General features: G+C 65.5%; 45 protein-coding genes, 1 tRNA gene and 1 pseudogene. 7 read left to right on the top strand and 40 right to left on the bottom strand.

Features of this window, described 5'->3' with window-relative positions:
- Positions 1-252: 252 nt before the first annotated feature.
- From ACILR9_RS33955 to ACILR9_RS33925, 7 genes are all read right to left on the bottom strand, one after another.
- Positions 253-1,425: an ABC transporter substrate-binding protein gene (locus ACILR9_RS33955; RefSeq protein WP_395714420.1), complete on the bottom strand. Its 1,173-nt coding sequence runs from the start codon at positions 1,423-1,425 to the stop codon at positions 253-255.
- Positions 1,426-1,678: 253 nt separating this feature from the next.
- On the bottom strand, positions 1,679-2,899 hold the full coding sequence (locus tag ACILR9_RS33950; RefSeq protein ID WP_395714419.1) for an ABC transporter substrate-binding protein: 1,221 nt from the start codon (positions 2,897-2,899) through the stop codon (positions 1,679-1,681).
- Between the two features lie 406 nt (positions 2,900-3,305).
- Positions 3,306-4,526 (bottom strand): ABC transporter substrate-binding protein, encoded by a 1,221-nt coding sequence (locus ACILR9_RS33945; protein ID WP_395714418.1) that lies wholly within the window; start codon positions 4,524-4,526, stop codon positions 3,306-3,308.
- Between the two features lie 74 nt (positions 4,527-4,600).
- Complete coding sequence (locus ACILR9_RS33940) at positions 4,601-5,656, bottom strand: branched-chain amino acid ABC transporter permease (protein ID WP_395714417.1); 1,056 nt, start codon at positions 5,654-5,656, stop codon at positions 4,601-4,603.
- 1 nt (position 5,657) lies between these two features.
- Positions 5,658-6,563 carry a branched-chain amino acid ABC transporter permease gene (locus tag ACILR9_RS33935; RefSeq protein ID WP_395714416.1) on the bottom strand — a complete coding sequence of 302 codons (906 nt, stop codon included), beginning with the start codon at positions 6,561-6,563 and terminating at the stop codon, positions 5,658-5,660.
- A 12-nt stretch (positions 6,564-6,575) separates the two neighbouring features.
- On the bottom strand, positions 6,576-7,289 hold the full coding sequence (locus tag ACILR9_RS33930; RefSeq protein WP_395714415.1) for an ABC transporter ATP-binding protein: 714 nt from the start codon (positions 7,287-7,289) through the stop codon (positions 6,576-6,578).
- Positions 7,290-8,084 carry an ABC transporter ATP-binding protein gene (locus ACILR9_RS33925; protein ID WP_395714414.1) on the bottom strand — a complete coding sequence of 265 codons (795 nt, stop codon included), beginning with the start codon at positions 8,082-8,084 and terminating at the stop codon, positions 7,290-7,292. It lies immediately after the preceding gene.
- Between the two features lie 256 nt (positions 8,085-8,340).
- On the opposite strand from ACILR9_RS33925, the gene ACILR9_RS33920 reads away from it, so the two are divergent.
- A complete protein-coding gene (locus ACILR9_RS33920; protein WP_395714413.1) occupies positions 8,341-9,483 on the top strand; it encodes an EF-hand domain-containing protein in 1,143 nt (380 codons plus the stop codon).
- Between the two features lie 313 nt (positions 9,484-9,796).
- Here the strand turns inward: ACILR9_RS33920 and glmS are convergent, their stop codons facing one another.
- Both glmS and glmU read right to left on the bottom strand, forming a co-directional pair.
- Positions 9,797-11,626, bottom strand: coding sequence for a glutamine--fructose-6-phosphate transaminase (isomerizing) (glmS, locus tag ACILR9_RS33915; protein WP_395714412.1), 1,830 nt, complete (start codon positions 11,624-11,626; stop codon positions 9,797-9,799).
- 31 nt (positions 11,627-11,657) lie between these two features.
- Positions 11,658-13,025, bottom strand: coding sequence for a bifunctional UDP-N-acetylglucosamine diphosphorylase/glucosamine-1-phosphate N-acetyltransferase GlmU (gene glmU, locus ACILR9_RS33910; protein WP_395714411.1), 1,368 nt, complete (start codon positions 13,023-13,025; stop codon positions 11,658-11,660).
- Positions 13,026-13,085: 60 nt separating this feature from the next.
- On the opposite strand from glmU, the gene ACILR9_RS33905 reads away from it, so the two are divergent.
- A complete protein-coding gene (locus ACILR9_RS33905; RefSeq protein ID WP_395714410.1) occupies positions 13,086-13,790 on the top strand; it encodes an HAD-IA family hydrolase in 705 nt (234 codons plus the stop codon).
- Between the two features lie 27 nt (positions 13,791-13,817).
- Here the strand turns inward: ACILR9_RS33905 and ACILR9_RS33900 are convergent, their stop codons facing one another.
- Together ACILR9_RS33900 and ACILR9_RS33895 are read right to left on the bottom strand one after the other, a co-directional pair.
- The gene (locus tag ACILR9_RS33900; protein ID WP_395714409.1) at positions 13,818-15,386 is read right to left on the bottom strand and encodes a hypothetical protein; all 1,569 of its coding nucleotides are present in this window, start codon (positions 15,384-15,386) and stop codon (positions 13,818-13,820) included.
- Between the two features lie 74 nt (positions 15,387-15,460).
- Positions 15,461-15,535: transfer RNA gene (locus ACILR9_RS33895), tRNA-Val, on the bottom strand.
- Between the two features lie 191 nt (positions 15,536-15,726).
- On the opposite strand from ACILR9_RS33895, the gene ACILR9_RS33890 reads away from it, so the two are divergent.
- Positions 15,727-16,413: a thioredoxin domain-containing protein gene (locus ACILR9_RS33890; RefSeq protein WP_395714408.1), complete on the top strand. Its 687-nt coding sequence runs from the start codon at positions 15,727-15,729 to the stop codon at positions 16,411-16,413.
- A 189-nt stretch (positions 16,414-16,602) separates the two neighbouring features.
- Positions 16,603-16,995 (top strand): hypothetical protein, encoded by a 393-nt coding sequence (locus ACILR9_RS33885; protein WP_395714407.1) that lies wholly within the window; start codon positions 16,603-16,605, stop codon positions 16,993-16,995.
- A gap of 11 nt (positions 16,996-17,006) precedes the next feature.
- On the opposite strand, the gene ACILR9_RS33880 is transcribed toward ACILR9_RS33885, so the two are convergent.
- Positions 17,007-17,309 (bottom strand): hypothetical protein, encoded by a 303-nt coding sequence (locus tag ACILR9_RS33880; RefSeq protein WP_395714406.1) that lies wholly within the window; start codon positions 17,307-17,309, stop codon positions 17,007-17,009.
- Positions 17,310-17,528: 219 nt separating this feature from the next.
- Between ACILR9_RS33880 and ACILR9_RS33875 the strand changes: the two genes are divergently transcribed.
- On the top strand, positions 17,529-18,353 hold the full coding sequence (locus ACILR9_RS33875; protein WP_395714405.1) for a cupin domain-containing protein: 825 nt from the start codon (positions 17,529-17,531) through the stop codon (positions 18,351-18,353).
- Positions 18,354-18,363: 10 nt separating this feature from the next.
- Here the strand turns inward: ACILR9_RS33875 and ACILR9_RS33870 are convergent, their stop codons facing one another.
- Entirely contained in the window at positions 18,364-18,819 is a 456-nt protein-coding gene (locus tag ACILR9_RS33870) for a MarR family winged helix-turn-helix transcriptional regulator (protein ID WP_395714404.1), read from the bottom strand.
- A 130-nt stretch (positions 18,820-18,949) separates the two neighbouring features.
- Between ACILR9_RS33870 and ACILR9_RS33865 the strand changes: the two genes are divergently transcribed.
- Both ACILR9_RS33865 and ACILR9_RS33860 read left to right on the top strand, forming a co-directional pair.
- Positions 18,950-19,204, top strand: a complete 255-nt coding sequence (locus ACILR9_RS33865) for a hypothetical protein (RefSeq protein WP_395714403.1) — start codon at positions 18,950-18,952, stop codon at positions 19,202-19,204.
- A 45-nt stretch (positions 19,205-19,249) separates the two neighbouring features.
- Positions 19,250-21,451 carry an ATP-dependent RecD-like DNA helicase gene (locus ACILR9_RS33860; protein WP_395714402.1) on the top strand — a complete coding sequence of 734 codons (2,202 nt, stop codon included), beginning with the start codon at positions 19,250-19,252 and terminating at the stop codon, positions 21,449-21,451.
- A gap of 2 nt (positions 21,452-21,453) precedes the next feature.
- Here ACILR9_RS33860 and ACILR9_RS33855 read toward each other — a convergent pair whose 3' ends face one another.
- From ACILR9_RS33855 to ACILR9_RS33725, 27 genes and pseudogenes are all read right to left on the bottom strand, one after another.
- Positions 21,454-21,624, bottom strand: coding sequence for a hypothetical protein (locus tag ACILR9_RS33855; protein ID WP_395714401.1), 171 nt, complete (start codon positions 21,622-21,624; stop codon positions 21,454-21,456).
- Positions 21,625-21,626: 2 nt separating this feature from the next.
- A complete protein-coding gene (locus ACILR9_RS33850) occupies positions 21,627-22,010 on the bottom strand; it encodes a hypothetical protein (protein WP_395714400.1) in 384 nt (127 codons plus the stop codon).
- Positions 22,011-22,104: 94 nt separating this feature from the next.
- Positions 22,105-22,359, bottom strand: a complete 255-nt coding sequence (locus ACILR9_RS33845; protein WP_395714399.1) for a hypothetical protein — start codon at positions 22,357-22,359, stop codon at positions 22,105-22,107.
- A complete protein-coding gene (locus ACILR9_RS33840) occupies positions 22,359-23,201 on the bottom strand; it encodes a hypothetical protein (protein ID WP_395714398.1) in 843 nt (280 codons plus the stop codon). The genes ACILR9_RS33845 and ACILR9_RS33840 overlap by 1 nt, the downstream gene beginning before the upstream one ends.
- Positions 23,202-23,231: 30 nt before the next feature.
- On the bottom strand, positions 23,232-23,510 hold the full coding sequence (locus ACILR9_RS33835; RefSeq protein ID WP_395714397.1) for a hypothetical protein: 279 nt from the start codon (positions 23,508-23,510) through the stop codon (positions 23,232-23,234).
- A gap of 196 nt (positions 23,511-23,706) precedes the next feature.
- Positions 23,707-23,970 carry a hypothetical protein gene (locus tag ACILR9_RS33830; RefSeq protein WP_395714396.1) on the bottom strand — a complete coding sequence of 88 codons (264 nt, stop codon included), beginning with the start codon at positions 23,968-23,970 and terminating at the stop codon, positions 23,707-23,709.
- A gap of 104 nt (positions 23,971-24,074) precedes the next feature.
- Positions 24,075-24,905 carry a hypothetical protein gene (locus ACILR9_RS33825; protein WP_395714395.1) on the bottom strand — a complete coding sequence of 277 codons (831 nt, stop codon included), beginning with the start codon at positions 24,903-24,905 and terminating at the stop codon, positions 24,075-24,077.
- A 163-nt stretch (positions 24,906-25,068) separates the two neighbouring features.
- The gene (locus ACILR9_RS33820; RefSeq protein WP_395714394.1) at positions 25,069-26,088 is read right to left on the bottom strand and encodes a tail fiber domain-containing protein; all 1,020 of its coding nucleotides are present in this window, start codon (positions 26,086-26,088) and stop codon (positions 25,069-25,071) included.
- Positions 26,089-26,091: 3 nt separating this feature from the next.
- The gene (locus ACILR9_RS33815) at positions 26,092-29,865 is read right to left on the bottom strand and encodes a host specificity protein J (protein ID WP_395714393.1); all 3,774 of its coding nucleotides are present in this window, start codon (positions 29,863-29,865) and stop codon (positions 26,092-26,094) included.
- Complete coding sequence (locus ACILR9_RS33810; RefSeq protein WP_395714392.1) at positions 29,865-30,638, bottom strand: hypothetical protein; 774 nt, start codon at positions 30,636-30,638, stop codon at positions 29,865-29,867. Before ACILR9_RS33810 ends, ACILR9_RS33815 begins: the two co-directional genes overlap by 1 nt.
- A complete protein-coding gene (locus ACILR9_RS33805; RefSeq protein WP_395714391.1) occupies positions 30,635-31,369 on the bottom strand; it encodes a C40 family peptidase in 735 nt (244 codons plus the stop codon). Before ACILR9_RS33805 ends, ACILR9_RS33810 begins: the two co-directional genes overlap by 4 nt.
- 4 nt (positions 31,370-31,373) lie before the next feature.
- Positions 31,374-32,084, bottom strand: coding sequence for a phage minor tail protein L (locus ACILR9_RS33800; protein ID WP_395714390.1), 711 nt, complete (start codon positions 32,082-32,084; stop codon positions 31,374-31,376).
- Positions 32,081-32,431: a phage tail protein gene (locus tag ACILR9_RS33795; protein WP_395714389.1), complete on the bottom strand. Its 351-nt coding sequence runs from the start codon at positions 32,429-32,431 to the stop codon at positions 32,081-32,083. Before ACILR9_RS33795 ends, ACILR9_RS33800 begins: the two co-directional genes overlap by 4 nt.
- Complete coding sequence (locus ACILR9_RS33790) at positions 32,431-34,284, bottom strand: hypothetical protein (protein WP_395714421.1); 1,854 nt, start codon at positions 34,282-34,284, stop codon at positions 32,431-32,433. Before ACILR9_RS33790 ends, ACILR9_RS33795 begins: the two co-directional genes overlap by 1 nt.
- The gene (locus tag ACILR9_RS33785; RefSeq protein ID WP_395714388.1) at positions 34,281-34,514 is read right to left on the bottom strand and encodes a hypothetical protein; all 234 of its coding nucleotides are present in this window, start codon (positions 34,512-34,514) and stop codon (positions 34,281-34,283) included. Before ACILR9_RS33785 ends, ACILR9_RS33790 begins: the two co-directional genes overlap by 4 nt.
- 122 nt (positions 34,515-34,636) lie before the next feature.
- A complete protein-coding gene (locus tag ACILR9_RS33780; protein WP_395714387.1) occupies positions 34,637-35,074 on the bottom strand; it encodes a hypothetical protein in 438 nt (145 codons plus the stop codon).
- Between the two features lie 132 nt (positions 35,075-35,206).
- Positions 35,207-36,055: a type VI secretion system-associated protein TagO gene (locus ACILR9_RS33775; protein ID WP_395714386.1), complete on the bottom strand. Its 849-nt coding sequence runs from the start codon at positions 36,053-36,055 to the stop codon at positions 35,207-35,209.
- 541 nt (positions 36,056-36,596) lie between these two features.
- Positions 36,597-37,862 (bottom strand): hypothetical protein, encoded by a 1,266-nt coding sequence (locus tag ACILR9_RS33770; RefSeq protein ID WP_395714385.1) that lies wholly within the window; start codon positions 37,860-37,862, stop codon positions 36,597-36,599.
- A 14-nt stretch (positions 37,863-37,876) separates the two neighbouring features.
- On the bottom strand, positions 37,877-38,635 hold the full coding sequence (locus tag ACILR9_RS33765) for a hypothetical protein (protein ID WP_395714384.1): 759 nt from the start codon (positions 38,633-38,635) through the stop codon (positions 37,877-37,879).
- Positions 38,636-38,984: 349 nt separating this feature from the next.
- Positions 38,985-39,470 carry a hypothetical protein gene (locus ACILR9_RS33760; RefSeq protein WP_395714383.1) on the bottom strand — a complete coding sequence of 162 codons (486 nt, stop codon included), beginning with the start codon at positions 39,468-39,470 and terminating at the stop codon, positions 38,985-38,987.
- Positions 39,471-39,499: 29 nt separating this feature from the next.
- A complete protein-coding gene (locus tag ACILR9_RS33755; protein ID WP_395714382.1) occupies positions 39,500-40,054 on the bottom strand; it encodes a hypothetical protein in 555 nt (184 codons plus the stop codon).
- A 44-nt stretch (positions 40,055-40,098) separates the two neighbouring features.
- Positions 40,099-40,308 (bottom strand): hypothetical protein, encoded by a 210-nt coding sequence (locus ACILR9_RS33750; protein WP_395714381.1) that lies wholly within the window; start codon positions 40,306-40,308, stop codon positions 40,099-40,101.
- A gap of 8 nt (positions 40,309-40,316) precedes the next feature.
- On the bottom strand, positions 40,317-41,312 hold the full coding sequence (locus ACILR9_RS33745) for a hypothetical protein (RefSeq protein WP_395714380.1): 996 nt from the start codon (positions 41,310-41,312) through the stop codon (positions 40,317-40,319).
- Between the two features lie 93 nt (positions 41,313-41,405).
- Positions 41,406-41,861: a hypothetical protein gene (locus ACILR9_RS33740; RefSeq protein WP_395714379.1), complete on the bottom strand. Its 456-nt coding sequence runs from the start codon at positions 41,859-41,861 to the stop codon at positions 41,406-41,408.
- Positions 41,851-42,444 carry an XkdF-like putative serine protease domain-containing protein gene (locus tag ACILR9_RS33735; protein ID WP_395714378.1) on the bottom strand — a complete coding sequence of 198 codons (594 nt, stop codon included), beginning with the start codon at positions 42,442-42,444 and terminating at the stop codon, positions 41,851-41,853. Before ACILR9_RS33735 ends, ACILR9_RS33740 begins: the two co-directional genes overlap by 11 nt.
- 272 nt (positions 42,445-42,716) lie before the next feature.
- The gene (locus ACILR9_RS33730) at positions 42,717-44,591 is read right to left on the bottom strand and encodes a hypothetical protein (protein WP_395714377.1); all 1,875 of its coding nucleotides are present in this window, start codon (positions 44,589-44,591) and stop codon (positions 42,717-42,719) included.
- Between the two features lie 3 nt (positions 44,592-44,594).
- Positions 44,595-45,209, bottom strand: a pseudogene (locus ACILR9_RS33725) (hypothetical protein); the annotation flags it as partial.

Raw genomic sequence — 45,209 nt, 5'->3', positions numbered from 1 at the left:
ACCGATCTTGATCTCCTTGTCGGTCGCCCCGTCGTCATACTTCTTCTGAACGAATGCCGAACGCGATGCCACCATGGCGGCAACCGACGCACCGCCGACAAAACCACGCCTACTGATTGACAACGCTACCTCCCATCGTGATTGACCTGCCACAGTCGCCGCAATGCGGCGGTTTGAAAAGGGGTCGATCGACCAGGAAAAAGGCCGCCGGGATGCGGCGGCCTTGCTGTGTTTCGCGCAGCTGCGGGCGCCTCAGGCGCTTTCGGCCGACATGATGTCGCCGAACAGCTCCCACGTCTCGCCCTTGAAGCGCTGCAGCTGAACCGACTGCACCGGGTAGAAGTCGGTCGGGCTGGTGCTGACCGTGATGCCGGGCAACAGCAACGGCACGCGCAGCTTCTGGTGGTTGGCGGCCTGCTTCATGACGTTCTCGCGCGTCAAGAGGTCACCGCACTTCTTCAGCGTCTGCTCCATCAGGAACGCCACGGAGAAAGCGAAGATGTAGTTGGCGTCCGCCTGGTTGGCGCCCGGCATGTACTTGGTCATCCACTCGCGCCACGCCTTCATCTCGGCGTCGTTCTCCCACTGCTTGTCGGTAGGATCCTTGAGATAGGCCGCCGTGATGATGTCCTGGCTGTTCTCGAAGCCGGCCGGCTTCATCACCGACGCGACGGAGGCCGACACGTTGTTGAGATAATGCGCCGGCTTCCAACCGATGTCGGCCGCCTTACGGATCGACTGGGCTGCGAACTTGGGCGTCGAGATATTGAAGAAAACGTTGGCGCCCGAATCCTTGAGCTGGATCACTTGGCTGTCGACCGTCGGGTCGGTCACCTCGTAGGTGACGTGCTTGACGATGCGGCCGGCTTCCTTGCCCATGCCCTCCTTGAAGCCTTCCCAGTAATCCTTGCCGTAGTCGTCGTTCTGCATCAGCACGCCGACCTTCGGGTCCTTGACGTTGGCCAGGACGTGTTTGGCGTAGATCACACCCTCGGTATGGTAGTCGGGCTGGTAGCCCATCGTCCATGGGAACTCCTTGGGCTTTCCCCACTTCGATGCGCCCGTCGCGACGAACAGCATCGGCACCTTCTTCTGGTTCATGTACTTGTGGATCGCCGTGTTGGTCGGCGTGCCGAGCGTGTTGAAGGTGCACAGCACCTTGTCCTGCTCCACCAGCTGGCGCACCACTTCCACGGTCTTGGGCGGGCTGTAGCCGTCGTCGAGGGTGATGAACTTGATCATGCGGCCGTTGATGCCGCCGCGCTCGTTGACGCTCTTCCAGTAAGCCTCGAGCCCTTTGCCGATCACGCCATAGGCGGAGGCCGGCCCGCTGTACGGATTGGTATGACCGAGCTTGATTTCCTTGTCGGTCGCCCCGTCATCATACTTCTTTTGCGCAAACGCCACGCCGGACGCTGACAACATGGCGGCCGTGGACACGCCACCGATAAAGCTACGCCTACTGCTTCTCAACACACCCTCCCTATTTTAAGTCGTTTGAAGTTCGCGCGAAATCATGGCCCTGAAAAGGAGAAATTACCTCTTCCAGCACACAAGTTTGCAATGTTTTGCGCTGTAAAAGACCGCTCCATAAATACAGGAGCAGCCCGTAAATCACGTCGAGCCGAAGCTCCAGGCCCGGCGGGCCATTTGGCCTGCCGAGCCGGAGTAACGAACGTCAGGTGCTCTCGGCGTGCATGATGTCGCCGAACAGCTCCCAGCTCTCGCCCTTGAAGCGTTGCAACTGTACGGCCTGGATCGGGTAGAAGTCGGTCGGGCTGGTGTTGACGAAGATGCCGGGCAGCAAGAGCGGGACGCGCAACTTCTGGTGGCTGGCGGCCTGCTTCATGACGTTCTCGCGGGTCAGGTCGTCGCCGCACTTCTTGAGCGTCTGATGCATCAGGAACGACACGGCGTAGCCGTAAATGTGGTTGGCGTCGGCCTGGTTGGCGCTGGGCATGTATTTGCCCATCCACGCGCGCCACGCCCTCATCTCCTCGTCGCCGTCCCATTGCTTGTCGGTGGCGTCCTTCATGTACGACGCCGTGATGATGCCCTGGGCATTGTCGAAGCCCGCCGGCTTCATCACGGCGGCGACCGACACCGAGACATTGTTGAGATAGTGCACCGGCTTCCAGCCGATGTCGGCCGCCTTGCGGATCGCCTGGGCCGAGGCCTTGGGTGCGCTGATGTTGAAGAAGACGTTGGCGCCCGAATCCTTGAGCTGGATGATCTGGCTGTCGACCGTCGGATCGGTCGCCTCGTAGGTCACCGTCTTGACGATACGGCCGGCTTCCTTGCCCAACCCCTCCTTGAAACCGTCGAAATAGTCGCGGCCGTAATCGTCGTTCTGCATCAGCACGGCGATCTTGGCGTCCTTGACGTTGGCCACGATGTGCTTGCCATAGATCACCGCTTCCGTGTGGTAATCGGGCTGGAAGCCCATCGTCCACGGGAACTCCTTGGGCTTGCCCCACTTCGATGCGCCGGTGGCGACGAACAGCATCGGCACCTTCTTCTGGTTCATGTACTTGTGGATTGCCGTGTTGGTCGGCGTGCCGAGCGTCTGGAAGAGGGCCAGCACCTTCTCCTGCTCGACGAGCTGGCGCACCACCTCCACCGTCTTGGGCGGGCTGTAGCCGTCGTCGAGGGTGATGAACTTAACCTTGCGGCCATTGATGCCGCCCGCCTCGTTGACGCTCTTCCAGTAGGCCTCGATCGTCTTGCCGATGGCGCCGTACGACGAGGCCGGTCCGCTGTACGGGCCGCAATGGCCGATCTTGATCTCCGTGTCGGTCGCTCCGTCGGAGTACTTCTTCTGAGCAAACGCGCCAGTCGAACCGGACAACATCGCCAATGCCGACGCACCACCCACGAAACCACGCCTAGTCGACTTCATACCCAAAGCTGCCTCCCAATGTGGACCGGCGGGCTGTTGCTCGGATATTGTGGCGGAAAGAAGGCAGCGCGGGGTCAGGCGCTTCCGTGGGCTGCCAGCTTGGCGTCGGCATTCCTTATGCCACCCAGGACGCTCTGCGGGCCGCGATTGACGTCGTCGATGAGGCTGCTTTGCCAGGGCCATGTCCAATCAGGACCCGAGGGTCGATGGTTCGAGGTCGGTTCCGAAACGGAGCCGGTTGTCTTGCAGCTTGATCATCATCCCGGAAAGGTTGCGTCCGAGCCGGCAGGAGCCGGCCGGAATTGAGCCCTTGCGACATGTCCAACCGCCACGGTGTGGCACGCTCCCAACCCGAAAAGGAAAAGGCCGCCGGAGGCGGCGGCCTTATGCGGTGTGAGAGCGCCCGTCAGCTTGCTTCGGCCGACATGATCTCGCCGAACAGCTCCCAGCTCTCGCCCTTGAAGCGCTGGAGCTGGACCGCCTGAACCGGGTAGAAGTCGGTCGGGCTCGTGCTGACGGTGATGCCGGGTAACAGGCCCGGCACGCGCAATTTCTGGTGGTTGGCTGCCTGCTTCATCAGGTTCTCGCGGGTGAGGTTGTCACCACACTTCTTCAGGGTCTGTTCCATCAGGAAGGACACCGAATAGGCGTAGACGTAGTTCACGTCGCCGACGTTGCCGTTGGGGACGTACTTCGCCATCCACTCGCGCCATGTCTTCATCTCGGCGTCGTTGTCCCACTGATGATCGGTCGGATCCTTGAGCCAAGCTGCAGTGATGACACCCTGCACGTTCTCGAAGCCGGCTGGCTTCATGGTAGTCGTGACCTGCGCGGAGACGTTGTTGAGATATTGGACGGGCCGCCAGCCGATCTCGGCTGCCTTGCGCATCGATTGTGCGGCGAACTTGGGAATCGAGATATTGAAGAAGACGTTGGCGCCGGTGTCCTTGAGCTGGATCACCTGGCTGTCGACCGTCGGGTCGGTCACCTCGTAGGTGACATGCTTGACGATGCGGCCGGCTTCCTTGCCCATGCCCTCCTTGAAGCCTTCCCAGTAATCCTTGCCGTAGTCGTCGTTCTGCATCAGCACGCCGACCTTCGGGTCCTTGACGTTGGCCAGGATGTGTTTGGCGTAGATCACACCCTCGGTGTGGTAGTCGGGCTGGTAGCCCATCGTCCAGGGGAACTCCTTGGGCTTTCCCCACTTCGATGCGCCCGTCGCGACGAACAGCATCGGCACCTTCTTCTGGTTCATGTACTTGTGGATCGCCGTGTTGGTCGGCGTGCCGAGCGTGTTGAAGGTGCACAGCACCTTGTCCTGCTCCACCAGCTGGCGGACCATCTCGACCGTCTTGGGCGGCGAGTACCCGTCGTCGAGAGTGACGAACTTGATCATGCGGCCGTTGATGCCGCCGCGGTCGTTGACGCTCTTCCAATAGGCTTCTTCGCCCTTCCCAATGATGCCGTAGGAAGACGCAGGCCCGCTGTAGGGATTGGTGTGACCGATCTTGATCTCCTTGTCGGTCGCTCCATCGTCGTACTTCTTCTGCGCATACGCTACTCGGGTACCCGAAAGCACTGCCGCGGCCGCGAGACCGCCAACGACGCTACGCCTGTTCGTCTTCATGGTTATCCTCCCTGGGTGGGTTTACGCCATCGACTACTCCTTACTCGGATGAATGGTTCTTCAGGTTAAGGCGCTCAGGCGCGCTGCTTGGCGGCCGCCTGCTGGTCCTTGGCCGGCGCGCCGCGCATGCTGGCGCGCATGTTGTGGACCAGATAGGCGACGCCGCCCACGATGCCCATGGGCATCAGGTACATCAGCGCGATCAGCAGGATTCCGAATACCGTGTAGGCGGACAGGTCGAACTGCAGGCCGACGTCGTTCTTGATGAAAGTCGAGAGCGCCTGGGCGGAATTGTCGACCAGCACATAGAAGATCCCGCCGACCACCGAGCCGGTCAATGAGCCGATGCCGCCCACCACCAGCCCAATCAAGAACTTGATCGACAGGAAGAAGTTGAAGCTGTCGGGCGCCACGAAGGCGATGGCCGAGGCCGAGAGCGCCCCGGCGATTCCGGTATAGGCGGCGCTTATGCCGAAGGTCACGGTCTTGTAGAGCGACGTATCGATGCCCATCGTGTCGGCCGCCATGTACTGGTCGCGGATCGCCATCATGGCACGCCCACTACGGCTGTTAAGGATGTTGGCAGCCGCCCAGTACAGCAGCACCATGACGATCAGTATGTAATAATAGAGCCACTGATCTTCGCTGAGCGGCAGGCCGAATGGCGCCTCGGGCTTGCTGAGCACGATACCCTGGACGCCGCCGGTCAGACCTTCGAGCCACTTGTACTTGAGGATCTGAGGTACCGCGAGCGCCAGCGCGAACGTCGCCAGCGCCAGATAATGACCCTCGAGCTTCAGCGCCGGGAGGCCGAACAGGTAGCCGACGATGAAGCAGATAATGGCGGCGGCCGGCAGGGTCAGCCAGTATGGCCAGTTCAGCTGATCCATCAGGATGGCCGCCACGTAGGCGCCGACCGCATAGAACGCGCCGTGACCCAGTGAAATCTGTCCGTTGAAGCCAGTCAGCAGATTGAGGCCCAGCACGGCGATGGCCGCGATCATCATGGTGCTGACCAGGAACAACCGATAGTCGGACACGAGGTCGGGCACGACCGGCCGCAGCAGGGGGATCAGGAAGGCCGCCGCCAGCAGGAGCCACAGCCACGTCTTTCTCGAGGATTGGGGCATGTCAGACTCTCTTCACGACGACGCGGCCAAACAGGCCGGCGGGCTTCACGGTAAGAACGAAGATCACGATGATCAGCGCGACAGTGAGCTTCTCGCCGTTGCCGATGATGTATATTCCGGTCGCCTTCTCGATCTGGTTGCCGGCGAAGGCCACCATGTTCTCGAGCACGCCGACGATGAAGCCGCCCAACACGGCGCCGCCCGGATTGCCGATGCCGCCCACCAGGGCGCCGGCGAAGGCGTAGAGCAGGATGCCGCCCATCATGTTGGGGTCGAGATAGACGATGTGCGCCACCATCATGCCGGCCACTGCGCCCACCGCCGCGGCGAGGCCCCAGCCTAACGCCAGCATCCAGTCGACGCGTACGCCGACCAGCCGCGCCATCTGCGGGTTCTGCGCCGCCGCCCGCATGGCAAGGCCGAGCGGCGTATAGCGGAAGAACACGAACAACAGCCCGAGCACCACCAGGGTGACGATCACGACGCCCAACTGATGCGGGCCGATCACGCCGGCGATGCCGAAGCTGCTCTTGGGGAACGGTGTCGGATACTCCTTGATAAGGTAGCTCCAGATCGCGCCCGCCACCGAGTTGCAGATCGCCAGAAGGCCGATGAACACCACGACGATCGACAGGACCGGTGCATTGTGCAGCGGTCTCAGGATCACCCTTTCAATGATCACGCCCAGGATGAAGGAGAGCACCACCGCAGCGGCGAAAGCGATCCAGAAGCTGGCGCCCCACGTCATGAGCTGCCAGCTGATGTAGGTCGAGAACATCGCCATCTCGCCCTGGGCGAAATTGATGTGGTCAGTCGACACGTAGATCATGACGAGCGCCAGGGCGACGCAGGCATAGATGGCACCGTTGGCCAAGCCGGAGGCAATCTGCTGGAGGAACTGTTCCATGATCTCCGACTTTTAGTAGCCGAGGTAGGATTTGCGGACGTTCTCGTCGTTCTTGACCACGTCGGACGGACCCGACATCACCACCCGCCCGGTCTCCAGCACGTAGGCATGATCGGCGAGGTCGAGGGCGAGCGCGGCATTCTGCTCGACCAGAAGCATGCTGACGCCTTCTTCCTCGTTGATGCGTCGCATGATGCGGAAGATTTCCACGACGATCAGCGGCGCCAGGCCGAACGACGGCTCGTCCAGAAGCATCAGGCGCGGCTTCAGCATCAGGGCACGGGCGATCGCGAGCATCTGCTGCTCGCCGCCCGACAGCGTGCCAGCCTGCTGCTGAATGCGCTCCTTGAGCCGCGGGAAGTAGGCGAACACCCGCTCGAGATCAGTCTGGACGCCTGCCTTGTCCTTGCGCGTGTAGGCGGCGATGCGCAGGTTCTCCTCGACCGTGAGCGTCGTGAAGGTGCCTCGCCCCTCGGGCACGTGGGCGATGCGGAGGCGAACGATCTCCTCGGTCGCCAGCTTGTTGAGGTCCTTGCCCTCGAAGCGGATCGTGCCGTCGGTGCGCACCATGTTGCAGATCGCGCGCAGCGTCGTCGTCTTGCCCGCGCCATTGGCGCCCAGCAGCGTGGTAATGCCCCCGCTTTCGATCTCGAATCCAACGTCGTATAGCGACTGCGTCTGCCCGTAGAATGCCTTGAGACCTCTGACTTCCAGCAGCGCAGCCATTTACGAGGTCCCCAGATAGGCGCGGATCACTTCGGGATCGCGCTGCACTTCCGCCGGCGTGCCATCGGCGATCTTCTTGCCGAAATCGATCGCCACCACCTTGTCCGACACCGACATGACCAGGCTCATGTGATGCTCGACCAACAGCACGGTGACGTTCTGCGTGTCGCGCACGCGCTTGATCTGGCCCTTCAGGACCTCGATCTCGTCATGATTCAGGCCCGCTGCCGGCTCGTCGAGCAGCAACAGCTTGGGGCTCGAGGCGAGTGCGCGAGCCAGCTCGACTCGTTTGCGGATCGGGAACGGCAGGCCGCCCGCCATGGCGTTGGTGAACGGCTCGAGATCCATGAAGGCGATCAGCTCGCGGGCGCGCTCGGCGATGTGCTCCTCCTCGGGCCTCACCTTGGGCAAGCGCAACGCATTGTCGAGGAAGCTGGTCGAGCTCCTGCTGTGGCAGCCGACCTTGACGTTGTCGAGAACAGACATGCGATCGAACAGCGCCACGTTCTGGAACGTGCGGCCGATGCCGATCTGCGGGATCGCATGACGCGGCCGGTCAAGGATGGTCCTGCCCTCGAAGCGTATGTCGCCGTTGTTGGGCGTGTAGAGCCGGCTTAGGCAATTGAAAAGGGTGGTCTTGCCGGCGCCGTTGGGACCGATCAGGCCCGCCACCTGACCGGCAAAGACGTCGAAGGTGACGCCATCGAGCGCGACGATTCCGCCGAAGCGGACCGACACGTCGTACACGCTGAGCAGCGGTGCGCTGCTGGATGAGGACGGTCCTGCCATGGTCATGCTGGATTTGCAGGCCGGCGCATATTACGTCCCGACCACGCGAAATTACCCTTGCCTCCCAACACTTTGCGACCCTTCTTCGGAGTCATGCCTCGCAAAATACGATGGCTCATCCCGCGAATTGGCGCAACTCAAATGGCGGGTCGCCATGCTTTCGGCGCGATTGCGTCGCAGGATTGATCCGCAGCGCGGAGTGTTGACACGCCGCATGTTGCCCTTGATACGAAACGACCCCTCCAATGCCGGTTCACCGCCGATGAAGCGATTGCTCCCTCCCCTCCTGTTCGCGCTGACTGCTGTCGGCACGCCTGCCCTGGCCCAGACCCCTCCGACCCAGGGCTGGCCAGCGGCACGTCCTGCCGACCAGACCGCGCCCCAAGCAAAACCGCCGCAGACGACCCAGAAACCGCCCGCCACCGCGACGCCGCCGGCGGCGCCCGCAGCCCCGGGCATGTCGGCCACGCCGCCCGCTCAGGCGGCCACGGGCAATCCGCCGCCCATTCCACTGCCGCAGTGGTTCGTCGAGATCGATGCCGCCAAGAAGGGCGAGGTGTCGCGCGCGGATTTCCTCAAGTATCGTATGAAGTCGTTCGAGGAGCTGGACGCCAACAAGGATGGCAAGCTTTCAATCGACGAGTTCATGAAGGTGGCCGAGCCTCCCTACTCGCACGACGTCGCCAACGGCCCGAACCTCGAGGAGCGCCGCAATCGCGCCAAGGCGGAGTTCGGCAATCTCGACACCAACCGCGACGGCTTCGTCGAGCGCGCTGAAGCCGAGGCGCTGGTCCACTCCGAGTTCAACCAGTACGATACCGACCGCGACAACAAGGTCACCGAACCCGAGGTGCGCCTGATCGTGCAGCGCTCGATCGCGCGCGAGCAGCAGGAGCGCCAGCAGATGGAGCAGCGCCGTCGCCAGGGCATGGCGGCAGTCAACGACTTCATCGACATGCAGCTGCGCGAGGCCGACCGGCTCGACAAGAACAACGACGTCAAGATCAGCCAGCAGGAGTACGTGTCCCTGGCCGGGCCGGCCGACGGTCCACAGGCCCAAAATCTGCTGCCCTACGACATCCGCCGCCAGCTCGTGCTGCGCAAGTTCCAGGAGATCGACACCAACAAGGACGGCGTGCTCGATCGCCTCGAGCTCACCGCATCCGCCGTCAAGCAATTCATCGAGATGGACGCCAACAAGGACCGCTTCCTTAACGAGGAAGAGTTCAAGAAGGCTCAGGAAGCCGAAACCAAGAAGATGCGCGCCATCATCCAGGCGATGCAGCCCGCCCAACCGGCGCCCGCGCCGGCCCAACGGCCCGCCCCTGCTCCGGCCCAGCCGCGCCAGCAGCCCCAGCAATCCCCGACGGGCCTCGCGCCTGGTCTGCCGCAGGGTACACGCTAGGCGGACGTCCGGTGGGCATTCCGTCTTTTTTGACCGCGGGCGCGTCCCCGCTCATGATTCATGAATTGACGGGACGCCGGCTGTCCAGAAGAGCATGAATGCAGCGGGTGCCCCTTCCCAGCACACCGCAGGCAAGGAGCGGTCAGTTCGCGACGTCCGCCATCACGAGTGCCCTAGCCTGCGCAATGCCGGTCAAGACGGTCGCCGGGTCTGACATGACGGACTGGATCAAGGCGCTGGCTTGCGCACCATCGTCGGCATAAGATGTGTGATCGCCGGTCCATCGATCGATTGGAGGGCGGTCGGCGCGCCCCTACTCCACCGTCACGCTCTTCGCCAGATTCCGCGGCTGGTCCACGTCGGTCCCCTTCGCCACCGCCGTGTAGTAGGCGAGTAGCTGCACCGGCACGGTGTAGAGAATCGGCGCGACCATCGGATCGACTGCCGGAAGCGTCACCGTCGCCGCCGCGTGCCCGGTCAGCCGGGCGGCGCCGTCAGCGTCGCTCAGCAGGACCAGCTTGCCGCCGCGGGCGCGGACCTGCTCGAAGTTGGAAGCGATCTTGTCGAACAGGGCGTCGCTCGGCGCGACCACCACGACCGGTACGGATTCGTCGATCAGGGCTATCGGACCGTGCTTCATCTCGCCGCCGGCGTAGCCCTCGGCATGGATGTAGGAAATCTCCTTCAGCTTCAACGCGCCTTCGAGCGCGATCGGGAAGGATTGCCCGCGGCCGAGATAGAGGACGTCGCGAGCGGCGGCGAGGATGTCATCGGCGATGCGCTTGTAGTGCGACTCGAGCGCCAGCGCCTCGTTGATCGCAGCCGGCAGCTCGATCAGGGCGTGGGCGAGGCGCGCCTCCTCGGCCACCGCGAGCGTTCCGCGCGCCCGTCCAGCGGCGATGGCCGTCGCAAGCAGGACCGTGAGCTGGGTGGTGAAGGCCTTGGTCGAGGCGACGCCGATCTCCGGTCCAGCCAGCGTCGGCAGCACGGCGTCGGCTTCGCGCGCGATGGCACTTTCCGGCACGTTGACGATGGCGAGGATCGCCTGGCCGTTGCGCTTGGCGTAGCGCAGCGCCTCCAGCGTATCGATCGTCTCGCCGGATTGGGAAATAGCAAGGCAGATGCCGCCCTTTTCCGGCAGCGGCGGCTCACGGTATCGCAGCTCGGAGGCCACGTCGACCTCGACGGGGAGCCGGGCAAGCTTCTCGAACCAGTACTTCGCCACCAGGCCGGCATAGAAGGCGGTACCGCAGGCGGTGATGGTGAGGCGCGTGGCGCTTGTCCAATCGATCGGAAAGCTGGCGGGCAGGTGGACGGTGCGGGTGGCGGGGTCGATATAGGTCTGCAGCGTGTCGCCCACCACGGCAGGCTGCTCGTAGATCTCCTTCAGCATGAAATGCCTGTGGTTGCCCTTGCCCATCATGGCGCCGGAGATGCCGCTTTGCTTGATCGGCCGGCTCACCTTCTGGCCGCCCTGGTAGATCGTGGCGCCGGCGGGCTGAAGCACTACCCAGTCGTCTTCCTCGAGGTAGGTGACGCGCTTAGTGAAGGGTGCGAGCGCCAGCGCATCGGTGCCGATGTACATTTCGCCTTCCCCGTAGCCCACGGCGAGCGAGCTGCCGCGACGCGCACCCACCAGAAGGTCGTGACGGCCGGCGAACAACGCCACCAGGGCGAAGGCGCCGCGCAGGCGTTCCATGGCCCCGGCCATCGCCTCTTGCGGCGTGGCCTGACGCTCGAGCAGCGAGGTCAGAAGCTGCGCCACCACCTCGGTGTCGGTGTCGCTGTCGAAGCGGCGACCCTCGGCGAGCAGCTCATCCTTGAGCTCCTGGTAGTTCTCGATGATGCCGTTGTGGACGACGGCAACCCGCTCGGTGGCAATGGGATGCGCGTTGCGCTCCGACGGCTTGCCGTGCGTCGCCCAGCGCGTATGACCGATGCCGATGGTGCCGGCGAGCGGCTCGCGCGCCAGCCGCGCCTCGAGGTTCACCAGCTTACCTTCGGCGCGGCGGCGATCGATGTGGCCGTTGATCAGCGTTGCGACGCCGGCCGAGTCGTAGCCGCGATATTCCAGCCGCTTCAACGCCTCCACCAGCAGCGGGGTGACAGACGCCTTGCCGATGATGCCGATGATGCCGCACATGGGGGGCCTCGTGGGGGTGGCCTCGTGGTTGCTACTTGCCGGCGCGCGCTTTCAGCCGTGCCCGAAGCTCACCCGCCCGGCCCTGCTTTGTCACCTGTCTTGCCCGCCCGAAGGCAAGCGCGCCGGCCGGCACGTCCTCGGTGATGACGCTGCCCGCCGTCACGTTGGCGCCATTGCCGATCCGGATCGGCGCCACCAGCGAGGAATTCGAGCCCACGAAGGCATCGCGGCCGATGATGGTACGGTGCTTGCCGTAGCCGTCGTAGTTCACGGCGATGGTGCCGGCGCCGATGTTGCTCGCTTCGCCGATATCGCTGTCGCCGAGATAGGCCAGGTGGTTGGCCTTGGCGCCACGCCCGATGCGGGTGGCCTTGAGCTCGACGAAGTTGCCGATATGGACGCGGTCGGCGACCACCGAGTCCGGACGGATGCGGGCGAACGGGCCGATGATGGTGTCACGGCCGATCCTGACGCCCTCGATGTCGCAGAACGCCTTGATCTCGCTGCCGGCGCCGACGCTGACGCCGGGGCCGAAGCGCACGCACGGGCCGATCGAGACGTCGGGCGCAAGCTTGGTGTCGGCGGCGAGCCAGACGCTCTCCGGATCCTGCATGCCGACGCCGGCGTCGAGCGCCGCCGCGCGCAGGCGCTGCTGCAAGGCGCGCTCGGCCGCTGCGAGCTCGGCGCGCGCGTTGATGCCCTGGAACTCGGCCTCATCGCCGGTGACGGCGATGGTGCGATGGCCGGCGGCACGGGCGATGGCGACCACGTCGGTGAGATAGAATTCGCGCTTGGCGTTGCGATTGCCGATGGCGCCGAGCAGCTCGGGCAGCAGCGCGCCGGAAATGCACATCACGCCGGAATTGCACAGCGCCACCTGTTTCTCGGCGGGCGAGGCGTCGCGGCTCTCGACGATCTTCTCCAGGTCGCCGTCGCGCTGGATCAGGCGGCCGTAGGGCGTGGGATCGGCGGCGACGAAGCCCAGCACGCCGACGGCGGCGTTGGCACGCGTGCAGGCCGTGACCAGGCGGCGCAAGGTCGCCGTCGTGATCAACGGCGCATCGCCGAACACTACCAGCACCGGCCCGCGATGCCCGGCGAGCGCCGGCAACGCGGCCCGCGCGGCGTGGCCCGTGCCGAGCGGCTTTTCCTGCACGACGACCGCATGCGGGGTGAAGGCGGCAGCCACCCTCTCCGCTCCCGGCGCCACGACACCGACGAGGCGAGGCGCGGGCCGCAGCGCGGAAGCATTCTCGATCACGTGGCGGACCATGGGCCAGCCGGCGAGCGGATGGAGGACCTTGGGCAAGCGCGACTTCATACGCGTACCGGCGCCGGCGGCCAGGATGACGACGGCCACCGGGGCCGCGGCGGGAGCCGCAGCGCGGGACGATTTCATGCCTGTCCGATGCCACGACGCTGGCGGTCCTGCAAGGCGAGTGTGCTAAGGAGGGCGCGCATGCACCCGAACGCCGACAATCTCATCGCCGCCCGCTTCGACACGATCATCTATGATCTCGACGGAACTCTGATCGACAGCGCCCGTGACATGTGCGTGGCCGTGAGCCGGGTGATGGCCGACCACAAGCTGCCGCCGATCAGCGACGAGGACGCCCGCCTGTTCATGGGCGAAGGCAGCAAGGTCACCATCAAGCGCGCCTTCGCCAAGAATGGCATCACGCTGGACGACGCGGCGCTGAGCGCCGCGACGCGGCAGTTCGTGCAGTATTACGAGGAATTCCCGGTGCGCTATACGGTGGCCTTCGACGGCGTCGCCGAGGTGATGGCCCGCCTCGACCGGCTCGGCCTGCGGCAGGGCGTGGCCACCAACAAGTTCGAAAACCCGGCGCGCATGATCCTGCGCGATCTGAAATTGATGCCGCCCATTGCCGACGTCGCCGGCGCCGACACGTTCACGGTGCGCAAGCCCGACCCCGGCCACATCCTGCAGCTCATCGACAGGATCGGCGGCCGCCGCGACCGCGCCGTCATGATCGGCGATTCGATCCACGACGTCGCAGCCGCCCATGCTGGCGGACTGCCGGCGGTGCTGGTCAGCTGGGGCTACACGGCGCGGCCGGCGGAGGAACTCGGCGCCGAGGTGGTGATCGATCACTTCGCCCGCCTGCCCGAGGCCTTGCAGGAGATCGCCGCGCGCGGCTGATCCGCCCGACGCTGCCCGGATTGGTCGCTAGCCTCGCGAATCCTTGGCTTCGGGCGAGGCCACCGGAGGAGGCGCCGGCGCGCAATCGAAGGTGATCAGCCGAGGCTGGCTGGCGAAGATCGGCGGATTTGCCGGCTGCACGGGGAGCGGCGATTTGGGCCAGGCGCCGCTCGCCAGGTGGGCCTCGATGATCGGCACGAGCTGCTGCATCACGATCCAGGCGCGCAGATTGATGCCCGGCTGGGTGTTGTGGATGGCGTCAGCGAACAGGTCAGGATCGAACGGCATGTAGCGCACGATGTCGATGAATGGCACGCCGCGCGTCGCGGCATATTTGGCGAACACGCGATTCTGGAAGGCCGCCAGCCGCGCGATGTCGCGATAGCGGAAGGGGTAATGCTTGACGTTCAGATAGTCGTAGATCATCCGGTTGCGAACCGGATTCAAGATCAGGCCGTCACGCGCCAGCCACATGAAGGATGCCACCGCGAACTCGCTTCCCGCTGCGGCGAGTTCTTTGCGCATTCGGTCGAGATCACCCAGGATGACGGGAAGACTGACGGGCAGATCCGGGCTGGCAAGGTCCGGATCGGCTTCGTTGACGCCCTTCGGCCATTCGAGCGTGTAGTCGGGCTTCCGCGGCTCGACCCCGCCCTCCGTAACTTCCGCCAGGCCGAAAAGCGCACGCGCGCGGCGCGCCAGGGCAGACCAGCTCGACGCATCCTTGAGCCAGCCGGCCACGATGTCGGTCCAGGCCCGCCCATCGCCGGCCCGGCGTGCCGGCAGATCCTTGACCAGCCGCTCCAGCTCGAACTGGTTGGCGCCTTCGTAGTAGAGGACCAGGTCGGGGCGCAGCGGCAGCACTTCCTGGCGCACGATCGCCTCGATATCGCGCGACACCACAGCCTCTCGCCCGGCATTGATGACCTCGAACTTGCGGCCGGGATGATTGGCGGCCGCCCACAGGTTGAGCCAGTAGTTGAGCATCTCCGAGCCGGAATACGGCGTGGCGTGCGCCTCGGCGGTCGTCGAGGCGCCGACAAGGACGATGCGCACCGTGTCGGGCCGGCGCTTGTAGTCGACCGGCGGGCCGCGGAAGCCCAATTGATTGGTGACCAGCCCGAGCGGCGTCGTGGTGCTGGGCAGATAGCGGTAGATCGGCTGCCGCTCGCCCGCAGGCGGATCGAACACGATCAGCCGTCCCGGCGCGCCCCTGAAAAAAGGGCTGGCGCACGGATCGCCGACGAACGCCGCATTCCACGCCTTGAAGTAGTCCCACGGTCTGAAGTCGGAGACGAAATCCGCGGGGGCAGTGGGATTCGCCGCTTCAGTCCCCTCCGTCCAGGATGAACGCTGGCCACGGTTGGGCAAGGGTGGCGGCGACCTGTCGAACCACGCGCGATCGACGCCATGGGCCCGCGGCACCGAATCGAGATGCTGGGCCGTGGTGTCGAGCCCGATCGAGATATTCGCTTCGGGCGGCCGCAGCCCCCAGAGCGAATGCCCGTCGATCAAGCGTGTCGCCGCCTCTGCCACGACAAGGCAGAGCACGATCGACACCGCCGCCAGAAACCCGTTTGCCAAAACTCGCTTCATCACGGCTCTGTGATCTTCCGACCCTCGGCATGATGTCAAGGGGGCGGGACGGCGTGGATCGTTCCGGGGACAGATGGTGGGCGCTGTAGGGATTGAACCTACGACCCCACCCGTGTGAAGGGTGTGCTCTCCCGCTGAGCTAAGCGCCCGGAAGGGGCGCGTATAGGGCCTCGGCTGCGGCGCGTCAACGGGTGGTGCAGGGCAGTCTTGGGATTGCCCTCGGCTGGGCCCGACGTACGGCCATCCCGCCGGCCTCCCTGGCAGCTCCGCCGTGCCTTGGCGGCGGCGAAATCTCTTGCCACCATCGTTGTCTGACCTGTCGCCCGCCAGGGAGTGGCTCATGCATGGCTCATCGAACCCGATTTCTCTCGTCTCCGATGGCGACATCGACGGCCTGCTGGCGGCGACGCCCGGGCCGGTCGTGGTCAAGGCGACCATGAACCCGTGCATGCCGTGCGAGTTGATGCGGCCGGTGTTGCACAAGCTGGCGGCCGAGTTCGAAGGCCACATGACCGTGCTGGAAGTGGACGACAACGCCGAAGGCTTCTGCCACACTTGGCGAATCGCCTCCTTTCCCCAGCTCCTGCTCTTCCGCGACGGCCAATACGTGCGCCGCGTCATGGGCTACGAAGACGCCGGCAAGCTCCGCCAGGCGGTGCTCGAATTCCTCGAGCTCGACGAGACCGAGCCGTCGGCCGCGGAGCGCGCCTTCGGAACGGCCATCGCGCGCGCCGAGGCCGCCCTGGAGGAAACCATGGCGCCGGCCCAGGAGGCGCTCGCTGCTCATTCCGACGAGATCGATCGGGCGAACCGGGAAATCCAGGCCAAGTTCGCCGACAGGAAGGTCGGCCCGGATCTCACCGCCGAGCAGCTCCGCGCCGAGCTGATGGCCGAGTACAAACGCGCCTACGCGACCTTCGCCGACAAGGTCTTCGCGAACTCGCAGGCGCAGGCGGCAGGCGTGGCGCGCTACGCCGAGATCATGCAGTCCGCCGTCGAAACGTTCCTGCAGGACAGCAAGCGCTGATCCAACGCCGGCGGCGTGCCACATCCCCTGCCGTCCGCGCACCGCCAACCATCATCCTGTCGAAATGAGTCGCTATCGGGTCGGCCGATGACAGCCGACCCGGTTTCCGTTCTCACACATGTCACGCTCGACACAGGACACTTGAGCGCGAGCCCGCGCAACGCGGCACGCGAACACTCCATCGCGCTGTTGCGCGCGAGTCTCGCTGGCGCTGCACTGTCGTCCGGCACGCTGGCGCCGGTGCCGCGCCGAGACGAGTACGCCTACCTTGCGACTGTCGAGCGTGCCGGATTGCTGGTGACGCTGGTGCGCGTCACACAGCACGGCCCGACGCCCGTCGTCACGTTTGGGGTCGCCGTCGATGACAGCTACGCCGATCTGTGGGCGCTGCTTCATCGCCGGCGCGATGGCCTCGTACTGCGTACCGAACCCAGCGACCCGCCACCGCCGCCGTGGCTTGCCGCCCGCCTGGAGCCTGCTGCGCCAACCGTGCCGCCCGCTGACCTTCTCTGGATGGCCGACTTCGAGCGCACGATGGCGTGGGCCTGGCTCGACCACCTCGCCGCAGGCGAGGGCACCTAGCCGGTGCGCCCTCAGATCCGGAAGAAGTCGGGCAGGCTCGACGGATTGCCTTCCACCACGACCCACACGAAGTAACCATTACGCGTACCGCGCACGACCTGGCCAACGACGATCACGCCCGCATCGTCGTCCGCCGCCGACATCGCCGGCAGCGTGGTCATCGGGCGGTAGACCATGGTCAGCGCATGCTTGCGATGGCGCAGCGTCGTGAAGCCGGCCAGGCTCCGCGCGGTCGCCGACAGCGTGTCTCCACCGATGAACACCAGGCTCCAGCCACTGGGATGCCAGCGCGCTTCGGCGTCGATCGCCTGCAAGCTCTTGAGAGATCCGAGATGTCCGCTACTCATGCTCCCCCATAGGAGCACCGGCGGTGGCCCGTCGCCGCATCACGAGGTCGCAACCCAATTCCCCTTGTCGACATCCGGGCAACTGCCCGTTTCCCCCTTGTCGGCCGCCGAACGGCGCCTTTATGGTGGTCGATAACATCTTATGGTGATTGGTAACGTTCGTTACCGATTGCCGGGAGTCGTCGCATGCCCAGGACCCGCAAGATGCCTGCGACTGTACCCGCCCCCACCCTCGTGCGTCGGGCGGGCGCCGCCGCTGTTGGCGTCTACGACATGACCGCGGCGCCATGGACCGGGGCGGGCAAGGAGGGCATCACCCAGAAGGTCGTGCGCGTCGATCATGCCAAGGGCCACTATCTCGGCCTGGTGGCCTTCGATCCCCTGGTGTCGAGCGGCCTGCACCAGCACCAGGGCGTCGCCACCAGCTATGTTCTGCAGGGCTCGCTGACGGACTATGCCGGCACGATCATGCGCGGCCAGGTCGGCATCAACTTCAAGGGCTCGACGCACGACGCCATTCCCTACGAAAAATGCCTGCTCGCCGCGCGGCTCGAGGGGCCTGTCACCTATCCGCCGCAGGACGGCCCGATCCATCGCCTGCACGCCGGCGCGCGCCATTCCGAGATCGTCAATCCGGCGCCCGAGGTGATGCCCGACATCAATGTCATGGTCGAGACGGTGCCAATGGCGGTGACTGCGGTAGCGGGCGTCGGCCGGCGCCTGATCCTCGACTACAAGGGCACCGGCGACGATCGCCGCCTGGTGCAACTCCAACTCCTGCCCGGGACCACCATCCCGGCCCATCGCACGACCGAGCTGGTCGAGTGGTTCGTGATCGGTGGCGACGTCAGCGTAGGCGACGTGACGGCGCGCGGCGGCAGTTTCGTCTGCATCGAGCCCGGCACCGAGGCAATCGTGGCGAGCCGCTACGGAGCCCTGCTGCTCGCCTGGTCGGAGGGCCGCATCGCGTGGTCCGATGGTGCGTCCCGCCCCGACCTGTACGGCTTCTGAGACGCCACCGTCACGCGTCAGGCAACTGGCACGCGCGTTCGACCAGGCGATCGAGCAGCTGGCCGAGCTGGGCGCGCTCCGCCGGCGAGAATCCGCCGAACAGGGCTTTTTCGCGCGCCGCGCCGCTGGGAGCGATGGCGGCGAAGATGCGCCGCCCCCTGGGCGTCAGCGCCAGGATGAGCCGCCGCCGATCGTCGCGCGCGGGGCGGCGCGCGACATAGCCGTGCCGCATCATCGAAGCGAGCGAACGGCTGACCGTCATCTTGTCGAGCCCGCAGAGCCGCGCCACCTCGTTGGCCGACACGCCCGGCACGTTGGCCAGGGCGATCATCACCCGCCATTCCGTGAGGTTGAGCTGGTACTTGCGCGAGTACAGCCGCGCGAACGGACGCGCCGTCAGGTTCACGGCCAGAACCATGCGAAAGAACAGCGAGCTTGTGATTGGCAGTGGATTGACGCGCGACATGCGAGCCGTCCTGTAGCTTCTTTCGGCGATCGAGTTCAAGCTGGGTGGGTTCAAGCCGGGCGGGCCCGATCCAGGCGAGGTCGAGGTGGGCCGGATGGTCGATCGGGGAACGTCGCGATATGATCCCGCCATGACCAATCAAGCGATCAACCCCGTCCAGTTCCTGACCTCGCTGCTGCGCGCCGTGCGCGACGTGACCGGTCACCGGCAGCCACCCGCCTGGACGCATGTCTCGAAGGTCCAGAGCAAGCTCGCGACCGACAACGTCGACGCCGTCGATGCCGCCATCCGCCTCGCCGTGAAGAAGGGCTGGCTGCGCGCCGACGGCGATCCCGCCTCGTCCGTCACCATCACCGTTCAAGGAGTGAAGTTCCTGGAAACCTAGCCCCGGCGCGATCGCAGCGACGCCGGGTGCGATGCCGGAGCTCCGATGAAACCGTCGTCAGCCTCCATCACCTCCCCCCAGGACGTGCTCGCGGGCGTCGTCGAGCGAGTTACGTTCCACAATCCCGAGACCGGCTTCTGCGTGCTGCGGATCAAGGCACGCGGCCATCGCGATCTCGTCACGGTGGTCGGCCACGCCGCGGTCATCACCGCCGGGGAATGGGTGACCGCCTCGGGCGAATGGGTAAACGACCGCGTCCACGGCCAGCAGCTCAAGGCGCGCTTCCTGCGGACGTCGGCGCCGACATCGATCGATGGCATCGAGAAGTACCTGGGCTCGGGGATGATCCGCGGCATCGGCCCGGTCTATGCCAAGAATCTGGTCAAGGCATTCGGCGACAAGGTCTTCGATATCATCGAGGCCGAGCCGGCGCGGCTGCGCGAGGTCGCCGGCATCGGCATGGTGCGCGCCGCCAAGATCACCGCGGCATGGGCCGACCAGAAGGTCGTGCGCGAGATCATGGTCTTCCTGCACAGCCACGGTGTCGGCACCGCACGCGCCGTCCGCATCTTCAAGACCTATGGCTCCGACGCGGTCCAGGTCATGAGCGAGAACCCCTACCGGCTGGCGCGCGACATCCGTGGCATCGGCTTCAAGACGGCCGACGCCATCGCCCAGAGACTCGGGATCGCCAAGACCGCCATGATCCGCGTGCGCGCCGGCATCTCATACGCCTTGACCGAGGCGACGAACGATGGCCATTGCGGGCTGCCCCTGGAGGAGCTGTTGCCGCTCGCCGGCGAGCTGCTCGAGGTCGAGGTCGCCCTCGTGCAGACCGCGCTCGATCTCGAGCTGGCCGAAGGCACGGTTGTCGCCGATCGCGTCGGCGAGACCCAATGCGTGTTTCTTGCCAGGCTCCATCGGGCGGAGCGCGCGATCGCCGAGGACCTCTTGCGATTGTCGGCAGGCGAGCTGCCGTGGCCGCCGATCGACGCGGAAAAGGCATTGCCATGGATCGAGGCCAAGACCGGCCTGGCGCTGGCCGCCAGCCAGGTCGAAGCGATCCGCCTCGCCTTGCGGTCGAAGGTGCTGGTGATCACCGGCGGTCCCGGGGTCGGGAAGACCACGATCGTGAACGCCATCCTGCGCATCCTGGCAGCGAAGGGCACGGCCCTGCAGCTGTGCGCCCCGACGGGACGCGCCGCCCGACGCATGACCGAGGCGACGGGCTTCCCAGCCAGGACGATCCATCGTCTGCTGGAAACCGATCCGCGCGCCGGCGGCTTCAAGCGTGACGAGCACAATCCGATCGACTGCAATCTGCTGGTGGTCGACGAAAGTTCCATGGTCGACGTCGTTCTGATGCAGGCGCTGCTTGCTGCGGTGCCGAGGCACGCGGCGCTGCTGATCGTCGGCGACATCGACCAGTTGCCGTCGGTCGGCCCGGGCCAGGTGCTGGCCGACATCATCGGCTCGGGCGCGGTGCCGGTGGTCCGCCTCACCGAGATCTTCCGACAGGCCGCGCAAAGCCACATCATCGTCAATGCCCATCGGGTCAATCAGGGCTTGCTGCCCGACCTCGCGCGGCCCGAAGGCGACAGCGATTTCTACTTCGTGACGGCCGACGAGCCGGAGACGGCGGTGGCGCGGGTGGTCGAACTGGTGAAGGCGCGCATGCCCCGGCGCTTCGGCTTCGACCCGATCCGCGACATCCAGGTCCTGTGCCCGATGAATCGCGGCGGAGTCGGGGCGCGCTCGCTCAACATCGAGCTGCAGGCAGCGCTCAATCCGGCGGGCGAGAAAAAAGTCGAACGATTCGGCTGGACCTTTGCGCCTGGTGACAAGGTCATGCAGATCGAGAACGACTACGACAAGGACATCTTCAACGGCGACATCGGCTACGTCGACGCCGTCGACCCCGAGGCGGCGGAACTCGTCGCGAGCTTCGACGGCCGGCCGGTCACCTTCCTGTTCGGCGAGCTCGATTCGCTGGTGCCGGCCTACGCCGCGACGATTCACAAGAGCCAGGGCTCGGAATATCCGGCAGTGGTCATCCCGCTACTCACCCAGCACTACGCCATGCTGCAGCGGAACCTGCTCTACACCGGCATCACCCGCGGCAAGAAGCTGGTCGTGCTGGTCGGCCAGAAGAAGGCCGTCGCCATCGCCGTCAAGAACGTCGCCGGGCGCCGGCGGTGGTCGAAGCTGGCGGAATGGCTGGGAGGCAAGGATACAACGAGGAAGTGAGCTCACGGGCTCTCGGCCTGCGGCAGTGTGACGAGGTGGAGCACCATGTCGAAGGTCGGGTCATCCTTGAGGGCGTGGTGCTCGGCGATGTCCCGCATCGTATCGGGAGATAGTGGCGGCCGCGCCGTGGCGGCGCGCCTGGCGGCGATCATGTCCACGGTCTCGTCGTCCACGATCAGCCTCCCGGACTGCCGGGCAGAAAGCAGTAGATGACACCGGCGGGGCTGGCACAGATGTGGGCGTAGAGGGGCTCCCGATTCAGGGCGGGGTCGAGCACGGCATGCAGCGGCACGATCTGCCAGTGCCCGTTGATCATTGCCCGCCATTGCCCGTCTTCGCCCCGAAACGCCTGGGTCGGCCGGCAGTCGCCTTCGACGGTGCCATCGGGCCCCGACCGTCGCCCGTTGCAACACGACAATCCCGTGCCCGGCTGCTCCAAAGCTCGGTACCAATCGTGCCGATCGCCGTGGCCGTTGCCGTGTTCACCATCCTGCGCTCGGCCCGGCCTGGCGAACCCGATCGCTCCGACCAGGGCGATCACCAGAAGCAGTACTCCCACGGCCAATATGTTCGGCTGTCGCATTCCACCCTCCTTGGTGCCTGCGTCGTTTCGATGAAGTCGCGCCACCAGACGGTGGCGAGGTCACACTCCGTCAATGCTTGGAATGAGCGTCGGCGAGCTCCGTCGAGCTGCTCTGAACGGGATGAAGCGTGCGGCCGCTGCCGGGCTCGGAGGCGGCAACGTGGCGTCCGGTCTCGAGGATCCAGACGACGTATTCCTCGGCGAGCCGGATGGCGTCCTGCGGGTTGATCGAGTCGGCGTCACAGTATGCCAGCATTCGGACGGCGAGATGCAGGCACTCGCTGCGCAGAGCCGCCAACGGCGAAAGATCTTCGTTGCTTGTCATCACTCCTCTTGGGTTTGATCTTGCGGACCGTCGACTTGCGGGCGGTTCGCCTCGACCTTGAGATCGGCGTCGGGGAAGCTTCGTTCGAGCAGCGACAAGGCGCCGACCAGGCCGATCGCCGTCAGATGGCGCTCGACCACCTTGCCCGATGGCCCGAGATAACTCCGCGCCATATGTGCCAAGGCCACTGATTCGAGATGGGTTCCGGCGTCTGCCTTCGCCTTGGCCAGAGCCTGGCTGAGGAGTCTTAGCTGCTCGTCATCGAGGGCAAATGTGCGGGGCGTGATGGTCCGCTCGGCCACCCCCTCCTCGAACGGCGTTGGAGGCTCTTCGCGGCACGCCAGCACCAGCTCGCGCAGCTTCGCCACCGTCATGCCAGGCGCCGCGGCGCGCTCCAGCCACTCCGCAGCGTTGCCATCCTTGAGGACGGGTGCCAGCTCCTTGAGCTTGGTCCAACCGATCGGTTTCAGCGCGTCCCAGCCAAGCCCCAGTTCCGCAACCGCGCTGTATATCTGCACCAAATAGTAGGCCTTGCGCCGCTTGAAGCCGTGTCGTCTCTCAACATAGGAGGCGAAGTCGACATAGCCCGCGCTGGCGTACCATTTCTCGGCAAGGATCTTCGCCAGGATGCCGCCCAGCCGGAAGGCATTGTAGTCGGAAGCATCCGCGAGCTCACTCACCAGGGTGTGGGCGCGTTCGGCCGTCAGAGCTTCGATTTCGCGTGCCGTCCGGTCCAGCGCATCGGGACCGAGCACCTCGCCATGGAGGCCGCCCGATCGCGCAAGCGCAAAGCCCGGCGCATCGCCATATCGCAGCAGGATGGGGGGCGAACTGATGGTCATGCAGAGGCTCTCCTCGGCCTGGCGCGGAACTCAGCCGATGAAAGCCTGCGTCGGTGCGGAGAATGCCGGTGGGCAGCGAACGACCCCGTGCTTCGCCCGAAACTGTTCCAGCGCCCTGAGCTCCTCGTCGCGCGTGAGGCGGGGAGCAGCCTGAAACCGCAGCAGGCGCGCCCGATGCGTCAGCAGGAGGGATGAACGACGCTTGAACTCCAATGTTCCCTGTCGCTCGCTCAGGTTGCGCGCGGTGCCCGACACCGGCGCGCGAAGCATTGGCGTGGGCAGATCCGATTCTTGCCAGTCGAACGACATGATGAAAACGCCCCTCCTTGGGCTGATCAAGTCCGGGCACGCGCATGTTTCGTGCGCTGGTCCCGGGAGTTGATGTCGGCGTGATGGTGCGCAGCGCTGCTCGCTTGGCAGCCGCTGTTGTCGACCCTCCTTGGTCCCTTCGATCACTTTGTCCAATCCCCGCGCCAAGTCAAGAGTTTCCGGGCGCGATCGAGGACTACTCCACAACCATGCCTTGCCGCACGGAACTTGGCCTGAGCGCCACAAGCTCGAGCCCGACCGCGCCCAGCGCGGCGCGCATGTTGCCGATGTTGGGGACGCGGCGCGCCCTTGCCCAACTGGCGATCGTGTCCTTGCCGAGACCGGCCCGGACAGCCAGGCCCTCCAGCGACTCACCGCTGGCGTCGAGTTCCGACAGCAGCGCCCTTACGAGCGGATCGACCGCCCGGCTGCCGTGTGTGCGATCGTTAACTGGCCGCATGTCACCCTCCTTGGTGTCGCCCCACACTTGGGCATTCGGATGCCGTTGGCAATCGGGAATGGAATCCCGGACAGTTAAACTAGAGCGATGAGGGGGATTGCACCCTATGCAGGATTGGCGTGGGCTATGTCGCTCTCCCCGCCGTCATGGTCGGCCGTTGGCGGGTGATCGGCGCGATCGTCGCCAGCGTCGTGTCCGAAGCAACCGCCTCGCTGCAGTCCCAACTCCTCGAGCTCGGCGTCGGCTGCCTTCGGCCAGCCCTGCAGATCATGATGCCCCATGTCCTGGTGCTGCGGGTTGCCTCCGGGCTGGTCGGACGTCAATCGCCGCCGTGCGCGCTCGCCCTGCCATTTCACCGGTAGGTAATCGCCCCGCCGATCCCTGTTGCGACGATAGTCGCGCAACAGCTGATCGATCCGACGCAGCAGCGCGTTGACGGAGCTGTTGTTCAGCAGATTGGCATCGCACTCGAAGCCGGGCAGCCCGTCCTCGGCTGTTCCAGGCAGCGCAGAAACATCGCGGGCGATCCTCCAGACCAAACCACCCAAGTCATGGACGGCGTCGTACTCATTGCCCGACCGGCAATCGTCTGCGACCACCGGTCCCTTCTGCAGCGCCTGCATGGCGGCTCCTCGCCAGCAGGTGACCCACAGGTCGGGATGAAGACGCCATCCCCAGCCATTGGCGAGTGTCACCATCGCGTGCCGCGGCGTGCGGCCTGCCAGCTCGGGCACAGGCAGCGTCTTGAGATCGCCCTCGATGCAGCGCTTGACATAGTCCGGCGCACAACCCTGACGGATCAGCAAGCCGGACATCATCTGCTTCAAGGGATCGGAGAAGCGCAGGCGCTGAAAGCCGTGGCGCAAAACAAGATGATCGGCGACCGTTGTCTTCCCGACGCCGGTTGTGCCCGTCAAGGCAATCACCAGACTCATCGATCCACCCTCCTTGGTGTTACGTCGGCGCTTGCAGCGCCTTCATCCGTGAGTAACCGACATCCCGGCCTTGGCAATCGAAATTGCACCGGGCGGTACGCATTTGGTGCCACGATCGTGTGCGGATGCGGTCACCGGCGTTCGCCATGAAAGACTCTCGAGTTCATCCCGAGCGTCGAGAGGAATCCTTTTCCTTCAGCCCGGCAACCTCGGCCTTGAGCGCGACGACGTCCGCCGCCAGCGCCTGCACGGCCGCCGTCAGCACCGGGACGAGGTTCGCCGGGTTCATGCCCTGTGGCCTGATGGAGCCTGGCCGATGCAAAAGCTTTCCGTCAGGCCCCCTTGGCCCGTCGTGCCCCCAGACATCGTCCTTCCTGCCGGTCGCCGCGAAGGGAAGAACAGCCTGCACTTCGTGGGCAAGGAAGCCCATCCAGCGCTCGCGCGACTGCTTCCAGGTGAACCAGCCCGGTCGCAGCTGCGCCACCAGCGCGACGGCGTCCTCGATCGCCGCGAAATCTTCCTTCAGCCGATAGTCCGACGGCGGGTTGGCATAGCCGTTGAAAGTAACGTCGGTCGCGCTGATGGCGATGCTGCCGACCGGCGTGCCCTGGAAGGCAAAGATCTGGATGGCATCGCCGCCACCGCTGTTGTTATTCAGCAGCAACGACCAGTACTGCCCTTTGGACAGGAACAGGGACGAGCCGCCGATCCCCGCCGTGGCATCGAAGGTCATTGCGCCGCCGACGATCGCATTGCCAGACCCGGGTTGGTCCGTGGTGTTCTGGCCGTGGCGGAAACTGTTGATCTGGCTGGCCGTGACCGTGGTGAACCGGGCCGTCGAGGGCACCGTCGCGCCGATCGCCGTGCCGTCGATCGCCCCGCCCGAAACGGAGATCGCGCTCGCCAGTTGAGTGGCAAGAGTGCCGAGCCCTAGATTGGCGCGCGCTCCGGCTGCCGTCGCCGCGCCGGTTCCGCCGCCCGCAACGGAGAGCGCCTGGTCGATGAAGGTCGTCCCGTTGTAGCGCTGAAGCTTCTGGGCTGCGACGTCAAAGCGGATGGCGCCGGTCGGCGTATTGGTGACGGCGGCATCGAACATTGTCGCTGACGCGAGGTCACGGTCAGCTAGAAGGCCCGGCCAGTTGACATACAGGTCCGAGGCCGTCGGCTTGTTCCAGTCAGCCATCGATCACACTCCTCTCGCCGTCCAGCTGACGGTGCCGTTGGCTCGAACGCCGCTGCTGTCGAACAGCAGCACCTTGAAACTCGCGGGGTTGGGTCCGCCGGCAAAGCTGTAGACCGCCGTCAGCGGCGTCGTGCCAGCCGGAGTCAACGTGATCGCCGCGACCGCGGCAAAGGATTGGGCAAAGGTGACAAGCGTCCCTCCCGAATCGGACGCGACGGCGGCGACGTTTCCGAAATCGGTCTTGAGCTTCGCCGCCAGCTTCAGTGACAGGCCAGCCAGGATGCAGAACGCCGCGCCGCCGCTGGTGAAATCGACGGTCACCCGCACATAGCGGAAATTGGCCACGTACTGCTGGCTTCCGGTGCCCACCGTAGTCCAGCTCGTGCCGTTGAGGCTGGTCTCGATGGTGATGATGCCGGCGATCGCCCCGTGGAAGTCGACCTTGTTTAGGGTCACGGTCGCCAGATCGGTGGCAATGACGCTGCCGAAATCGAAGGTTTCCCTGTATTGCGCCGTCGTCTGCGCCGGCTCGATGAAGTAGGTATAGCCGGCGTTGATCTGGTCCTGCGGCGAACTCCACCCGCGCGCGCTGAAATGCGACGCCCAGCTCTCGCCGGTGGCGACCGGCCCGATCAGCTGGCCATTCTCGAGATGAAGATTGGTCTTGGTGCCGGCGAAATTCGACTGCCATTCGTTGTGCAGCACATAGTCGGGCGGCACGCCGACGACAGCCACGACGGAAGCTGGAGCCCCTTCGTTACCGGCCGTGTCGACTGCGGCGACCCAGTAGCTGAAGGTACCGCCCACCGTCTCCGACAACGACGTGAACGTGCCCTGCTTCTGGCCGATCACCGTACCGCCGGCCCACGTCGTGCCGCGCTTCACCAGGTAATGGGCAATCGGCAGGGCCGACGATCCGACGATCCATTTCAGCAGCACATTGTTGTCGATCACCTGCGCGGTGAGCCCCGACACGGCACCGGGAATCGACACGAGGACGGTCGTCGCCACGGCGGGTCCGACCGCGCCGGACACGTCAATCGCAGCGATCCAGAACAACCGGGAGCCGGCCCACGTGATCGGCGCCTGGAAGGTCGTCGCCTTGGTCGTGCCAACCAGGGTGCCGGCAGCGAAGGAGGTGCCGTAGCGGATCTCGTAGCGATCGACGGTGAGGGCGGAGGATACGGCCGGCCAGCTCAGGCGATAGTCGGTGCCGTCGATGACGCCCGTGACCGAGGGCGATCCGGGAACGGTCACGGTGACCGCGAGGCTCGCCGGATGGGCGCTGTAGACTCCCTGGGGCGCGGTCACCGCCGCCACCCAGAAGGTGTAGGTTCCAACGGCGAGGCCCTGGCGGGCGAATGTGGTCTCGACCGTGGTCGCGACCACCGTGCCGGTCGCCCATGATGGGCCCTCGCGGATTTCGTAGCGGCTCACGTTGAGATCGGGCACCGGCGACCATTTGAAGGCGACGCCGGTCGTGTCCGTCAGCAGAGTGAGGCCAGTGACGTCGGATGGCTGGATCTGCGATGTGAGTGTAACGGCGAGCAACTCGGCCCAGGCGCTCACCTTGCCATTCAAGGACTTCGCGCGGACCCTGAAATCATACACGCCTTCGACCGAGTCCTGGTACTCGATGCTGGTCGTCGACGTTACGCCGACATCGACATACTGCGAATCGTTGGGCCCGCGCACCTGGACATCGAACGCATAGACTCTGGCGTCCTCGGGCTTCGACCAAGACACGATGATCGACGTGCCGATCGCCGAGCCGGCGACGTAGTGGTTCAGCACGGCGCTCGCGCTGGTCGGCGGTGCGATCGGGCCCGTTGGAACGACATTGTACGGGACCGAGGTCGTGACAATGCCGATTTCGATGCGGCTGAACTTGGCGGCGTCGTAGAAGACTCCCATGACCTCGAACGTCGCCGGACCGACCTCGACGTTGGACACCACCAGGAAATCGCGCGTGGTGAGCGCCGTCGACGTCACTACCCAGACGGCATTGACCAGGGGCACGGCCGACAAGGCCGCCGACCAGGTGAAGAGACTGGTGCTGCCCGGCGCGTTGGTCAGCGTCCGGCTCGCCATCGTCCCGTCGGGCAACATGAGACTCAGCGTGTAGGTGCGGCCGGCAACGACAGTGTAGGGGGCGTCAATGGCGAGGCTCGTCGCGGTCGCCGACACGGCGCGGCCGCCGAACACGGTCTGGGCGTAATTCTCGTCGGCGATGGAAATGATGTCGCCGGGGAACTTGTCGGCCATGTCGAGACCGGCCCGGAAATGGACCGTCTCGGTTGCCGTGCGTTCGGTGTCGAGCACCCACTTGCCGGCCCGGATCGCCTGGCCGCGGCTCGTGCAGCCCGCCGCCACGATGTCGATCTGCCGCACGCCATACAGCCCCACGCCGGCCGGATCCTCGACGAACTCCGCCGCCGATCGATAGCCGTCGAGGGGATCGTTCCAGATCACCTTGGCCACTGTATGCCGCGCCTTCTGCGAGGTGCCTTCGTACTTGAACTCGCCAGCGATCACGTTGCTGTTGGTGAACAGGGCGACCGGTGCCTTGGGCATGTCGGCGGTCGCCCGTACCGCGCCCGAGCTCCAGAACGGCATGCCGCGGAAGATCGACGCCATGGTGTTGATGGCAGCGTAGGCTTCCTGGCGATTGTTCAGGCAAATGTTGCAGGTGAAACGCGGCTCGACGCCACCATTGCCGTCGTCGACGCCCTGGAACACCATGTTGGCGCCGCTGGCGACCACCGCATCGCAGTACTGGGCAATGGTGTAGAGATCCCACTTCCACGGATCGACCGCGCTCGCCGGCAGGCCAAGCCCGTAGCGCGTGTTGGTCAGCAGATCGTAGAAGCACCAGGCGGGATTGTCCGTCCAGCCGACCGACCAGGTGCCGTTCCAGGCACCGGTGTACTGGCGGGTGAGCGGGTGGTAGTTGGCCGGATACCTTACCTTCAGGCCATAGAGATCGTACGAGCGTGCCGGCGCACTTCCGCTGAACTGGGCGGTATCGATCTGGATACCGCAATAGGCGACATTGGGATGGGCGAGCTTGCCGTCGGTCACCAGGGTGTACGACGTGAAGTAGAATTCGTCCTTGATGCGGGATTGGTCGACGTCCACGCCGGGTCGCTCGACCTTGAGCTGCCACGACGTTCCAGCCGGCAACGCGATGCGATGATCACGCTGGTAAGGGCTGGTGCATTTGCCGTCGAAGGCGTCGGCGACCTGCAGCACGAACGGCCCGGCGCCGGTTTTCAGATGGATGTTGTAGGCGGCGCCTCGGGTCTTCACCGAGCCATCCATGTCGGTCTGATCGTAGAGCGCCGGAATCGACAGCTTCACGATCACCGCGCTCAGCGTCGATGTCGGGTCGGTGAAGGTGACAGTCACCGGCGACGAATGCGTGACCTTGGCCCCGAGCCCGCTGCCGACCTGAATGACGCTGCGGCTCGACGGGAAACCCGCCATGTACGACTGGGCACCCCATGGCAAGCCATAGCGCGTGTCCCACGCGATGCCGGTGAAGTTGAACGTGCCGTCGGCATTCTGCAGCGGCGTGTCATTGAAGAAGATCGACTGGTCCTCCGCCACCAGGCCGCGGATCTCGCCCTCGCACCAGACGTCGAGGAAGCGGGCAATCGAGCGGGACTGCATGGAGTTGGGTGCTTCGCTCGGAACGCGGCCCATCGGCTGCGTGCCCTGCCCTTTGGCGAACACGCCACCCCGGCCAAAGACGGGACGCTCCTGCCTGATCTCCATCACAGCTCTCCGCCGGAGAAGCTCGCGCGCGCCGTCGTGCCGCTTACCGCGCCGGCGCTCTGAGCACCCTCGACCTGATCGGTGCTGACCGACGAGGACACCAGCGCCGAACCCACGCGCATGCGCCCATAGACGACGGGAATTGGGCCACCCTGCTCAGCGGTGTTGGTCGGCCCATTGTAGATGAAGGACGGACGCGCCTCCGGCCGCTCCGCGGAGTAGCTCGGCGCGGCATGCGGCGTCGGCGACAGGAGCTGCGATACGCCGCCCAACGCGATCATGGCGCCGATGCCGGCAATGCGGCCGTAGGTGACGGCGCCGATCAGCGGCAACTCGACCGAAAATCCCAGCCCCAGGCCGGCTGCCGACGCGGGAATGGCGAGACCCTCCGCGCTCGCCGCCGCGGCGGCCGTCCCCAATGCCGTGGCGCCGGCGGTGAAGAACGCGCCGGCGATCATGGCGACGCCGAGCACGATCTTGCCGACGGTCAGGCCTCCATTTCCCCCTCCGTGACCGTAGGCGGCCGGCACGATGTGCAGGTCGTGGCGGCTGAGCGGCATCGCCACCTCGGCCAGAGCCATCGGTATTCCCGCACGACGCGTCGCGCCTTTGACGAACGAGTAGGCTGGTCCGCGCAGGAAATCGCGCTTGAAACCCGGGTGATTGGCGTCGAGCGCCCACACCGCCTCCGGCAGGGTTTCGATGTCGAATGCGTGGCGCCAGCCGTAGCGGCGCCCCAGCACACCGTAGAGGTAAACTGTGCGCAGCATCATGCACCGCCTCTCGCCGCCGGCGAGCGTAGACGCATGGTCTTGCGGTGAAACTTCTGGCGCCACGGCCCCAGCACGTCGATGCGCGAGAGCCGATTGCTGAGATGGTGCAGGACCAAGCCGTGACCGAGGTAGACGCCGGTGTGGTTGATCACCGTCGCGGCGACCTGGAACAACGGCACATCGCCGATCTCGAGCTCCTCTTCCGGACCAAGGGCATCGAACGCGAACTGCCCGAGATTGGCCTCAATGACGTCCTGGCCGAGGTCCCACCAGCCCGGATCGCGTGGCGTCAGCGGCAAGGCGAGAGCCCTTTCCTGACGGTACCAGTCGCGCACCAGGGCGTAGCAGTCGGCGACGCCGTGACGGAACACGCGGCCTTCGTATGGCGCAACCGGCAGGCTGTCGCCAAAGAAGAACAGCTCGGCGCCGTGCACCGGGTTCAGGGCGACAATGCCCCACGGGACTTCGCCTTCCGCCTGATAGGCCATGTCCGTGCGCGTCGGGCAGGCCGGGCCGTCGGGATGGGAATGGATGACGGCCCGCAGTCGGCCTGACTGTCTGGCGAGGACCATCGTCCCGCCGTCGATCTGGAAGGAACGGATCGGGTCATCGGCGATGTTGGGGCACGGCACGTACGCGTCGTCCAGGATCAGGCCGCAGGACTCGCGCGGGGTTTCCGCCTTGGCGTGTTCGATCAGATCGTCGCGGCAGCGCGGGGAGATGTCGAGCATGGGTTCAGCGTGTCTTGGAGATGCCGGGGAAGCCCGAGAAGGGCAGCTCGTTGGCAGAGCCGAAGCGGGCTTGGCAGCCGGTCAGCCGCTTGCTGCATCGGTCGGCGGCGGGATCGGTGGTCGACGCGTCCTTGCTGGTGAACTTCGCCGCACCGGCATAGGGACAGGTGCCATAGACGAAGGCCGTTCCGGTCCAGCGCCGATAGGTCTCGCTGCAATTGTCGCGAATCAGCTGGCGACGCGGCAGCATGACGCCCTGCTGGTCGAGCGCGGCCGCCAGCTCGAACTCGATCAGGCCCTTGGTCTGCTGCGACTTGCGATCGATGAAGTAGATGTCTGGAATGAAGCACGAGTTCGGGTCTGCAGTGGGCTGGCCGTCGAGGTACTTCACCAGCGTCTTCCAGCGCGTCACCCTGGCGCCGACCAGATCGTTGTACTGGATGACTGCCGGCAGCAGCAGCCCGGCGACATTGCCAACCGTGAGCTTCGGCTTGGGCAAAGCTCCGCGACCCGCCCATTCGAAGCCCGAGGCTTCGAGCGGAAAGGGCGTATAGGTGTGACCGCGCCACGCCGGCAGTGCCCCGTTGATCGTGCCGGCGCACAGGTACCAGATGTCGCTGCCGCCCAACGGGTTAGTATCGATGTCGAACAGCACGACGATGTCGCCGGGCGCCAGCGACTGTGCATCGGCGGACAGTGTGGCTGACAGGGTCACAGGTCGAACACCTGCTCGAACCGCGCCTTCATCGTCCCGGTGTTGCCGCTGGTCTTGCTGACCGACCAGGACTCACACTTGAACTGAAGCGCACTGCCGGCGCCGGGCGGCGTCCACAGGAAGGCCAGATAGCCCTTCTGTGCGGCGAGAAAGGCTTCGATGGTGGTGCATTCGGCGAAGGCAATGCCCTCCCACACGACCTGCCAGGTCTGTGGCGCCGCGTTCAGGCCATCGCCGGCACGTTGCTCGTAGCCGTTGCCGAACGCGTTTTTGAGCGTCCGCGGCGTCCGGGACAGCTCGGTTCCAAACGACGCGGCAATGCCGGGAAAGCTGGTGGTTGTCGGCATCAGTGAGCCAAGCCGCTGCCGAGATAGCCAGATGGATTGAGCAGGCCGCCCGGCCGCATCTGCTCGGCGAGATTGCGATTGAAGGCCGCGCTCACCATTGCGCCGATGTTGCGCGCCTGTTCGGCTGGATCAGGAGCTGCACCGGCACCGCCAGCAGTGCCGCCTCCCGCCACGTTGATCACGATGTTGGTGGCAATACTGCCGATGCCCGGCCCAGAGCCACCGCCGCGCAACGTCACAGGGATGCGCCCGTTGGGCACCGGGACATAGGCTTCTGGCGTCGAGCCCTCGCCGAACAAGGCGAGCTGCGGGGTGGCGGCGATTCCGCCGGATGCATAGGTGCGCAGCGGCAAGGGACCATGGCTGGTCATGATGCCGCCGCCCTCGAACAGGGAGGTGATCCAGCCGAAGGCACGCCCCAGGAGACCAGCGTCGCCGACGTTGCGGCTGCCTCCGAACATCGCGTCAGCCAGCGGCCCGGTGATGTTCTGCCGGACGGCAATCCGCGCAAAGTCGCCCACCACCGAGTTGACCAGGCTGTGCATGGCGGATCGCCAATCCCTGGTCTGGGTCAAGATACCAGCCAGGGCCTGGTCCGTAGCCCCCAATGCCTTGGCGATCCCGCTGCCGTAGGCCTGCCAGCCCGCGGTCGCCTCGCGCAGTTGGGCATCGATCGTATCGTCTCTGGGGGAAGCCGACCCGATCCACTCGGGAACCATCATCGTCGGCGGTCGCCGACCGACGCCGGTGTCGATACCGGAAGCGCGAGTCTCCCGCGACCAGGTCCCGCGATCCGCGGCACCCTCTGCGATCTCCCTGCCGGTCGGAAGGAGACGCTTCAGCTCGAGCGTCAGGCGTTCCAGCAAGCGCTCCTCGCCCTTCCTGCCGTCCTCGATCTCGGGCCGTTCCCTGATCTGCGTGATCGCCCGGGTCACCTCGCGCGACAAGGAGGCGACAAGACCTCGGATGTCGGTCATCCCTTCCCGCCGCTCCGCGGCAATCATGGTCGCGAAGGATGACGCGTCTGTTGCGGATCGCTCCAGAGCCTCTCGGGTTGGATACCCGGACTCAACCGAAGAAGTAACGTTTCCGCCCGACACGACCGACACAGGGTGAAGAGATCTGAGCTCCTCCATCATTCTTGGATCGATCGGGTTCTCCGATGACCTGTACTCATTCACTGGGTCGGGCACACCGCGGTGCTCCGGACCGAGCGAGGCGTTGGCACCGGTGCGCATCAGAAGCACCCGATTGCGCAGGATCGCAGTGATGACCGCCTTCAGTTCGCTGGCGGCCGTCAGGTCCGGCAGGCCGAATGCGGCGGCCAGAGCACGCCCCTCGCGGAGCCCGAGATAGAAATCCTGCCTTTCGAGGACTCGATGATCACGATCGCTTCGCGATCCGGTCGAAGCCCGATCGTCTGCTGCAGCGGATTGTCGGCCGGTCGAGGCAGTCCTTCTCCGGTCTTTCCAATCAGTCTCGTCAACCTGATCAAGTCCCCTGCCCTGCCGAACGAAGAGCGGCTCATCCCGCTCGATGCTGCGCACGTTCCTCTGCGGCACGGCGTCCCTGGCAGCCTCCGTCTCATGCGCCGAATCTGCTGAGCTGGAGGTCACCCACGCCATCGGCGCCGGGTTGTCGGCAACGTCAGCGGCGGCGCCGCGCACGCCGCCGGTCAGGCCCGCCATTCCCTTTGCCGTCTGCTGCAACGATTCCCGAAAGACGTCGATCTGCCGGGCCGCCAGCCTGTAGGCCGTGCCCATGCGGCTCGTCGCCTCGTCGTGCTTCCTCAGGATTTCCGCCGCTTCCTTGCGCATCCTGAGAACGAAGTGCAGCTCGCTCTGGGCGTTCATCGTCTCTTCCTGGCTTCCTCTCGTTGCTGCGCCTGGCACTCGGTGACGACCGAGTGCACCAGTCGCATGAGGGTCACGTACTTGACGGCCTGGCCCATGATCGAGCCGTCGTCGGCCAACACGCCTTCCGCGTAGAGCGCATAGAGTCCCATGAGCTCGGCGAAAGCGGCGGGATCCTCCTTCACCGGTCGACGCGGGCAGGCCCACGACTCCACGCCATCGAAGACCACCGGCGCCAGCGCCTTGTCGATCCAGGCGCCGGTCTCGTCCCGCCGCGCGTTGCATCCGTACTCCTTCTGCTGGCGCGCCGAGCATCTGCTGCAGACACGTTCCGGCAGCAGGACGAGTGCGGCTACGCCGCGACGGACTTTTTTACGTCGTCGGGCGTCACCTCGTTGATCTTGCGAATGGCCGAGGCGAGCTCGCGAACGAGGTCCTGGCTCAGCAGGGCAAGGCACTCGTCGGCCACGGCGACATACTTCTTGCCCATGACGATGCGGTCGGCGGTCGTGAAGGCCACGTCGTTGCCGCGATCGTCCTTGAAATTCTCCCAGCCCCGAAGGCCGAAGCGCACGGCCTCAAGATTGGCCTCGCTCATCTTGACCTGGGCCATCGCCACACCGCCAGCGTCATTCTCGGTGAAGGTGAGCGTGCGGTCGAACACGTAGGCCGACACGAACGCGTCGATCGCGCTTATTGTGAATTTCGTGGCGTCCGCCGAGCCCTTGGCCGGATCGCTGTCCGATTCGATCACCTTCACGGACGACAATGTGAGTGCCCTGATCGCCATTCCGCCCTTCCCTGGGATGCCCGCCGACGATGCGAGCACCATATCGGCCGAACGCGCGGCGCCTACCTGTCCCAGTCGGGCTGGCTCGCTGCTGCAGCCAGAGACGTGTCGTTCCGGCCGTCGCTGTCGCGGCTACTTGAGATTGCAGGCTTCCCGAAGCGGTGCCGCATCGTCCTGAAGTCCTTCGAGCCGGAACTCGAGGGTCTGGGCAGGCAGGCCATAGGGAGTCACGCGGACAGCAAGATGCCTGGCCGCATAGAGCCGCTTCAGGAAGGGGGCGGTCCAGGGTCCCAACAAGCCGCGCCCATCCGTGGAGATCGCCCAATACTCCGAGACCCAGGGTGCCGAGTCCAATCGCCATTGAATGGTCTGGCCCTTGCGCAGCCCCAGGAAGCGCGGCCACGAAATCACCACCGTGATCCTGCCCCGCACGCATCTCACGACGAGTATGCCCGGCTGATCGCTAGCGGTACCTTCCTGCACGCTGCCGAGCGATCGGGTCGCCAGAGTAACCGATTGCGACCCGTCTGCCGGATCCATCTCGATCTTGGTTCCCCAGGTCGGCGGCGCCGGGGTCTTTGCACCAGGTTGCCCCCCTTCCTTCGGCTGACGAAGGGCGATCTCGTAGGAGCCATCCGCGGCTCGAACCGCCTGGGCCAGCAAGCCATTGCTGTTATAGAGCTCGAGGATATCCAGTCGGGACGGCTTTCCGGTCAGCTGCGTCATGGTCGCCCGTCCGCCGATCACGGTCGCATAGACGGCGGCGTCGAGCCTCTTGCCGAGTGCCGCATGAACTCTGGCGATATCAGCCGGATCGGCTTGTACCTCTGCCAGCACCGCCGGCAATTGGCAGGTTGGACACACGGTGAACGGCAGGATGACGACCACGCTCTTCGCGACCGCTCGCTCGTCGCGGACAGGAACAACCTGATCGGCGGCGACCGGCACGGAGCCCGTTGTGATCGCCAGCAGAGCCGACATGCGGAGAGCGGCCCCGAGCTTCCAGATCCGACGACCGGAAAGACGAGCGGGCAAAACCAACGATCCCTCCCTCTTCGACTCAGGGCATTTCGCGGGTGCCAAAAAGACCGTCATCCCGAGCGAAGCTGCCCGATTCGGCACTGTTTACAGCGCCTTTGGCGGCGCAGTCGAGGGACCTTCCCTGTTGATTCTGCAGCAAGACAAGGTCCCTCCCCTACGCCTCGCTTCGCTCGGCTCCGGTCGGGATGACGGTATTTTTGCCATATGCAAACGCCCTGCTCCTCGGCTGGCGCGTCGGCAGCATCTGGAATGGTCCGGGGCTGCTGACGCCTGCCTCTCGAATCCTCCGCGATCTCCAGGAACGGCTGGGCCCGTTTTTTGCAACGCCTGCGTCAGTCCCGCCGTTCCTCCAAGAGTACCATCCGGGTCCGCGGCGCCGGAGTCGTTTCCCGGTCGATTGACGCATCTCTGACTGACGGAAAAGAAGGGCCGCACCGTCGCCGGTGCGGCCCGAGTTACCCGCTTCTTGTGTTTCGAGCGGCTAGCAGGCGTAAAGCAGGATTTCGTCGTCGCCATTCAGACGATTGAATTGCAGGGCCGCGTCGAGGGCGACGAGGCCGTTGCGATCCTTGTAGGTGAGGCCGGTGTACTGCACCGCCGGCGCATGGATCGCCCACATGTTGCCTGTCGCCGTTCCGACACGCATGCCGAACGGCATCTGCCGGCCGTTGGCGAGCTTGGACCAGAAATCCTGTTGGCCAACCAGCGTCGCCTCGGGATCGACACCACCCGTCGAGCTGCGCTCCGTGACTCTGATGCCGGTGAAGCCGTCGGCGGCGTTGATCGACATGCGCGGATCGATCTTGTTGCCGATATCGTAAGAGAAGGTGTCGACGGCGCAGATATTGCTGACCGGGCTCGCCACGCCAAAGCCGTCGAGATGCAACCGGCCGAGCTCGCATTGCTGCGGCAGGGTGGTCTCGAATACCGGGTTGGCCGGCAGCGGCACGTCGTTCGGAGCGTTGTAGAAGCCGGTGAACTCGAACTCGACAGTGGCGCGCTGTCCTGCCTGCGCGTTGATCTTGTAGGAGCCGTAGGCGCCAGTCAGCAGATGCGCCATGCCGTCCTTGTACATGCGAATGGTCAGGCTGCCATAGGCAGTCTCGTCCGACGACGGCAGGTACTGAATTCCCGGCGGCCAGGCCGTCGCCACCCAGGCCTGCCCCGTCACGAGCGTGCCTGACCAGTTCGGCGTGATCGTCGCCGCGGCAAGGCCTCCGCTCAGCGACAGTGCAGATCCCGAGATCATGGAGACGTTGGTCTGGGTCGCCGTGCCGTCGTCGTAGCTGATCGAACAGCGCGCCACGCCCGACCCACCGCTGGTGGTGACCTGGACGTGGATCGTCTTGGGCTCCGCGAGCGCGGAGAGGCTTCCGCCGCCATTCCAGGCGACTGCCGGCGTGTTGGGCTGGGCGGCCGCCAGGAAGGCGCCCCACCATGCCGCGCCGCGCGTCGTGGCGACCATGGTGCAGCCGCGCAGCAGCCGGCCCATCCGGCTTTCCGTACCAACGGACCCGCCGCCGCGCAGCTCGTGCTTGAACGACATCCTGCCCATCTTGCGGGTGATGATGTCGGCAATCGGCGAGAGGTCGTTGCGGTAGAGGTTGCGCTGGATGTTGCTGACATCGAGCTTATAGTCGGCGTCCTCCACCAGCATCGGGCTGGTCGAATCGGTGAGCGTCGCGGCGATGCCGTAGCTGCCCTCGAGCTCGGCATACACCAGGGTCTTGCGCGTGAGGATCGACATGTCGGGACTCCCGCTCAGGCCGCCACGACGAGCGCGGTGCCGCCCGTCGCGGACCGGCAGGCATTGAGCTTGGTCGCAAGCTCCTTGATCGCGGCGGCGACGCTGCCCATCACGGCGGTGGCGTTGGCCGCCCTGACGATGGCATTGGAAGCGCTCAAGTCGGCACCCGAAGCGGCCGTTCCGGTCGAGATCGCAACATCGGCGATCACCAGGGAGCTCGATTCGAGACCACCGGAGTTGTCGACCAGGGGCGGCACGCCACAGGCGACGCAAAGCATGTCGACCGAATAGCCGAGCTGCGCGATCCGATTGCGGATGTTCGCCAAAACGGCGTTGGCGCCGGCGGCTGACGCCATGGAGGCTCCCACGCCGCTGTAGGAGGCCGTGACCGCGCCGATCGTTCCGTCGGCCGCCGTTCCGGAGAGACTGTCGACCAGCACGCCCGAGAGCGCCGGCACCCTGGCGTGCAATTGATTGCACTGGGCAACGATCTCCTTCAGCGCATCGACAGCCGTGGCGAAGCCCGCTTCGAGCGCCGCCTTCTGCACGGCATCGTTCGTCCCGACGACGGCCGGCGTGAACGCCGCGATGGCGTCGACCGTGCCATCGGCCGATGCACCTCCGGAGTTGTCGACCAGCGCTGGCACGGCCGAGGCGGCGATGCGGGCGACGCTCTGGGCAAGGCCGCGCAGCGCTGGCGTCAACCCGTTCTGATCGACGCGATACACTTGCGACGCAGCCGAGAAATGATTGGCATAGATTCGTACGGGCATCAGGGCGCACCTCTTGGTCGTGCGAGGCCACGATCGGCCTCTCCATGTCGGTATGATTAGGCGGGTACTGCGCCAGGAAGAACGTCCGTCAGCCGCAGTGGCTCACCTCTGCCGCCAGTCGCTTGAGGCTGTCGGGATACGGGCGCCAACGTTGACGGCGCCCGAAGCAAAGTCCTCATCCTGAGGAGGCTGCGCAGCGGCCGTCTCGAAGGATGGGCCGCACAGAGAATCGTAAAACAAGCTGGATTGCAGCGCCCATCGTGTTGCCCACCAAAGGGCGAAGGTTACCTCGTCCGATTCGAGACGCGGCCCTCCGGGCCGCTCCTCAGGGTGAGGTGAACTTTCGGACTCAAGCCAGTCGACGTGGGTCCCGCACGGCGTGCCGGTAGGTCATGTCGAGGAGGACGGCGCCGCGGATATGTGTCTGGTTGTCGTCGCTGACCTTGTGGTCGTTGCCGACCTCCTGGAGATCGATGACCAGTCCGCCGAGAGAGGGATCTTCCGACACGCGGCGCTGCAGCGCGCCGAAGGCGAGGTTCATCGCGGCCGACGGTCCTTCGCCGGACTGGATGACGAGGCAGACCTCGAGCGTGACGCGCAGCACGCACTCCTTGACCATCAGGCGATTGGTCTTGATCTCGTGGCCGTCGAACACGCCGATCGAGCGCTGCTTCTTGAAAGTCCACTTTCCCGCCGGCGCCCAAAGCACCTGGTCCCAAGCAAATCCGTAGGGGTCGCCCCCGGGCAAGTGACCGCGCTGGGTCCTCAGACGCTCCACCAAGGTCTCGAGGGCGCGCTGCCGGATGGTGCGCTCATCGGGCACGAATACAGCCATGGACCCCTCGCCTCCAACAGCCAGCATGCTCAGAGCGTACGGCTCGCCCGGGGGATCTGCGCCCAGGGCAGGTAGCGCATCTTCGACTGGATGATCCGGTCGAGCTGCGATTGCAGTACCGACGCATCGGTGGTCGAGAGATTGGTCACGAACGACGGGTGGGCATTCAAGGCGATGCGGGCCGCCAGTTGCGCGGCGAGCGACAGCCAGGCCGGCACGTCCTTGTAGGTCTCGCAATCGTCGGTGCCGAAGCCCGCCTGGTAGGAGACCCGCAGCCACATGGGCTGCTCGCTCGCCCGGCAGAGCACACTGACCACACCCTTCTCGCGATCGACGTCGACCCGGTCCGTAATGTTCCGGGCCGACGCGCCGAGGTCGCTCCGGTCCTGCGCTGCCCACACCGTCGGCGCGGCGCGGACAAATCCGCGGGAGAGAGCAAAGGCCGTCGCGCCGTCACAGATTCGAAAGTCATCCTCGCGCGAAGCGAGGTCGAACGCTCCGCAGCGCAGCCGCGCGGCAAGATCGAGCGTGGCGCCCTCGAGAGCAGCGAGAATGACATTCTCGCCGTCTCGACCGTTGTCCACGCCAGTCGCCTCCTGGACCGATTGCAGCGTGGCAAGACGCATGGCTAGAACGAGGCCGTGGGTTCGGCGGGCTGCTCCCGCCTTGGCGTCGCCCGGGTGCCAGCTTTGCGACCGTCGAAAGCCACGGTGAAGTACTGCGGCAGATCGGCCAGCGCCTCGGCCACCTTATCCGCCACGACGGCGGGCTCGTTCGCGGTGAACACGATCCCGCCATAACGGTAGGTCTTTGCGCCGTGCAGCGTTGCTGTTGCCATCACCAACCTCACACCGAGGCGATATTGGTGAACTTGACCAGCGCGTCGACCTCCTCGACCTGCACGGCGACCCGCGCCGTCAGGACGACGATGTACACGCGCTCGGTAATGCTCTTGTCAAACTCCAGGCTGACTTGGCGCTGGATGCCGAAGATCAGGTTCTTGGGGTTGGTAAACAGGCCGACGGCCTCCGGCATCAGCTGCACGGCTTCCAGCGGCACGCCGAACGGCGACAAGCCGCCGCGGCCCTGGACCTGCGAATCACCGAGCGCGCCGACCCGGTTCGCGATCGTGTCCCGGTACTCGACCTCCTGGTTCACGGAGACGAAGTGCTTCATCAGGTTGAGGTTGCGCTGGTACTGGCCCGGCATCGCCTTCATGCCGGTCTTGAACAGCTCTTTGGAGATCACCGCATTGTTCCAGTTCACCACGTGCCCGCCGGCGGCAAGCTTGAGCCAGCCGTTGAACATCGACAGGTAGGCTTGATCATCGGCGTCGGCACCGTTGGTGTAGGCCGTGTCGGCGAGCAGGCAGAGTTCCTCGAGGTCGAGGGCCGCGCGCTCGGCGATCAGCGTCACGATCGTCTCCTGGAGACCGGAGCTCCACGGCGTGTTGGACGCTGCGTTCTCGGCCACGGTCATGCGCTCGATGTTGTCCTCGAGGACGTCGTAGGGCAGCCGGACCTCGGCGATCACTTCCTGCGTCGTCATCGTGATCTGCTCGGTCGCCGGCTTGGCGCGGCCGCCGAGGCCCGTCGTCGACACGTTGTCGAGCGCGACGCCCTGGGTCGCCTTGCGCAGGATGCGCTTGGCAAAGCCGATCTTGTTGATGCGGCGCTGCGGCGCCGTCATCTCGACCACGCGGGCCTGCCGGATCAGCGTCGGCTCCTTGATCAGCTTGCGGATGAACGCCGCGCCCTGTTCGGGCTGCAGAAGCCCGCCATTGGCGCTGAGATCGGCGAGGGCCAGGTCGGCCTTGCTGAGCAGGGCTGCGTTGGCAGTCATTGTGTTGGCCCCTCCCTGGGGCGCGCCGCCTTGCGCGGCAATCGAGAACGAAACGATGAGGACGAATGACGAAGACGAAGAAGGTGGCGGCGATCAGCCCGGACTGCCGAAGCCAGCCATGCCGGTATCGAGCAGCGGCGGCGGGCGGACGGCCTTGCCGGTTCGCGCCGGCACGGCCGGAGGGTCGCCATAGGCAATGCCGATGACGGCGCCCTTCATGCTGGCCTCGGTCTTCCTGACCGTGGCTTCAACGGCTTCGAACCGCGCATCGATCGCGTCGAGCCTCGACTGCACGAGTCCCGACAATTCATCGAGCGACTTCACCAGAGCGTCGAGCTTCGCCGCGACCGCCGCGTCGCCAGGATCGGGCTCGACAGTGGTTTCGGCCGGTGGGGCGGCTTCCGATTTGTGAAAGAACTTGAAGAAATCCACGGGACTTTCATCCTTCTTGGTGAAGCGGAAAGGAATGCGGTTGGCGCCCCGTCGCACGAGGGAGACGAACCGCACGTCGACGTCGCTCAGCGCGTGAGCCCAAATTCTACGGAACACCGAGCAGATTCTCCGCGAACGAGTAACGATGGAAGTGACCGGCGGCGTCCTCGGTCACCGTCCCCTTGAGGATGCCGTGCCTGTGCCCCTCGACCTCGTCGGTTTCGCCACCGAGGAACTGGCCCGCCTCGTCGAAGCTCACGACGAAGCGATGGGTGTGGCCTGCAGCCTCCTGCGATAACCCGGAAACGCTGTCGGGAATGTCGAGTTGCACCGTCGCCGAGGCGCGCAGGCCGACGCCTTCGAAGGAGAAGCCGTTCAACTCTCCCTTCTTGATGCGCGCCCACAGGGCCGCATCGGGCACGCGGACGCCAATCACCCACGCGCCGGGGATGAAGGTCGGATCGCCGTCGCGGGCAATGAAGCTCTCGACGATGTGAGAGCCGTTCGCCGCTCGGTCGTGGTCGGTGTCGACCGCGGCCTGTCGGCCCTTCTGCAGGAAACGGTAGGCCGTCTTGCGAATCTCCTCGGCCGACATGCAATCGCCCTGGGCATCGACCAAGCCTGGTGCGAGCACCTCGCCGAAGACGATCTGAAGCTCGGCATCGGTTTTCTTGATCTCGACTTCAATTCGATTGGACATTTGATCCCGTGCTGGTTGCCGGATGTCGCCGACACTAACAAGGGTGCAAGGATGCGTGAGAGACCGCTTCGACCGATGGCGTGATTTGGCGGCAAGAGTGAGCCACCGGCCCGGCCCACGCCGGGATGTCGTTCACCAGACCGCACCGCACAGCTCCGCCGGGGTGGAAGCCGCACGCGGCTCACCCTGATCACCCTCAAACGGTTCCATGATGACGATCCGGACGCGGCGTCCACCCGGTCCAGTCAGGCCCGAGTGGACACTGCTGCACGTCAGCGACGCGCGTGAGGAGACGTGTACTCGACCCGCGCACGACGACGCTCGAAGATGACCGTCGCCGTGTTGTAGGCATGGACGGCCGGGTCGTAGGGCACTTCCGCCCGGCTGGCGTCGAGAGGTTGCGCTGTTTCGTCCAAAGCCGTGGCCGCGGTCGCCAGGATGGCCTCGACGAGCAAAGCCTGCTCATCGACACGATCCCCGATCGAGCTCCCTCGATCGATCTGGTCGACTGCTCCTGCCACCTCGCCCAGAGACACGATGGCAAGCACGGCGCCGACCGAGGCCTCACCGATGGACGTCGACTCTGCGCTCGCTGCGACACCGGTCGCCGACATCGCCGCGGCAGCGGCCGCCGAGACCATCTCGAGCGCCGCCGCTGCAAGCGCGCCCAGCGCTGCCTCCGTGTCGGCCGCCAGCGTGCTTTCTTCAGTCCCGGCGAAGTACTCCAGCGTGCCAAGAGCCGCGTCGGCCGTCGCGCTGTCCTCTGCGCAAAGGGCAGACAGGATGAGGCTTCCTGCGAGGGCGTCGACAAGCGTGTGCCGCTCGTCGAGCAAAGCGGTTGCTGCCATGCCGGCAATGGCCGACTCGGCTGCCTCACCCCCTTCGACGACGATCGAGCCGTGCACCAGGGTGGCGACCGCGACACCTGTCGCGGACGCGGCCTCCGAGACGGAGTCGCCGAGCGATGCAAGGGCATCGCCATCGTCAAGCGCCAGCCCGGAGTCCACGACCTGGGCTGGCCGGAAAACCACGGCCGACACCGCCGCCATCGCCGTTTCGTCCTCGACCGCGACCCCGCCGGCGGTCCAGTCGGCGTCGCTGCTTTCCTCCGCGCTGGCGCGCTCCTGCGGATCGTCTCCGAAATAGACGAGGCTGCTCGCTATCGCCTCGGCGACCTCCGCCGCTTCGGCGTCGACGGCACTTTCGCCGAACAGTCGACCGGCATCGATCGCCACGTCCGCAGCTGCCATTTCATCACAGCCAGCCTGGCAGTGGTTCGTGGCTTCCGCGAGCTCCAGCGTCGCCACGCTCTCCACGGCGTCGCCGGCCAGATCTGCCGCACCTCCGGGCACGTCCACGACCGCGGCACTTTCGCTTGCCACACCGGACGCCGTCGACGCCGCCCACGCCAAATCGCTGGCCGCACCACTCGCGTCATCGAGCCCGCTCACGATCGAGACGGCCGGCGAGCTGTCCTCGGCCGCGGCGAGCTCGCTGCAGCCGGGGCTCATCGACAAGGATCGATCTGACGCTTCGGCCGCGCTCGCCGCCTGCGCGGCGCTGAGCGACAGAATAGCGTTGCTCGCACACTCTTGCGCCGCGCTTGCCGCCTCGACGACTTCCTGCATTGCTGCCTGCGTCGCCGAGACGGCATCATCGACCACGGCAAGCTCGTTCGCCGCCCTGGGAACGGCCAATGCGGTCTGGACAACTTCAACCGCCGAACCGAGCTCGCCGACCGCGACAACGAGGCTCGCCGTCGCTGCCCTGACCTCCGCGGCTGCTACCACATCATCGAACAAAATTGCGATCGTCACCGTGCCACTTCTGACATCACTGGCCGTCAGCGCTTCAGCGATCGCGACCGGCCGAGCGGCAACGGCGGTCGGCGTGTCCACCGCCGAGACGGCCTCGCTCCGTCCTCCCGCCTGCACCTGCCCGGCGACGTACCTGTGTCGCGTCAGGCGGGCAATGCGCCGCTCGAGGGATGCTGATGGTTCGCGATGAAGCCATGCATGCGCCCGCTTGCCCGAAAGATGACCAGCCGGAAAACGGCGCGCTGCGCCGTCGAAGCTCCCGCGCGTACGCCACAGCAGGTTCGCCCGTTGGGTGACGGGCGGACGGCGAAAGACGTGAGCTTTGGCCATCGCTCAACGCCTGATGTAAGTCAGACGCACTCGCCTGTCGCCCGCGGGCGGCGTGGCGGGCGCAACGATAGTCCAGCCGCTGTTGCCGCCCCCGTCCGTGGAACTCGTCGCGGTGAACGTCGCACCGCCCGAGGCATGCGAGTCCTTCAAGAGCAGCCACTCGCACGCGATGTCGCCAGTAGCGCAGGCCAGATGCCAGGCACTCCCATTGCTGCCGCTCCTCAACGTCGTCCGGGCGCCTGCGCCGGCACCGCCGAGCGTCAGCGTCTCGACGCTCTGGGTGCTGTCCGCCATAAACTCGATCACGTGCAACCCGGCATCCGACCGGAAATCACTAAATGCATTGGAGCCGGTTATGCTGAGCGTCCCGCCATAGGCGCCCGAGAACCACACATTGTGGTAGATCTTGCCACCTCCGTTGAACGAACGAATTGCCGCCGACGTATTGGTAAACTTTATGGTCGACGTTCCCGCCGACAACGCGCCTGCCACGAAGTCCCAGGCTGCGCCGGCGCCGGTGACCGTGACCACGGACCCATTCAGCACCGTCGAGGCGCCGGCATCGGTACTCCTGAACTGCCCCACCGACACCGCGTAGCCTGCGGTATCGAACACCCC

Source organism: Reyranella sp. (assembly GCF_044224635.1).
Lineage (GTDB): Bacteria > Pseudomonadota > Alphaproteobacteria > Reyranellales > Reyranellaceae > Reyranella.
This window is presented reverse-complemented; position numbering and strand designations above follow the sequence as displayed.

Coding starts and splice junctions, on each gene's coding strand:
- ACILR9_RS33835 (WP_395714397.1), bottom strand. CDS start 23,510: ATGTCGTTCGACTGGCAAGAATCGGATCTGCCCACGCCAATGCTTCGC.
- ACILR9_RS33905 (WP_395714410.1), top strand. CDS start 13,086: ATGCACCCGAACGCCGACAATCTCATCGCCGCCCGCTTCGACACGATC.
- ACILR9_RS33920 (WP_395714413.1), top strand. CDS start 8,341: ATGAAGCGATTGCTCCCTCCCCTCCTGTTCGCGCTGACTGCTGTCGGC.
- ACILR9_RS33940 (WP_395714417.1), bottom strand. CDS start 5,656: ATGCCCCAATCCTCGAGAAAGACGTGGCTGTGGCTCCTGCTGGCGGCG.
- ACILR9_RS33875 (WP_395714405.1), top strand. CDS start 17,529: ATGCCCAGGACCCGCAAGATGCCTGCGACTGTACCCGCCCCCACCCTC.
- ACILR9_RS33765 (WP_395714384.1), bottom strand. CDS start 38,635: ATGCCCGTACGAATCTATGCCAATCATTTCTCGGCTGCGTCGCAAGTG.
- ACILR9_RS33735 (WP_395714378.1), bottom strand. CDS start 42,444: ATGTCCAATCGAATTGAAGTCGAGATCAAGAAAACCGATGCCGAGCTT.
- ACILR9_RS33860 (WP_395714402.1), top strand. CDS start 19,250: ATGAAACCGTCGTCAGCCTCCATCACCTCCCCCCAGGACGTGCTCGCG.
- ACILR9_RS33780 (WP_395714387.1), bottom strand. CDS start 35,074: ATGGCGATCAGGGCACTCACATTGTCGTCCGTGAAGGTGATCGAATCG.
- ACILR9_RS33745 (WP_395714380.1), bottom strand. CDS start 41,312: ATGACTGCCAACGCAGCCCTGCTCAGCAAGGCCGACCTGGCCCTCGCC.
- ACILR9_RS33930 (WP_395714415.1), bottom strand. CDS start 7,289: ATGGCTGCGCTGCTGGAAGTCAGAGGTCTCAAGGCATTCTACGGGCAG.
- ACILR9_RS33870 (WP_395714404.1), bottom strand. CDS start 18,819: ATGTCGCGCGTCAATCCACTGCCAATCACAAGCTCGCTGTTCTTTCGC.
- ACILR9_RS33810 (WP_395714392.1), bottom strand. CDS start 30,638: ATGATGCTGCGCACAGTTTACCTCTACGGTGTGCTGGGGCGCCGCTAC.
- ACILR9_RS33865 (WP_395714403.1), top strand. CDS start 18,950: ATGACCAATCAAGCGATCAACCCCGTCCAGTTCCTGACCTCGCTGCTG.
- ACILR9_RS33770 (WP_395714385.1), bottom strand. CDS start 37,862: ATGTCGATCCTCACGCGCAAGACCCTGGTGTATGCCGAGCTCGAGGGC.
- ACILR9_RS33840 (WP_395714398.1), bottom strand. CDS start 23,201: ATGACCATCAGTTCGCCCCCCATCCTGCTGCGATATGGCGATGCGCCG.
- ACILR9_RS33935 (WP_395714416.1), bottom strand. CDS start 6,563: ATGGAACAGTTCCTCCAGCAGATTGCCTCCGGCTTGGCCAACGGTGCC.
- ACILR9_RS33775 (WP_395714386.1), bottom strand. CDS start 36,055: ATGTCGGCTCTGCTGGCGATCACAACGGGCTCCGTGCCGGTCGCCGCC.
- ACILR9_RS33890 (WP_395714408.1), top strand. CDS start 15,727: ATGCATGGCTCATCGAACCCGATTTCTCTCGTCTCCGATGGCGACATC.
- ACILR9_RS33820 (WP_395714394.1), bottom strand. CDS start 26,088: ATGGCTGACTGGAACAAGCCGACGGCCTCGGACCTGTATGTCAACTGG.
- ACILR9_RS33845 (WP_395714399.1), bottom strand. CDS start 22,359: ATGACAAGCAACGAAGATCTTTCGCCGTTGGCGGCTCTGCGCAGCGAG.
- ACILR9_RS33790 (WP_395714421.1), bottom strand. CDS start 34,284: ATGAACGCCCAGAGCGAGCTGCACTTCGTTCTCAGGATGCGCAAGGAA.
- ACILR9_RS33730 (WP_395714377.1), bottom strand. CDS start 44,591: ATGGCCAAAGCTCACGTCTTTCGCCGTCCGCCCGTCACCCAACGGGCG.
- ACILR9_RS33830 (WP_395714396.1), bottom strand. CDS start 23,970: ATGCGGCCAGTTAACGATCGCACACACGGCAGCCGGGCGGTCGATCCG.
- ACILR9_RS33805 (WP_395714391.1), bottom strand. CDS start 31,369: ATGCTCGACATCTCCCCGCGCTGCCGCGACGATCTGATCGAACACGCC.
- ACILR9_RS33760 (WP_395714383.1), bottom strand. CDS start 39,470: ATGGCTGTATTCGTGCCCGATGAGCGCACCATCCGGCAGCGCGCCCTC.
- ACILR9_RS33925 (WP_395714414.1), bottom strand. CDS start 8,084: ATGACCATGGCAGGACCGTCCTCATCCAGCAGCGCACCGCTGCTCAGC.
- glmU (WP_395714411.1), bottom strand. CDS start 13,025: ATGAAATCGTCCCGCGCTGCGGCTCCCGCCGCGGCCCCGGTGGCCGTC.
- ACILR9_RS33955 (WP_395714420.1), bottom strand. CDS start 1,425: ATGTTGTCAGCGTCCGGCGTGGCGTTTGCGCAAAAGAAGTATGATGAC.
- ACILR9_RS33945 (WP_395714418.1), bottom strand. CDS start 4,526: ATGAAGACGAACAGGCGTAGCGTCGTTGGCGGTCTCGCGGCCGCGGCA.
- ACILR9_RS33950 (WP_395714419.1), bottom strand. CDS start 2,899: ATGAAGTCGACTAGGCGTGGTTTCGTGGGTGGTGCGTCGGCATTGGCG.
- ACILR9_RS33815 (WP_395714393.1), bottom strand. CDS start 29,865: ATGGAGATCAGGCAGGAGCGTCCCGTCTTTGGCCGGGGTGGCGTGTTC.
- ACILR9_RS33825 (WP_395714395.1), bottom strand. CDS start 24,905: ATGAGTCTGGTGATTGCCTTGACGGGCACAACCGGCGTCGGGAAGACA.
- ACILR9_RS33795 (WP_395714389.1), bottom strand. CDS start 32,431: ATGCCGACAACCACCAGCTTTCCCGGCATTGCCGCGTCGTTTGGAACC.
- ACILR9_RS33900 (WP_395714409.1), bottom strand. CDS start 15,386: ATGAAGCGAGTTTTGGCAAACGGGTTTCTGGCGGCGGTGTCGATCGTG.
- glmS (WP_395714412.1), bottom strand. CDS start 11,626: ATGTGCGGCATCATCGGCATCATCGGCAAGGCGTCTGTCACCCCGCTG.
- ACILR9_RS33750 (WP_395714381.1), bottom strand. CDS start 40,308: ATGGCAACAGCAACGCTGCACGGCGCAAAGACCTACCGTTATGGCGGG.